The organism is Roseibaca sp. Y0-43 (genome assembly GCF_020667835.1).
In the GTDB taxonomy this organism is placed as follows: Bacteria; Pseudomonadota; Alphaproteobacteria; order Rhodobacterales; family Rhodobacteraceae; genus Roseinatronobacter.
The window spans coordinates 1-56,424 of record NZ_JAFMPR010000006.1 but is presented as its reverse complement, the minus strand read 5'-3'; the positions used below and the strand labels follow the sequence as shown (position 1 = coordinate 56,424).

51 protein-coding genes, 2 tRNA genes and 1 pseudogene (1 of these 54 only partly in view) are annotated in these 56,424 nt (G+C 62.9%); 29 read left to right on the top strand and 25 right to left on the bottom strand.

The window, feature by feature from the left end:
* Both J1C52_RS09130 and ptsP read left to right on the top strand, forming a co-directional pair.
* On the top strand, positions 1-125 hold the final stretch of the coding sequence (locus J1C52_RS09130; protein WP_227427631.1) for an aspartate kinase. It extends 1,132 nt beyond the left edge of the window; only the last 125 of its 1,257 coding nucleotides appear in the window; its start codon lies beyond the left edge, outside the window; the stop codon is at positions 123-125.
* Positions 126-151: 26 nt separating this feature from the next.
* Positions 152-2,398: a phosphoenolpyruvate--protein phosphotransferase gene (gene ptsP, locus J1C52_RS09125; protein WP_227427630.1), complete on the top strand. Its 2,247-nt coding sequence runs from the start codon at positions 152-154 to the stop codon at positions 2,396-2,398.
* On the opposite strand, the gene J1C52_RS09120 is transcribed toward ptsP, so the two are convergent.
* Positions 2,374-2,886 (bottom strand): GNAT family N-acetyltransferase, encoded by a 513-nt coding sequence (locus tag J1C52_RS09120; protein WP_227427629.1) that lies wholly within the window; start codon positions 2,884-2,886, stop codon positions 2,374-2,376. The genes ptsP and J1C52_RS09120 overlap by 25 nt on opposite strands.
* A 73-nt stretch (positions 2,887-2,959) precedes the next feature.
* Between J1C52_RS09120 and J1C52_RS09115 the strand changes: the two genes are divergently transcribed.
* The 4 genes from J1C52_RS09115 to J1C52_RS09100 all read left to right on the top strand — a co-directional run bounded on the left by J1C52_RS09115 (position 2,960) and on the right by J1C52_RS09100 (position 5,718).
* Positions 2,960-3,565 carry a flavin reductase family protein gene (locus J1C52_RS09115; RefSeq protein ID WP_227427628.1) on the top strand — a complete coding sequence of 202 codons (606 nt, stop codon included), beginning with the start codon at positions 2,960-2,962 and terminating at the stop codon, positions 3,563-3,565.
* A 55-nt stretch (positions 3,566-3,620) separates the two neighbouring features.
* Entirely contained in the window at positions 3,621-4,271 is a 651-nt protein-coding gene (msrA, locus tag J1C52_RS09110; RefSeq protein WP_227427627.1) for a peptide-methionine (S)-S-oxide reductase MsrA, read from the top strand.
* Positions 4,272-4,352: 81 nt separating this feature from the next.
* Positions 4,353-5,222, top strand: a complete 870-nt coding sequence (locus tag J1C52_RS09105; RefSeq protein ID WP_227427626.1) for a 50S ribosomal protein L11 methyltransferase — start codon at positions 4,353-4,355, stop codon at positions 5,220-5,222.
* A 118-nt stretch (positions 5,223-5,340) separates the two neighbouring features.
* Complete coding sequence (locus J1C52_RS09100) at positions 5,341-5,718, top strand: hypothetical protein (RefSeq protein WP_227427625.1); 378 nt, start codon at positions 5,341-5,343, stop codon at positions 5,716-5,718.
* Between the two features lie 48 nt (positions 5,719-5,766).
* Here J1C52_RS09100 and J1C52_RS09095 read toward each other — a convergent pair whose 3' ends face one another.
* Positions 5,767-6,423, bottom strand: a complete 657-nt coding sequence (locus tag J1C52_RS09095; protein ID WP_227427624.1) for a ribonuclease T2 — start codon at positions 6,421-6,423, stop codon at positions 5,767-5,769.
* Between the two features lie 149 nt (positions 6,424-6,572).
* Here J1C52_RS09095 and J1C52_RS09090 point away from each other — a divergent pair, with 149 nt between their 5' ends.
* From J1C52_RS09090 to rfbA, 6 genes are all read left to right on the top strand, one after another.
* Positions 6,573-7,343 carry a DUF1013 domain-containing protein gene (locus tag J1C52_RS09090; RefSeq protein WP_227427623.1) on the top strand — a complete coding sequence of 257 codons (771 nt, stop codon included), beginning with the start codon at positions 6,573-6,575 and terminating at the stop codon, positions 7,341-7,343.
* 70 nt (positions 7,344-7,413) lie between these two features.
* Positions 7,414-9,834 carry a phenylalanine--tRNA ligase subunit beta gene (gene pheT, locus J1C52_RS09085; protein WP_227427622.1) on the top strand — a complete coding sequence of 807 codons (2,421 nt, stop codon included), beginning with the start codon at positions 7,414-7,416 and terminating at the stop codon, positions 9,832-9,834.
* A 66-nt stretch (positions 9,835-9,900) separates the two neighbouring features.
* Positions 9,901-10,458 carry a dTDP-4-dehydrorhamnose 3,5-epimerase gene (gene rfbC, locus J1C52_RS09080; protein WP_227427621.1) on the top strand — a complete coding sequence of 186 codons (558 nt, stop codon included), beginning with the start codon at positions 9,901-9,903 and terminating at the stop codon, positions 10,456-10,458.
* Between the two features lie 9 nt (positions 10,459-10,467).
* Positions 10,468-11,511, top strand: coding sequence for a dTDP-glucose 4,6-dehydratase (gene rfbB / locus J1C52_RS09075; RefSeq protein ID WP_227427620.1), 1,044 nt, complete (start codon positions 10,468-10,470; stop codon positions 11,509-11,511).
* A complete protein-coding gene (rfbD, locus tag J1C52_RS09070) occupies positions 11,508-12,356 on the top strand; it encodes a dTDP-4-dehydrorhamnose reductase (protein ID WP_227427619.1) in 849 nt (282 codons plus the stop codon). Before rfbB ends, rfbD begins: the two co-directional genes overlap by 4 nt.
* The gene (gene rfbA, locus J1C52_RS09065) at positions 12,353-13,225 is read left to right on the top strand and encodes a glucose-1-phosphate thymidylyltransferase RfbA (protein WP_227427618.1); all 873 of its coding nucleotides are present in this window, start codon (positions 12,353-12,355) and stop codon (positions 13,223-13,225) included. Before rfbD ends, rfbA begins: the two co-directional genes overlap by 4 nt.
* Positions 13,226-13,248: 23 nt before the next feature.
* Here rfbA and J1C52_RS09060 read toward each other — a convergent pair whose 3' ends face one another.
* Positions 13,249-14,154 carry a LysR family transcriptional regulator gene (locus J1C52_RS09060; protein ID WP_227427617.1) on the bottom strand — a complete coding sequence of 302 codons (906 nt, stop codon included), beginning with the start codon at positions 14,152-14,154 and terminating at the stop codon, positions 13,249-13,251.
* Positions 14,155-14,270: 116 nt separating this feature from the next.
* Here J1C52_RS09060 and J1C52_RS09055 point away from each other — a divergent pair, with 116 nt between their 5' ends.
* Positions 14,271-15,083 carry a class II aldolase/adducin family protein gene (locus J1C52_RS09055; protein WP_227427616.1) on the top strand — a complete coding sequence of 271 codons (813 nt, stop codon included), beginning with the start codon at positions 14,271-14,273 and terminating at the stop codon, positions 15,081-15,083.
* 110 nt (positions 15,084-15,193) lie between these two features.
* On the opposite strand, the gene J1C52_RS09050 is transcribed toward J1C52_RS09055, so the two are convergent.
* A tRNA-Leu gene (locus J1C52_RS09050) sits at positions 15,194-15,280 on the bottom strand.
* Positions 15,281-15,429: 149 nt separating this feature from the next.
* Between J1C52_RS09050 and J1C52_RS09045 the strand changes: the two genes are divergently transcribed.
* Entirely contained in the window at positions 15,430-16,416 is a 987-nt protein-coding gene (locus J1C52_RS09045) for a complex I NDUFA9 subunit family protein (protein ID WP_227427615.1), read from the top strand.
* Between the two features lie 35 nt (positions 16,417-16,451).
* On the opposite strand, the gene J1C52_RS09040 is transcribed toward J1C52_RS09045, so the two are convergent.
* From J1C52_RS09040 to J1C52_RS09010, 7 genes are all read right to left on the bottom strand, one after another.
* Positions 16,452-16,991, bottom strand: coding sequence for a fasciclin domain-containing protein (locus tag J1C52_RS09040; protein ID WP_227427614.1), 540 nt, complete (start codon positions 16,989-16,991; stop codon positions 16,452-16,454).
* 121 nt (positions 16,992-17,112) lie between these two features.
* Entirely contained in the window at positions 17,113-17,766 is a 654-nt protein-coding gene (locus J1C52_RS09035; RefSeq protein WP_227427613.1) for an anti-sigma factor, read from the bottom strand.
* Complete coding sequence (locus J1C52_RS09030) at positions 17,763-18,326, bottom strand: sigma-70 family RNA polymerase sigma factor (protein ID WP_227427612.1); 564 nt, start codon at positions 18,324-18,326, stop codon at positions 17,763-17,765. The genes J1C52_RS09035 and J1C52_RS09030 overlap by 4 nt, the downstream gene beginning before the upstream one ends.
* 53 nt (positions 18,327-18,379) lie before the next feature.
* Positions 18,380-18,811: a MarR family winged helix-turn-helix transcriptional regulator gene (locus J1C52_RS09025; protein ID WP_227427611.1), complete on the bottom strand. Its 432-nt coding sequence runs from the start codon at positions 18,809-18,811 to the stop codon at positions 18,380-18,382.
* On the bottom strand, positions 18,808-19,653 hold the full coding sequence (locus J1C52_RS09020) for a carbon-nitrogen hydrolase family protein (protein WP_227427610.1): 846 nt from the start codon (positions 19,651-19,653) through the stop codon (positions 18,808-18,810). Before J1C52_RS09020 ends, J1C52_RS09025 begins: the two co-directional genes overlap by 4 nt.
* A gap of 6 nt (positions 19,654-19,659) precedes the next feature.
* Positions 19,660-19,917: a glutaredoxin 3 gene (gene grxC, locus J1C52_RS09015; RefSeq protein WP_227427609.1), complete on the bottom strand. Its 258-nt coding sequence runs from the start codon at positions 19,915-19,917 to the stop codon at positions 19,660-19,662.
* A 44-nt stretch (positions 19,918-19,961) separates the two neighbouring features.
* A complete protein-coding gene (locus J1C52_RS09010; RefSeq protein ID WP_227427608.1) occupies positions 19,962-20,714 on the bottom strand; it encodes a double zinc ribbon domain-containing protein in 753 nt (250 codons plus the stop codon).
* A gap of 49 nt (positions 20,715-20,763) precedes the next feature.
* Here J1C52_RS09010 and J1C52_RS09005 point away from each other — a divergent pair, with 49 nt between their 5' ends.
* Both J1C52_RS09005 and hemH read left to right on the top strand, forming a co-directional pair.
* The gene (locus tag J1C52_RS09005) at positions 20,764-21,600 is read left to right on the top strand and encodes a methyltransferase domain-containing protein (RefSeq protein WP_227427607.1); all 837 of its coding nucleotides are present in this window, start codon (positions 20,764-20,766) and stop codon (positions 21,598-21,600) included.
* Between the two features lie 114 nt (positions 21,601-21,714).
* Positions 21,715-22,767, top strand: coding sequence for a ferrochelatase (gene hemH, locus J1C52_RS09000; protein ID WP_227427823.1), 1,053 nt, complete (start codon positions 21,715-21,717; stop codon positions 22,765-22,767).
* A 110-nt stretch (positions 22,768-22,877) separates the two neighbouring features.
* On the opposite strand, the gene J1C52_RS08995 is transcribed toward hemH, so the two are convergent.
* Positions 22,878-23,075 carry a hypothetical protein gene (locus J1C52_RS08995; protein ID WP_072244233.1) on the bottom strand — a complete coding sequence of 66 codons (198 nt, stop codon included), beginning with the start codon at positions 23,073-23,075 and terminating at the stop codon, positions 22,878-22,880.
* Between the two features lie 270 nt (positions 23,076-23,345).
* Between J1C52_RS08995 and J1C52_RS08990 the strand changes: the two genes are divergently transcribed.
* On the top strand, positions 23,346-23,888 hold the full coding sequence (locus J1C52_RS08990) for a CAP domain-containing protein (RefSeq protein ID WP_227427606.1): 543 nt from the start codon (positions 23,346-23,348) through the stop codon (positions 23,886-23,888).
* Between the two features lie 24 nt (positions 23,889-23,912).
* Here the strand turns inward: J1C52_RS08990 and trpA are convergent, their stop codons facing one another.
* Positions 23,913-24,704 carry a tryptophan synthase subunit alpha gene (gene trpA / locus J1C52_RS08985; protein ID WP_227427605.1) on the bottom strand — a complete coding sequence of 264 codons (792 nt, stop codon included), beginning with the start codon at positions 24,702-24,704 and terminating at the stop codon, positions 23,913-23,915.
* Positions 24,705-24,833: 129 nt separating this feature from the next.
* Here trpA and J1C52_RS08980 point away from each other — a divergent pair, with 129 nt between their 5' ends.
* The 6 genes from J1C52_RS08980 to J1C52_RS08955 all read left to right on the top strand — a co-directional run bounded on the left by J1C52_RS08980 (position 24,834) and on the right by J1C52_RS08955 (position 34,394).
* Positions 24,834-26,459, top strand: a complete 1,626-nt coding sequence (locus tag J1C52_RS08980; RefSeq protein WP_227427604.1) for a sulfatase-like hydrolase/transferase — start codon at positions 24,834-24,836, stop codon at positions 26,457-26,459.
* A gap of 78 nt (positions 26,460-26,537) precedes the next feature.
* Positions 26,538-27,635 carry a redox-regulated ATPase YchF gene (gene ychF / locus J1C52_RS08975; protein WP_227427603.1) on the top strand — a complete coding sequence of 366 codons (1,098 nt, stop codon included), beginning with the start codon at positions 26,538-26,540 and terminating at the stop codon, positions 27,633-27,635.
* A gap of 76 nt (positions 27,636-27,711) precedes the next feature.
* Positions 27,712-29,541 (top strand): sensor histidine kinase, encoded by a 1,830-nt coding sequence (locus tag J1C52_RS08970; protein ID WP_227427602.1) that lies wholly within the window; start codon positions 27,712-27,714, stop codon positions 29,539-29,541.
* Positions 29,538-30,887, top strand: coding sequence for a sigma-54-dependent transcriptional regulator (locus tag J1C52_RS08965; RefSeq protein WP_227427601.1), 1,350 nt, complete (start codon positions 29,538-29,540; stop codon positions 30,885-30,887). The genes J1C52_RS08970 and J1C52_RS08965 overlap by 4 nt, the downstream gene beginning before the upstream one ends.
* 196 nt (positions 30,888-31,083) lie before the next feature.
* Positions 31,084-32,067, top strand: a complete 984-nt coding sequence (locus J1C52_RS08960; RefSeq protein ID WP_227427600.1) for a TAXI family TRAP transporter solute-binding subunit — start codon at positions 31,084-31,086, stop codon at positions 32,065-32,067.
* A gap of 95 nt (positions 32,068-32,162) precedes the next feature.
* Positions 32,163-34,394 (top strand): TRAP transporter permease, encoded by a 2,232-nt coding sequence (locus tag J1C52_RS08955; RefSeq protein ID WP_227427599.1) that lies wholly within the window; start codon positions 32,163-32,165, stop codon positions 34,392-34,394.
* 74 nt (positions 34,395-34,468) lie between these two features.
* On the opposite strand, the gene J1C52_RS08950 is transcribed toward J1C52_RS08955, so the two are convergent.
* Positions 34,469-36,040: a trimethylamine methyltransferase family protein gene (locus J1C52_RS08950; RefSeq protein ID WP_227427598.1), complete on the bottom strand. Its 1,572-nt coding sequence runs from the start codon at positions 36,038-36,040 to the stop codon at positions 34,469-34,471.
* A 290-nt stretch (positions 36,041-36,330) separates the two neighbouring features.
* Between J1C52_RS08950 and nadA the strand changes: the two genes are divergently transcribed.
* The 4 genes from nadA to J1C52_RS08930 all read left to right on the top strand — a co-directional run bounded on the left by nadA (position 36,331) and on the right by J1C52_RS08930 (position 41,193).
* A complete protein-coding gene (gene nadA, locus J1C52_RS08945) occupies positions 36,331-37,377 on the top strand; it encodes a quinolinate synthase NadA (protein WP_227427597.1) in 1,047 nt (348 codons plus the stop codon).
* A gap of 4 nt (positions 37,378-37,381) precedes the next feature.
* Complete coding sequence (locus J1C52_RS08940; protein WP_227427596.1) at positions 37,382-38,917, top strand: L-aspartate oxidase; 1,536 nt, start codon at positions 37,382-37,384, stop codon at positions 38,915-38,917.
* Positions 38,914-39,759 (top strand): carboxylating nicotinate-nucleotide diphosphorylase, encoded by an 846-nt coding sequence (gene nadC, locus J1C52_RS08935; protein ID WP_227427595.1) that lies wholly within the window; start codon positions 38,914-38,916, stop codon positions 39,757-39,759. The genes J1C52_RS08940 and nadC overlap by 4 nt, the downstream gene beginning before the upstream one ends.
* 75 nt (positions 39,760-39,834) lie before the next feature.
* Positions 39,835-41,193: an MATE family efflux transporter gene (locus J1C52_RS08930; protein ID WP_227427594.1), complete on the top strand. Its 1,359-nt coding sequence runs from the start codon at positions 39,835-39,837 to the stop codon at positions 41,191-41,193.
* On the opposite strand, the gene J1C52_RS08925 is transcribed toward J1C52_RS08930, so the two are convergent.
* From J1C52_RS08925 to uvrB, 3 genes are all read right to left on the bottom strand, one after another.
* Complete coding sequence (locus J1C52_RS08925; protein ID WP_227427593.1) at positions 41,190-41,612, bottom strand: CoA-binding protein; 423 nt, start codon at positions 41,610-41,612, stop codon at positions 41,190-41,192. The genes J1C52_RS08930 and J1C52_RS08925 overlap by 4 nt on opposite strands.
* Before the next feature lie 205 nt (positions 41,613-41,817).
* Positions 41,818-42,123 carry an aspartate aminotransferase gene (locus J1C52_RS08920; protein ID WP_370633250.1) on the bottom strand — a complete coding sequence of 102 codons (306 nt, stop codon included), beginning with the start codon at positions 42,121-42,123 and terminating at the stop codon, positions 41,818-41,820.
* Positions 42,124-42,177: 54 nt separating this feature from the next.
* On the bottom strand, positions 42,178-44,352 hold the full coding sequence (gene uvrB / locus J1C52_RS08915) for an excinuclease ABC subunit UvrB (protein WP_304621949.1): 2,175 nt from the start codon (positions 44,350-44,352) through the stop codon (positions 42,178-42,180).
* Between the two features lie 109 nt (positions 44,353-44,461).
* Between uvrB and argE the strand changes: the two genes are divergently transcribed.
* Entirely contained in the window at positions 44,462-45,631 is a 1,170-nt protein-coding gene (gene argE, locus J1C52_RS08910) for an acetylornithine deacetylase (protein WP_227427592.1), read from the top strand.
* Here the strand turns inward: argE and J1C52_RS08905 are convergent.
* Positions 45,628-46,455, bottom strand: a complete 828-nt coding sequence (locus J1C52_RS08905) for a DUF2059 domain-containing protein (protein WP_227427591.1) — start codon at positions 46,453-46,455, stop codon at positions 45,628-45,630. The two genes, argE and J1C52_RS08905, sit on opposite strands and share 4 nt — an antisense overlap.
* Before the next feature lie 144 nt (positions 46,456-46,599).
* Here J1C52_RS08905 and J1C52_RS08900 point away from each other — a divergent pair.
* A tRNA-Ser gene (locus J1C52_RS08900) sits at positions 46,600-46,689 on the top strand.
* A 168-nt stretch (positions 46,690-46,857) separates the two neighbouring features.
* Here J1C52_RS08900 and J1C52_RS08895 read toward each other — a convergent pair.
* From J1C52_RS08895 to J1C52_RS08865, 7 genes and pseudogenes are all read right to left on the bottom strand, one after another.
* Positions 46,858-47,808 carry a GIY-YIG nuclease family protein gene (locus J1C52_RS08895; RefSeq protein ID WP_227427590.1) on the bottom strand — a complete coding sequence of 317 codons (951 nt, stop codon included), beginning with the start codon at positions 47,806-47,808 and terminating at the stop codon, positions 46,858-46,860.
* Between the two features lie 37 nt (positions 47,809-47,845).
* Complete coding sequence (locus tag J1C52_RS08890; RefSeq protein ID WP_227427589.1) at positions 47,846-48,313, bottom strand: DUF6998 domain-containing protein; 468 nt, start codon at positions 48,311-48,313, stop codon at positions 47,846-47,848.
* A 65-nt stretch (positions 48,314-48,378) separates the two neighbouring features.
* Complete coding sequence (locus J1C52_RS08885) at positions 48,379-50,373, bottom strand: 3'-5' exonuclease (RefSeq protein WP_227427588.1); 1,995 nt, start codon at positions 50,371-50,373, stop codon at positions 48,379-48,381.
* Positions 50,370-50,651, bottom strand: coding sequence for a glutamine synthetase (locus tag J1C52_RS08880; protein ID WP_227427587.1), 282 nt, complete (start codon positions 50,649-50,651; stop codon positions 50,370-50,372). The genes J1C52_RS08885 and J1C52_RS08880 overlap by 4 nt, the downstream gene beginning before the upstream one ends.
* Positions 50,652-50,666: 15 nt before the next feature.
* Positions 50,667-53,474 carry a site-specific DNA-methyltransferase gene (locus tag J1C52_RS08875; protein WP_227427586.1) on the bottom strand — a complete coding sequence of 936 codons (2,808 nt, stop codon included), beginning with the start codon at positions 53,472-53,474 and terminating at the stop codon, positions 50,667-50,669.
* Positions 53,471-54,187, bottom strand: a complete 717-nt coding sequence (locus J1C52_RS08870) for an NYN domain-containing protein (protein ID WP_227427585.1) — start codon at positions 54,185-54,187, stop codon at positions 53,471-53,473. The genes J1C52_RS08875 and J1C52_RS08870 overlap by 4 nt, the downstream gene beginning before the upstream one ends.
* Positions 54,188-54,317: 130 nt before the next feature.
* Positions 54,318-56,330 (bottom strand): annotated as a pseudogene (locus J1C52_RS08865) (restriction endonuclease); the annotation flags it as partial.
* Between the last annotated feature and the right edge of the window lie 94 nt (positions 56,331-56,424).

Below are 56,424 nucleotides of genomic sequence, written 5' to 3'. Positions count from 1 at the left end.
ACGGCGTGAACATAAAGGTCATTGCCACGTCAGAGATCAAGATTTCCGTGCTGATCGACCGGAAATATATGGAACTGGCGGTTCAGGCGCTTCATGATGCGTTTGAACTGGACAAGGCGGGATAAAGCCCGCCACGGGATCGGGAGGGGCCATGCCCCACAGAACGGAAACCGACAGCCGCCGCATGTTGCGCCAGCTGCGCGACGAGATGGCCAGTGCCCAGCCGGGTCAGGAACGGCTGGATCGGATCACCACCATCATCGCAGAGTCCATGGGCACCGATGTGTGCTCTATCTACCTGCTGCGCGATTCGGAAACGCTGGAGCTATGCGCAACCGAAGGTCTACGCCCCAGTGCCGTGCATGAAACCCGCCTGCGTATCGGCGAGGGGTTGGTGGGCAAGGTGGCGCGGCTGGCCCGTCCGCTGCAATCGGCCAACGCGCCGGCAGAGCCGGGTTTTCGCTACATGCCCGAGACCGGCGAAGAAGTATTCACGTCTTTCCTTGGTGTGCCGATCCAGCGGCTGGGCGAGCGGCTGGGTGTGCTGGTCGTGCAATCGAAAGAGGCGCGCAACTACACCGATGATGAGGTCTACGGGCTGGAAGTAGTCGCCATGGTCATCGCCGAGATGACAGAGCTCGGCGCCTTCGTGGGCGAAGGCACGAGCTTTGCCTCGACCCACAAGCAGGCGGCCACGTTGCGCGGTGTCACTGGCCAAGAGGGCGAGGCCGAGGGCCATGTCTGGCTGCATCAGCCCCGCGTGGTCATCACCAATCTGGTCAATGACGACTCGCAGGCGGAAACCGAACGCCTGAACGAGGCGATCGAGAAGCTGCGCGGCTCTGTCGATGACATGTTGGCCGTGGCCGCCAGCCGCGACAAGGAACATCAGGAGGTTCTGCAAACCTACAAGATGTTCGCCCATTCACGCGGCTGGCTGAAGCGGATGGAAGAAGACATCCGTTTGGGCCTGTCTGCCGAAGCGGCGGTTGAAAAGGAACAATCCGCCGCCCGCGCCCGTCTGGAAACGGTGCCAGACCAGTATATGCGCGACCGGCTGCACGATCTGGACGATTTGTCGAACCGATTGCTGCGCATCCTGACCGGGCAGGGGGTAGAAACGGGGGCAGAGATGCCTGACCGCGCCATTCTGGTGGCGCGCAATATCGGCCCCGGCGATCTGCTGGAATACGGGCGCAAACTGCGCGGCGTGGTGCTGGAGGAAGGCGCGGTCGGCAGTCACGCCACCATCGTGGCGCGGGCGCTGGCCATTCCCTTGGTGCTGAACGTGCCCCGCATTACCACCGATGCACTCAGCGGCGATCACATCCTTGTCGATGGCACCGAAGGCGTGGTGCATCTGCGCCCCGATGACAGCGTGACAAGCGCCTTCCGGGACAAGGTGGCGATGCAGGCCAAGGCGCAGGAGCGTTATGCCAGCCTGCGCGACAAACCGGCGGTGGGGCGCTGCGGGACAGAGATCAAACTCAAGATGAACGCGGGCCTGATGGCCGATCTGCCGTCGCTGCCCACATCGGGGGCCGAAGCAGTCGGGCTGTTTCGCACAGAGCTGCAATTCCTGACGCGCGACCGGATGCCCCGGCGGTCGGAACTGGTCGCGACTTATGCGCGCGTGCTCGACGCCGCAGCGGGCAAGGCCGTGCATTTCCGCACGCTCGACATCGGGTCGGACAAGGTCGCGCCCTATATGAAGCGCCCGAATGAACCCAACCCGGCGATGGGCTGGCGCGCATTGCGGGTGGGGCTGGATAAGCCCGGCGTGCTGCGGATGCAGGTGCAGGCCTTGATCCGGGCGGCAGCCGGTCGGCCGCTCAGCGTGATGTTCCCGCTTGTGTCCACGGGCGAAGAATTCACGCGCGCGCGCGATATGCTGAACCGGGAACTGGACCGCGAGCGCCGTCTGGGTCATCCGCTTCCAGCCGAAACCAAGGTCGGCGCCATGCTGGAAACCCCATCGCTGGCCTATGCACCCGACAGTTTCTTCGAGGCGGTCGATTTCATCTCCATCGGCGGCAACGACCTGAAGCAGTTCTTCTTCGCAGCCGACCGCGAGAACGAATTGGTGCGCCGCCGCTACGACACGCTGAATATCAGCTTCCTGAGTTTCTTGCAGTTGGTGGTCGACCGCTGCCACGAGTCTGGAACAGCGCTCACCTTCTGCGGGGAAGATGCGGGCCGCCCGGTCGATGCGCTGGCTTTCGCCGGCATCGGCATTCCGGCCTTGTCCATGCGTCCGGCCTCTATCGGTCCGGTCAAGTCGCTCATCCGCCGCTCGAACCTGAACGAGGTGTCGGAACTGATCGCGCGGGTGAAAGCGCGCGGTCTGGACAGCGCGCGCCCGGCGCTTCTGGATTACGTGGCATCCCTGGTCGAGTGACCGGGCGCGCCCGCAACCTTTTCCACCGGGCCGCGAACGCCTGCCCATGCCCCCGGCACAAGTTCCAGCCCCAGAACGCGGGCCGGATTGGTCGGGGGTGGCATGGTGACTTCGGGCAAGACGGCAAAGCCGAAGCGCCCGTAATAGGGCGCGTCGCCCACCAGCAGCACCCGCGCCCAGCCCAGAGCGCGCGCCCGGTCCAGCGATTCGCGCATCAGCCATGCGCCCAAGCCCTCGCTCTGGTGGGTGGGGTGCACGGCAATCGGGCCAAGCAACAGCACCGGCGCGCCGCCGACCTGAACCGGCCAGTAGCGGATCGCGGCGGCGACGCCGCTGTCGTCGCGCAACAGCAGGCACAGCTCGGCCACCGGGTCGACCCCGTCGCGCAGCCGGTAGGATGACAGCGCCGTGCGCCCCGGTGCAAAGCACAGGTCGTAAAGCGCCTCGACCTCCCACCAGTCGGCCGGTGTTTCGCATGATAACTGCATGGGCCCATCCCGCATGGTCTGGCCGCGCGGTTAGCATGGCACTAGGTAATGCGCAAACCAAAGGAAAATCGCCATGTTCTACCAGCCCAAGACAGGCCACGGTCTGCCGCATAACCCGTTCAATGCCATCGTCGCCCCGCGCCCGATTGGCTGGATCTCGACCCGTGGTGCAGATGGGCAGGACAATCTTGCGCCCTATTCGTTTTTCAACGCGGTGGCCTATACGCCGCCACAGGTGATGTTCGCGTCCACCAGCGCCAAGCCGGACCGCGACGGCACCAAGGATTCTGTCGCCAATATTCGCGAAACGGGCGTGTTTTGCGTGAACGTGGTGGAATACGCTGCGCGCGATGCGATGAACCAAAGCTCTGGCCCATGGCCGCGCGAGGTGGATGAATTCGACCATGCTGGAATTGCCCGCGAAGAGTGCCGTGTGATCGCCGCCTCGCGCGTGGCGGGCGCGCCCGCCGCGCTGGAATGCGAGATGCGTCAGATCATAAAGCTGGAGGGGTCCGCGAATTTCCTTGTCGTGGGCGAGGTGGTCGGCGTGCATCTGCGCGACGATTGCATTGTGGACGGGCAGTTCGACATCACCCGCTTCCAGCCGCTGGCGCGCTGCGGCTACCGCGATTACGCCGTGGTGCGTGACGTGTTCAGCCTGTCACGACCCGGCGAGTGATCTTGCGCTTTTTCCAAGCTGGCATATCTTCACCCTTAGCAAATAGGAGAGCGTGATGTTCGGCTTCAGCCCCAAGAAAACCCAGATGATCGACGCCGCGCAGGCGTTGCCGGGGCGACCCTCGCCCATCGCCACCGCTGAACGCCACGCGATTTCAGGCCTCCCGCTGAAGGCAGCGGTGCCAGAGGGCATGGCGCAGGCCATGTTCGGCATGGGCTGTTTCTGGGGTGTCGAGCGGATTTTCTGGCAGACGCCCGGCGTGTGGCTGACCATGGTGGGCTACGCGGGCGGTTTCACCCCGAACCCCACCTATCAAGAGGTGTGCACCGGCCAGACCGGGCATAATGAGGTGGTGCGCGTGATCTTTGATCCGGCGGTCATCAGTTACGAAGGCCTGCTTGCCAAGTTTTGGGAAGGGCACGACCCGACCCAAGGGATGCGGCAGGGCAATGATCGGGGCACGCAATATCGCTCTGGCATCTATACCTATGATGACGCCCAACTGGCCGCCGCGACCGCCAGCCGCGACGCTTATGCGCCGCGCTTGGCGCAAGCTGGCTACGGTGCGATCACCACCGAAATCCTGCCCGCGCCAGAGTTCTACTATGCAGAGGATTACCACCAGCAATACCTGCACAAGAACCCGAACGGCTATTGCGGGATTGGCGGCACGGGGGTGAGTTGCCCCATCGGCCTGTCGGTCTGACACGCACGGCCCTGCGCTGCTTGACCCGGCGCAAGGCCGCCTGTATCGCGGCGGCATCTGTCTTGGCTTGAAAGCACGTCCATGCCCACCTTTACCGCGATCACGACCCTGAATTCCGAGGCTTCGGCCTATGCCCTGTCCGAGGCGATGGAGAACATGGACCCGGAACCCACAGGCGTGGGGGTGTTCGAAATGGAAGACGGGTCGGGGCTTTGGGAAGTGGGCGGCTATTTCGTCGACCAGCCGGACGATGTGGAGCTGACACTTCTGGCCCAAGCCTTTGGCGCGAAAGCGTTCGTCGTATCCGAACTGCCGGAAATCGACTGGGTGGCCAAGGTCAAGCGTGACCTCTCGCCGGTCGAGGCGGGGCGCTTCTTCGTCTATGGCAGCCATGATGCCGACAAGCTGCCCGAGGGCCGCGTGGGTCTGCTGATAGAGGCGGCCATGGCCTTTGGCACGGGCCATCATGGCACAACCTTGGGGTGTTTGCGGGCGCTCGACCGGCTGGACTCGGCCGGGTTCCGGGGCAAGCGCGTCGCCGATATTGGCTGCGGCACCGCCGTTCTGGCCATGGGCGCGGCCAAGATCTGGCCCGACCCGGTGCTGGCCAGCGATATCGACGCCATCGCTGTCGACGTGGCCGAAGCGAATGTCACGGCCAACGGTCTGGATGGGCGCGTGCGCTGTCTGGAAGCGACCGGGTTCGATCACCCGGAATTGCAGGCCGCGGCCCCCTATGATCTGGTTTTCGCCAATATCCTGATGGGCCCGTTGATCGCGCTTGCGCCCGATATGGGGCGCATGGTCGGGCAGGGGGGGTATGCCATCCTGTCGGGGCTTCTGGTCGAGCAGGCGGAGACGGTTCTGGCCGCCTATCTTGCCGAAGGGTTCACGCTGGCGCATCGCGAAGATATCGGCGATTGGGCGACGCTGACCCTAAAACGCGACTGACGCGGGATTGCCCGTCTCACGCCAAAGTTGTGCCTAATTTGCTTGGTTTTATCTAACCTGTCCGAAGAATCGGATCGGGTTAGGCAGAGCAAGGTCAGCGGGTATGACACCTCAACAGATGATTGATTTCGATGCGCGACGCGAAGCGGTTCTGCGGCATCAATTAAAGACCAACCCAAACTTGCGAGCGCTCCGCCGGGATCGCCGCGTTGCATTCGCGGCGGGCGTTGTGCGCTATTTCGCGGCGCTTGGCATTCTGATGTTCTTGCTCAAGGCCTTCCTGATCTCTCAGGTCGGGGTTCCGGGGTATGAGTTGATCGTCTCGCCATTGGCGGCGCATTTGTCGCCGGGCGGATTGATGGAACAGGCCGTGGCCCCCGGCCCTTACAGCATCCTCATTGCAGACACGTTCTCCAACTGGATGGAGGGCAACTGGACGCGCCAGACCGGGCTGGAGGGGATCGAACGGATCGGTCCGGGATCGAGCAACTCCTGATGCGCAGGCATCGTGCGATGTGACTGCGGGTGGCCTGTGCCGCCCGCCTTATCTTTGGGGTGGCAACGTAACCTGTCGCGCGCGGCAGGCGCGTTCCAGCACATCCTCGCCGCAATCTCGCGGGGACAGGTCCGGCCCAAGGCACAGGCGCAACTCCTGAAGGTTGCCCTCGCGGCAGGTCGCGATCACCATGTCGGGACCGTATTCCGGGTTGGCCTCGCGGAAAATCGCTTCGATCGTGTCGGGCGAGGTGCGGGTCTCGCGGTTGACCTCTGCCAGCGCGGCGGGCCATGTCAGCCGCTCGAACGCGTAGCGGGTGGCCTTGAAATAGACCTCGGGGCTAAGCCCGCTGCATCGGCCATGTTTTTTCCACTGATACCACGCCAGACCGCCATCGCCCATGATGTCGGCCATCGCCGCGGTCTGGGCGCGGCTGGGGTCGCGGGCGTCGGTTTCGCAGAATTCGGGCCAGCCGCCATCCTCATATTGTGGCCAAAGCCCGTGCACCTGCCAGCCCGCATCTGTGTCGCAGGACGCGGCATCGCGTGCGTCGCCTTCGGCCTCGCACCAGCTGGGCACCCAGCTTAGCGCCAGCAGGTAGTAATCCCCCCGCTCGCGGCTGTCGGCGCGGTCCACCAGCAGGTAGCCCCCGGCCACCAGACCCACTGCCAGAACGCCCAAAGCCTTGCGAAACAGCTTTTGCATTTGCCCTTCCCCTTGCAGCCCGACTTGGCTATAACGCCACCATCCCCCGATAGCGAGGAGTGCAGGGCCCCCTGCAGCCGGTTCCCGGCACGTGATAACCCATGCGCGCGCGTCACGCGCAGCGCTTACCAGATACAGGAGCGTCGCTCATGTCGAAACCGCTTATGGCCAAGGCCACCGCCGTGTGGCTGGTGGACAACACCACGCTCAGCTTCAAGCAGATCGCGGATTTCTGCGGCCTGCACGAATTGGAAGTGCAGGGCATTGCCGATGGCGATGTCGCGGGCGGCGTGAAGGGCTTCGACCCGATCGCCAATAACCAGCTTGACCCGATCGAGATCGAGCGCGGCGAGAAAGACCCCCGTTACGCGCTGAAGCTGAAATACAACCCCGCCGCCGAAGGCGAGGAAAAGCGCCGTGGCCCGCGCTACACGCCGCTGTCCAAGCGTCAGGACCGTCCCGCATCCATCTTGTGGCTGGTCAAGTTCCACCCGGAATTGGCCGATGCGCAGATCCGTCGCCTTGTCGGCACAACGAATTCCACCATTGCCGCCATCCGCGAGCGCACACATTGGAACATTGCCAATCTGCAACCCATCGACCCGGTGGCGCTGGGCCTGTGCAAGCAATCCGAACTGGACAAGGAAGTGCGCAAGGCCGCCGAGAAACTGGCCAAGGAAGGCCGCGTCATGTCCGATGAAGAGCGCCGCAAGCTCGTCTCGACCGAGCAGTCGCTGGAGATGGATGCAGAACCGAAAATGCCCGCCGGCATCGCCGGGCTGGAGAATTTCACGGTCAGCGATCTGAAATCGGAAGAGGACGAGCAGAAATCCTCTGCCGATTATTCCGACGCGGACAGTTTCTTCAACCTGCCCGACGATGACGAAGATGACGACGGCGACGACCGCGCATCGCGCTGATCGGCTTTTCCCTGCCCCCGTTTCGCGCTAGGCGGGGGCGGCAACAGACTAACAGGCCGGGGACGGACCCATGAAATTCACCATGTCCTGGTTGAAGGACCATCTGGAGACGACAGCCACTCTGGAAGAGGTGCTGTATGCGCTGACCGATCTGGGGCTGGAAGTGGAAGAGGTGACGGACCCCGCCGCCAGCTTGGGCGCATTCACCATCGCGCGCGTGATCGAGGCCGTCCAGCACCCCGATGCCGACCGCCTGCGCCTGTGCCGGGTCGAGGCGTGGCCAAACGGCCCCGATGCCCCCTCGGAAGAGGTGCAGGTCGTTTGCGGCGCGCCGAATGCCCGCACTGGGTTGGTGGGTGTCTTCGCGCCCGTGGGCACACATGTGCCGGGCACCGGGGTCGATCTGAAACCGGGCGTCATTCGCGGTCAGGCCAGCAACGGGATGCTGTGCTCCGAGCGGGAACTGGAACTTTCGGATGACCATGACGGGATCATCGACCTGCCAGCGGATGCGCCGCTTGGCGTGCGGTATATCGACTATGCCGGTCTGAATGACCCGGTGATCGACATCGCGATCACCCCCAACCGCCCCGATGCGCTGGGCGTGCGCGGCATTGCGCGCGATCTGGCCGCGCGGGGTTTGGGCAAGCTGAAGCCCTTGGCAATTGACCCCGTGGCAGGCACATTCCCGTGCCCCATCGGCGTGGAAATCGCGCCCGCGCTGAAGGAAAAGGGTTGCCCCATCTTCGCGGGTCGCGTGGTGCGGGGCGTGAAGAACGGTCCCTCGCCCGATTGGCTGCAAAAGCGGTTGCGCGCGATCGGCCTGCGTCCGATCTCGGCGCTGGTGGACATTACCAATTTCTTCACCTTCGACCTGAATCGCCCGTTGCATGTGTTCGACGCGGCCAAAGTGAAAGGTGCCCTGCGCATTCATCCCGCCGCGGGCGGCGAGGAATTCCTCGCGCTCGATGACAAGACCTACACCCTTGGCGCGGGCCAGATGGCCATTTCCGACGATCAGGGCGTGGAAAGCCTGGCCGGTATCATGGGCGGCGCGGCATCTGGCTGTTCGGACGGCACCGTCGATGTCTTCATCGAATCCGCCTATTGGGACCCGATCACCATTGCCGCCACGGGCCGCGCGCTGAAAATCAATTCCGACGCCCGCTACCGGTTCGAGCGTGGTGTGGACCCGGCCTTCACGCTGGACGGTCTGGAACTGGCCACGCGCATGGTGATGGACCTATGCGGCGGCGTGCCGTCCGAGGTCGTGGTCGATGGCGCGATCCCCGACACCGCGCGCAGCTATGCGTTTGACGCGGGCCGCGTGGCGTCGCTCGTCGGTATGGACATTCCCGAAGCAGATCAGCGCGCAACGCTGGAAGCGCTGGGCTTCACCCTGAACGGCGATCAGGCCAGCCCGCCCAGCTGGCGGCCCGATGTGCTGGGCTCTGCCGATCTGGTCGAAGAAATCGCGCGGGTGGCCTCGCTGACCAAGCTGCAAGCCCAACCCTTGCCGCGCCCGCAAGCGGGCGTCCCGCGGGCCATTCTGACGCCGTTGCAACTGCGTGAACGCGCGGCGCGCCGGGCTTTGGCCGGCTTGGGCTACAATGAATGCGTGACCTATAGCTTTATCGACGCGGACAGCGCCGCGCTGTTCGGGGGCGGGGCGGACGCGACCAAGCTGCAAAACCCGATCAGCTCGGAGATGACGCATCTGCGCCCCGACCTGTTGCCGGGGCTGTTGCAAGCCGCCGCGCGCAATCAGGCCCGTGGCGTGATGGATCTGGCCCTGTTCGAAGTCGGCGCGGCGTTCAACGGTGGCGAACCGGGCGAGCAGCATGTCCACGCGACGGCCATTCTGGTCGGGGCGAATGCAGGCCGCGATCCGTTCGGCAGCCGCCGCGCGGTGGACCTGTATGACGCTAAAGCCGATGCAGAGGCGGTTCTGGCCGCCATCGGCGCGCCCGCCAAGATGCAGATCACCCGCAACCTGCCCGACTGGTTCCATCCGGGGCGTGCGGGCGTCATGTCGCTTGGCCCGAAACTGCCGCTGGCGCTGTTTGGCGAGGTGCATCCACGCATAATCCGCCACTATGGGCTGAAAGGGGCCGTCATGGCCCTGACCGTGCTGGTGGAAAACCCGCCGCAGCCGAAGGCGCGCAAAACCGCCCGCGGCGCGCTGTCGGGCAATCGCCTGCAAGCGGTCGAACGCGATTTCGCTTTCGTGCTGGATGCCGGCGTCGAGGCTGCGCAGGTCGTCAACGCCGCGATGGGGGCCGACAAGGCACTGATCGCGGATGTGCAGGTCTTCGACGAATTCACCGGCGACAAGGCCGCCGCCCAACTTGGCGAGGGCCGCAAGTCGCTGGCGATTGCCGTGCGTCTGCAACCCGGCGACAAAACCCTGACCGATGAAGAGATTGACGCCGTAGGCGCCAAGATCGTGGCCAAGGTTGAAAAAGCCACGGGCGGCAGCTTGCGCGGATAGCGGCAAACACTCGACATATGCGTCGATGGGCTTTAGCCCGGTTTCATAACCACGCCGGAGCCGCATATGGTCGAGATCACGCCAACCGCCTTGCCAGAGGTGAAACTGATTACCCCGCGCCGCTTTGGCGACGCGCGGGGCTGGTTCAGCGAAAGCTGGAACAAGAAAACCCTCTCCGGGGCCGGGCTGGACCTGCCGGAATTCGTGCAGGACAATCATTCCATGTCGGCGCAGGTCGGCACGCTTCGGGGGCTGCATTTCCAACGCCCGCCCCATGCCCAGGGCAAGCTGGTGCGCTGCGCGCGCGGGGCGCTTCTGGACGTTGCGGTGGATGCGCGCCGCGGCTCGCCCCGCTACGGCCAATGGGTGGCCGAAGAACTGACCGAGCAGAACGGTCGCCAGCTTTGGGTGCCGCCCGGATTTCTGCACGGCTTCGTCACGCTTTTGCCGGATACCGAAATTAACTACAAATGCACGGATTATTACGCGCCCGAATGCGACGGGGCCGTATTGTGGAGCAGTCTGGGCATAGACTGGGGCGTCTCTGACCCGGTTTTGTCGGACAAGGACGCCGCTGCAACACCGTTCGACGCATTCGAATCGCCATTTGTGTATGAAGGGTAGTGCCGGGTTATGAAGCTATTGGTTACGGGTGGGGCAGGGTTTATCGGCTCTGCTGTGGTGCGTCTGGCGGTGTCGCGTGGGCATGAGGTCGTCAATCTGGACGCGCTGACCTATGCCGCCTGTCTGGACAATGTGGCACCTGTGGCAAACAGCCCGCTTTACCATTTCGAGCACGCAGACATTTGCGACCGAACAGCGATGGACCGCATCCTGGCGCAGCACCAGCCCGATGCTATCATGCATCTGGCCGCCGAAAGCCATGTGGACCGTTCTATCGACGGTCCGGGCACGTTTATTGAAACGAATATCACCGGCACCTACACGCTTCTGGAAGCCGCGCGCGCCTATTGGGTGGGCCGTGGCCGTCCCGAAAGCTTCCGCTTTCACCATATCAGCACGGATGAGGTCTTCGGCAGCCTTGGCGCGACGGGGCAGTTCACCGAAGAAACCCCATACGACCCGCGCAGCCCTTATTCCGCCAGCAAGGCGGCAAGCGATCATCTGGTGCAGGCGTGGCACCATACCTATGGCCTGCCGGTGGTGCTGACCAATTGCTCGAACAATTACGGCCCGTATCACTTCCCCGAAAAGCTGATCCCGGTCATCATCCTGAACGCTTTGGCGGGCAAACCCCTGCCGATCTATGGCGACGGGTCCAACGTGCGCGACTGGCTGTTTGTCGAGGATCACGCCGACGCGCTGTTGCTGGTGGTCGAGAAGGGTGCGATTGGGCGCAGCTACAATATCGGCGGCGAGAACGAGCGCACGAACCTGCAATTGGTACAAACGCTCTGCGCTATTCTGGACGAAAAACGCCCCAAGCCACAGGGCAGCTATGCCGACCAGATCAGTTTTGTCCCCGACCGCCCCGGCCATGACGCGCGCTATGCCATTGACCCGACGCGCATTCGCACGGAACTGGGCTGGCGCCCGTCTGTGACCGTGGAAGAGGGGCTGGCGCGGACCGTGGACTGGTATCTGGCCAACGAGGACTGGTGGCGCGCGCTGCAAAACCGCGCGGGCGTTGGCGAACGGCTGGGGGTCAAGGCATGATCCTTGTCTTTGGCAAAACCGGGCAGGTGGCGACCGAGATCGCCCGCGCCGCGCCGGATGCGCTCTGTGTGGGCCGGGACCGGGCCGATTTGGCCGATGCGGCCGCGTGCCGTCACCTGATCCTTGATCTGCGGCCCAGCGGGATCATCAATGCCGCTGCCTACACGGCCGTAGACCGCGCCGAAGAGGACGAGGCGCTCGCGACCCTTGTGAATGGCGAAGCCCCTGCCGCCATGGCGCAGGCTGCTGCGCGCCTTGGGGTGCCCTTGGTGCATATCTCGACCGATTACGTGTTCGACGGTGCCGGGGACGCCCCCTTTGCGCCCGACCACCCGCCTGCGCCGCTGGGCGCTTATGGGCGGTCCAAACTGCTGGGCGAAGAAGGCGTGGCGCAGGCTGGCGGCACCTATGCCATCTTGCGCACATCCTGGGTGTTCTCGGCGCATGGGGCGAACTTCCTGAAAACCATGCTGCGTCTGGCGCGCGAGCGCGATGCGCTGAATGTGGTTGCGGACCAGATCGGAGGGCCGACGCCCGCGCAAGACATCGCAGGCGCGTGCCTGACCATCTTGGACCAGTTGCAGTCCGCGCCGGAGAAATCTGGTATCTACCATTTCGCAGGCGCGCCCGACACAAGCTGGGCGGGCTTCGCGCGCGAGATCATGGCGCAGGCGGGGCTGGCGTGCCGGATAAACGACATTCCGTCCTCTGATTACCCCACCCCCGCGCGCCGCCCGTTGAATTCGCGCATGGATTGCACGTCGCTTGCCCGGTTTGGCCTGTCGCGCCCCGACTGGCGTGCGGGCGTGGCGCAGGTTTTGGCCGAGCTTGGAGCAGTAGAATGACACAGCGTAAAGGGATCATCCTCGCCGGCGGCACAGGGTCACGCCTGTGGCCGATCACACAGGGCGTGTCGAAGCAATTGATGCCAGTCTATGACAAGCCGATGATCTATTACCCGCTGTCGGTGCTGATGCTGGCGGGCATCCGCGAGATCGCGGTCATCACCACGGATGAAGATCAGGCGCAGTTCCAGCGCCTTTTGGGGGATGGCAGCCAATGGGGCATCGCGCTTGACTGGATCGTGCAGCCCAAGCCCGAGGGGCTGGCTCAGGCCTATATATTGGCCGAGGATTTCTTGTCCGGTGCGCCGTCGGCCATGGTGCTGGGTGACAATATCTTTTTCGGGCACGGCTTGCCTGCCAAGATGGCCCAAGCTGATTCACGGTCGGGCGGCACGGTGTTTGGCTACCGTGTCAGCGATCCCGAACGTTATGGCGTGGTCGATTTTGCGCCCGACGGCACGGTGCGCGAGATCATCGAAAAGCCCGCCAAGCCGCCATCGAATTATGCGGTGACGGGGTTGTATTTCCTGGATGAAACCGCGCCGGAACGGGCGCGCGCGGTGCGTCCCTCGCCCCGTGGCGAGTTGGAAATCGCGGATTTGCTGGAATCCTACCGCCGCGATGGCAAACTGAATGTAGAGGCGATGGGACGCGGCTATGCGTGGCTGGATACGGGAACCCATGGCAGTTTGCTGGATGCCGGGAATTTCGTACGCACGCTGCAAGACCGCCAAGGCACACAGGTCGGATGCCCCGAAGAGATTGCGTTCGAACGGGGTTGGCTGTCGCCCGATGGTCTGCGGGCGCGTGCCGATGTCTATGCCAAAACGGGCTATGGTGCCTATCTGCGCGGCCTTCTGCGCGAATAAGGCGACTCTGGCATGCTTCGGCCTTACCAGTCGGGTTGTGCGAACTGAGCGACCAGAAACTCCAGAAAGGCGCGCAGGCGGGGTTGCGTGGCGCGTCCGGGCAGGAAAACGGCGTGAAAGGCCGCGTCATCCTGCTGGGTAAACTCCTCGAGCAGGCCGACCAACTCGCCGCGGGCAATCGCGGGGCGGGCCAGATGTTCGGCGCAGCGCATGATCCCGACCCCGTCGCGGCACATCTGGAATAACGCCATGCCCGCATTGCTGCGAAAGCGGCCCTTGGCTTCGAACCGGAAGGGGCCGTCCGGGGTTTCGAATTGCCACAGGTTCAGATGCGCGCGCGCCCCGTCCCAACACAGGCAAGGGTAGCGCGCCAGATCGGCGGGTGTCTGCGGCAGGCCATGCTGCGCGACAAGCGCGGGCGCGGCCACCACGATGCGCCGCAACGGGCACAACCGCCGCGCGCGCAGGCTGGAATCGGTCAACTGGCCCATGCGAATGGCAAGATCGACCCGGTCCTCGACAAGGTTGACGCTGTCATCGGTCAGAACAAGCTCCAGGTCGACCTTGGGGTATTGCGCCAGAAACAGCGGCAGAATGGGTGTGATACGGTCCAACCCAAAGGCCAGCGGTGCAGACACGCGCAACATGCCCGCCACCTGGTCGGGGCTGGTTTGCAGCACCGCCTCTGCCTGGTCCACGCTGTCGATCGCGCGGCGGCACCCGTCCAGATAGGCCGCGCCTTCGGGGGTCAGCGAATGCCCGCGCGTGGTGCGGTGCAGCAGGCTGACGCCCAGCCGCTCTTCCAGCCGGGCGATGGTCTGGCTGACGAAAGGCTGGCTGACCCCAAGCGCCCGCGCGGCAGCGGTGAAACCCCCGGTCTCGGCCACGGCCTGAAACACGCGCATGGCGATCAGTCGGTCGTCTTTCATGCGTTCCCCCGTCGCGGCGGCGATAACAGTCATTCCAGATGCAGAATTGACCGGGCACCACCCCACCCATGATACTGCGCGCCAGAGTTTCGCCAAGCCGTCAGAAAGGGGCTGTCATGCTGGACCTTGGAAATCGTGTCTCGATCTATCAACCCGAGCAGGAAGGACTGATCTTTCCCGAACTGCCCGAATTCGACAATGTTGCCGATGAACGCCGCCACCGCAAGGAGCGGCTGGTGGCAAGCTGCCGTGCCTTTGCGCAGGCCGGGTTCGATTACGGCTTTGCGGGGCATCTGACGGTGCGTGACCCCGAACATCCGGAACTTTACTGGACCAACCCGATGTGCGTGCATTTCGCCAAGGTGAAAATGTCGAACCTCATCCTTGTGGACCACGCGGGCAAGGTGGTCGAGGGCAACTATGCCGTGAACCGCGCGGGCTTCGTGCTGCACGCGAATGTGCATGAGGAACATCCCGACATCATCTCGATGTGCCACGCGCATACGGTCTATGGCACCGCATGGTGCGCCACGGGCCGCCCTATCGAGCCCATCACGCAAGACGCCTGCGCGTTTTTCGAGGATCACGTCATCATCGGGGATGAAGCCGGTGCCGTCGCGGTGGAAAATCACGCTGGCAGCAATGTGGCCAAGGCATTCAAGGGCGTGAAAGCGGCGCTACACCAGAACCACGGGTTGCTGACCGCCAGCCGCCACAGCATCGAATCGGCAGCCTTCTGGTTCATCGCGCTCGAGCGGTGCTGTAAGCAACAGTTGGACATCGCGGCCAGCGGCATTCAACCGACCTATATCCCCGCCGACCGCGCTCGGTATTCGCGCGAACATGTCGGCAGCGACTATATCGGCTGGCTGCATTTCCAGACCATCTGGAACCAGTTGGTCGAAGATCAGCCCGACATGTTCGACTAAGCAAAAGACGGTGCCCGGGTCCACGATCCGGGCATACCTACCCTGCGGTGTTAGGGGGATATCGCAACCTGCCCGATGTATTGGCCAATTCCAGACAAAGCCTTGGAATATGGTGCCCAGGAGAGGACTCGAACCTCCACGCCCGTACGGGCACTAGCACCTGAAGCTAGCGCGTCTACCAGTTCCGCCACCTGGGCAGGTTGCGTAGGCGGGCTTTTAGATTTGGCATCGGGCACTGTCAACGCCTGAAATGCGCTAAAATGCGCGCCGCTTGAAAAAAGCCCGACGCCCTTGCCGTAAGCGGTGTGCGCTTGTATTCACTAGGGCGAAACAGGCGGAGGTCGGCATGTCGAAACTGGTCACGATTTACGGCGGATCGGGCTTTGTCGGGCGCTATATCGCGCGGCGCATGGCCAAGGCAGGCTGGCGCGTGCGCGTGGCGGTGCGCCGCCCGAACGAGGCGCTTCATGTCAAACCCTACGGCGTGCCGGGGCAGGTAGAGCCAGTGTTCTGCAATATCCGCGACGATGCGTCGGTGAAAGCCGTGATGCAGGGCGCGGATGCGGTCGTGAATTGCGTGGGCATCCTGGGCGAAGTGGGCAAGAATCGCTTCGACACTGTCCAGGCCGAAGGTGCGGGCCGCATCGCCCGGATCGCTGCCGCGCAAGGCATCACGTCCATGGTGCAAATCTCTGCCATCGGGGCCGATGCGCATTCCGACAGCGATTATTCCCGCACCAAGGCCGAGGGCGAAGCGTTGGTGCAGCAGGCCATGCCAAGCGCGGTCATCCTGCGCCCCTCTGTCATTTTCGGCACCGAGGACGAGTTCTTCAACCGTTTCGCGGGCATGGCGCGCTTCAGTCCGTTCCTGCCCATGGTCGGTGCCGATACGCGCTTCCAGCCGGTCTATGTGGATGACGTGGCCGCCGCCGCGGAACTGGCGCTGACCAAGGGTGTGGAACCCGGCATTTACGAGCTTGGCGGGCCAGAGGTCGCAAGCTTCCGTGACCTGATGCAGAAGATGCTGGCGGAAATCCGGCGCAAGCGCATCTTGGTGAACGTGCCGTTCTTCGTGGCGCGGATCATGGGCACCGTGTTTGATATTCTGCAAAAGGTCAGCTTCGGGCTGTTCACGAACGGCGTGCTGACGCGGGACCAGGTGCGCAACCTGGCGCGTGACAACGTGGTGTCGGATGGCGCGCGCGGATTCGACGATCTGGGGATCACGCCGACGCCGATGTCGGCGGTGTTGCCGGAATACCTGTATGCCTACCGGGTTGGCGGGCAATACAAGGCCATCCACGAATCGGCCGAGCGTTTGCGCAGAAGCTGACGCGGCGCGCGCAGGACGCACGCCGCGCGGTGGTCTTAGCGGGGCACCAGAACCGTATCGACCACGTGGATGACACCGTTGGACTGGTTCACATCGCTGATCGTGACGCGCCCGGCATTGCCCGATTCGTCGTAAATCCACAACGTGCGCCCGCGCATCTGCGCACTCAGCGCATCACCCGACAGGGTTTCCATGTGGAAGAACCCATCGGCACTTGCGCGTGCGCGGCGCATCAGTTCAGCGCCCGACAGGTTGCCTGCCACGACATGCGCGGTCAGCACCTTTTGCAACATGCCCTTGTTTTCCGGCTGAAGCAGCGTGTCCACGGTGCCGGGGGGCAGGGCGTCGAACGCGGCATTGACGGGGGCGAACACCGTCAGCGGGCCGGGGCCTTGCAGCGCGTCCACGAGGTCAGCGGCCTGCACGGCGGCAACCAGCGTGGTGTGATCGGCGGAATTGACCGCGTTTTCCACGATATTGCGCGTGTCGAGCATGGGCGCGCCGCCCACCATCGGGTTGGCAAAGGCCGCACTGGCGGCGAGCGCGATGGTAGCGGTCAGGGTGGCAAGTTTCATTCTCTCTCTCCCGTTGTGGCTGTTTGCCGGGCGCGGTCTGCGCCCATGTCAGGAGAACGAAGTGGTCTGCCGCGAAGTTTCAGGCAGGCGAGACTTCGCGATCACAGGTGCGTGAGCGCGTTCAGCTTTCGCGAAGTTCCGCAGTTGCCAGCACCGGCCCGGTCGGAAGCCCGGTGTCAGAACCGCCTGCGGGTTCCAAGCTGACCGCCAGAACCTGCCCTGCTTCCAGCGCGGCTTGGGTTTCAAACAGACCGCCGCGCAACAGGCCAAGCGATGCGGGCACGCCATCGGCCCCGATGACCCATAGCTCGTAGTCTTGCCCGTCGCCTGCTTCTGGGCCGTCGGCTTGCAGGCGAAGCTGCGTGCCGTCAAAACTGGCCGCCAGCACCAGCGCGCGATCCTCAGCCACCAGTTCGGCGGTCAGCAGCGGCGCTTGTGGTGCGCGCAACACGGGCGAGAGGACGGCCAACCCAATGGCCAGCGCCGCGACCATCGACCCGGCCCCAAGCCACCGCCAAAGCCCCGCGCCGCGCGGAGGTTGCACAGGTGCCGGAAAGAGCCGTGCTTCGATCTGTGGCAGCAGGTCCGGCGCGGGCATTTCCGGGAAGTCTGTGTTCAACCCGTCCAGCCGGATTTCCCAATCGCGCACGCGGGCGGCAAAGCCCCCATCGAGCGCCGCGCGTTCATGCGCCGCGCGCCAATCATCGGCATCAAGCAGGCCCAGCACATATTCGGCGGCCAGCAGGTCGTCATCTTGGTCATGGGGGTTTGTCATCGGTCCAGACACTCCCGCAGGCTGATGAGAGCGCGGCGCAGCCATGTGCGCATCGTGTTCAGCGGCACATCGAATTGCGCGGCAAGCTCTTGGTAGGATTGCCCCATCAGATAGGCGCCCTTGACGGCACGGGCGCGATCTTCGGGCAACTCATCGAAGCAGGCGATCACCGATTGCATCCGGGCGCGCAGGATCGACTGGTCCTCTGCCCCGATGGCGGGGTCTGCGACACTGTCCAACACATCGCGGGCATCGCCGTCGGTGGTCACAAGGCGGTGCCCGCGCGCGGCAGGGCGCGCGCGCAAACGGTCCAGTGCATGATTGCGCGCCACGGCGCATACCCAGCCCATCCCGGTGCCTTTCTGCGGATCATAACTTGCAGAGCGTTGCCAGAGGCGGATCATCACCTCTTGCAGGGCGTCTTCCGCATCTGCCCTGTCGCCTAACATACGGGTCAGCAAACCCATAAGTTTCGGGGCGACTTTCGGGTACAGCATTTTCAGGGCCACGCGGTCCTGCTGCGCAAGCCGTGTCAGCAGGATAGAGATCTCGTCGGTCACGCTTGCTCCCATTCGCTAGCTTGAAAGGTAGCGGAAAACGCGGGGGGTGCAACTCATTCGCTTTCCAGCCGCAGGCGGATTTCGCGTAGCACCGGGATGGTCTGGCGCACGCGCTGGTCGCCCAGGGTCTGGGTTATATCGTCGATCAGCGGGCTGATCGCGGCGAGGGCGGCATCGCGCGCTGCCCGGCCCGAGGGGCTGATCGACACTTTCTTGCGGCGCGCATCGTCCCAATCGGGGCGGATATGCACATATCCGGCCCATTCCAGCTTGGTCAGCGTGTTGGTCATGGCCCCGCGCGTGACATGAAAGGCCCGCGCCAATTCCGCCGGGGAGCGTTCCGATTGCACCCGCGCAAGCAGGTTCAGCACACCGAAATGCGACAGTTCCATCCCCTTGGGCAGCACTTTCGACAAACGGTTGCGCACCATCTGGTCCGCCATCAGCAACTCGCTGAACAGGGCATTTCCAACGTCGGATGTCATGGCGCATCCGGTGGCAGGAAGGGGCGGTCATGCTCCAGCGACGGCACCCGCGCGCGGGCATCGGCAACGCGGGCAAGGTCGATTTCGACCAAAGCGACGCCCGGATCGCGGCCCATGTCCAGCAACACCTCGCCCCATGGGGCAATGACCATCCCGTGCCCATGCGTGCGCCGCTCGCGCCCGGCACTTGCCTTGTGCAACCCGGTTTGCGCCGGGGCCAGCACGAAGGCACCGTTTTCAATGGCGCGCGCGCGCAACAGGCTTAGCCAATGGGCGGCACCGGTTACAGGGCTGAACGCCGCCGGAATGCAGAAGATCTGCGCGCCCGCCTTGGCGAGGCTTCGGTAAAGCGCGGGAAAGCGCAGGTCGTAGCAAATGCTTAGCCCAAACCGGGCGAAGGGCGTGTCGGCCAGAACGGCCTGCCCGCCGGGTCGAAAGGCCGCCGATTCGCGGTAGGTTTCGGTCTCCGACACCTGCACGTCGAACATGTGGATCTTGTCGTAGCGGGCCATGATCGCGCCATCTGGCCCGATGACGAAGGCGCGATTGGCAAAGCGGCCATCCGCGTCGCCGGTTTTCAGCGCCAAAGAGCCGATATGCACCCACAGCCCCAACTCTGCCGCCAGCGCGCGGATCGCGGCAAGGGTTGGGTCAGACGCCTCGTCGCACAGAACCGCCGCTTGCGCCGCGCGCGAGGTCGAGATGCAATTCGTCACCTCGGGCGTGAATGCCATCTGCGCCCCCTGCGCATGGGCCTCGCGCAGGTAGTCCAGCGTGATCGGAAGGTTGTCGGCGGGCGTGTCGCCGGAATTGAGCTGCAACAGCGCTGCGCGAAAGGTCATCTGCCATCAGCCTTTCAGCAGCGCATCGAGTTTCCCGGCCCGTTCCAGCGCGTAAAGCTCGTCGCAGCCGCCGACATGGGTTTTGCCGATGAAAATCTGCGGCACCGTATGCCGCCCGCCCGCGCGTTTCATCATCTCTGGCCGACGGTCGGGGTTTCGGGCGACGTCGATCTCGGAAAAGCTGGCGCCTTTCTGGGTCAGCAACCGTTTCGCGGCATGGCAAAAGCCGCAAAAGGGGGATGTATAGATTTCAATCGGTTGCATGGCGGGTTCCGGAATTAGCGCTGTGTGACCCGCACTATATAGAATCACACCGCCCGCGCAACGCGTGCCAGCGCCACAACCCGCACCGAGGCCGCGCCATGCGCCAAACAGCAATCTGCGGCGGCTGCAAAAGTGGCACCGGCGGTCATGACGTCATCGACCAGCAACACGTCGCGCGCGTGTAGAAGCGCGGCTTGTCGTGGGTTGGGCGCGAAGGCGTCTTGCATATTGTTGAACCGCCCCAGCCGCCCGCGCCCGTCTTGGGTGCCGGTGGCGCGGGTGCGATGCAAAAGGTCGGGGCAATGGTCCAGACTGTTCAGCTTGGCCAGCGTGCGGCTAAGCTCGGCGGCCTGATTGTAGCGACGCTTCAGAAACCGTGTCCAATGCAGAGGGATGGGGGCCACCAGCATTCCGGGGCGGATAATCGGGGCGGCGGCGCGCGACATCCAGCGTGCGGCGGGCGGCACATGATCCAGACGGTCATAGTATTTCAGCCCCAGAAGCAGTTTGCGCGCTTTGTCACCATAAAGCAGCGCTGCGCGCCCCTGTTCCCACGGGCGCGCAAGCGTCAGGCATTCGTCGCAATGCACTACCGCGCCCGTGTCGCTTCCCGGCAGCGGCAAGCCGCAGGCATCGCAGCACAGCCCGTCGATAAAGGGCATGTCGCGCCAGCATGTGGGGCAGAGCATTCCCTCTTCGTCCACTAGCGTGTCGCAGGTCACGCATTGCGGCGGAAAGAGCGCGCGCAGCACCGCCTTGCCTGTTTGTGTCAGTATCGCGCCGCGCATGTTTTGCATTTCACCCCCGATGCCCCTACATGCTGCCCACAGCCAAAACGGACCCGCCATGACCGCCCCGCGCCTGACAGATCGTGACGCCTTGGCCCGCAACCGCGCCCGCGCCGATGTGGGGGCGTTCCTGCACGCCTTGGTGCGTGACGAACTGCACGATAGGCTGGCGATGGTTAACAGATCGTTCACATCGCCCGCGATCGTGACCGGCCTGCCGTCGGTTTGGGCCGATCTGTTGCCCGAGGCGCATGTGGTGGCCGATGACCCGGTGCTGGACCTGCAAGAAGCGGCCCATGATCTGGTGATTCACGCCATGGCCCTGCATTGGGCCGACGATCCGGTCGGCCAATTGGTTCAGTCGCGGCGTGCACTGCGGCCCGACGGGCTGTTTCTGGCCGCACTTTTCGGCGGGCAAACGCTGGCAGAGCTGCGCGCGGCGCTTGCACAGGCCGAATCCGAGCTGACCGGCGGGCTGAGCGCGCGGGTTCTGCCGATGGCCGAAATTCGCGATCTGGGGGCCGGGTTGCAGCGTGCGGGCTTTGCGCTGCCGGTGGCGGATTCGGTGCGGCAGAGCGTCGCATATCGCGACCTAACTACGCTTTATGCCGACCTGCGCGCCATGGGCGAGCGCAACGCCATGGCCGCGCGCCCGCGCAAACCCGCGCCGCGTGCCTTGTTTAACCGCGCCCGCGCCCAATACGCCCGCAATTTCGCCTTGCCAGACGGGAGTTTCGGCGCAACATTCGATATTATCTTCCTGTCCGGTTGGGCACCCTCGGCAGACCAGCCGAAACCGCTGCGCCCTGGATCGGCGACCACACGCCTTGCGGATGCGTTGGGCGCGACAGAAGTGGGTTTGCCCGACCAGGTGAAAATCCCCCGGAAAGATTGATTCCGCCCGCGAATCCGCTATTTCCGACCAAAGCGATTAGGAGGCGGTGAGATGAAAGACGAAGCCATGCTCGATGCAAAGCAAGCGCACCCCGCGGGAAAGTGTCCCGTCCACATGGATCAGCCCGGCACCGGGCGTCTGGCCCATGCCGATGCCGACCATCCCGCCGTGCCGCAGGCGAAGATCGGGGTTTTGATCGCCAATCTCGGCACGCCTGACAATTACGACTATTGGTCGATGCGCCGCTACCTGAACGAGTTCCTGTCCGACAAGCGCGTGGTGGATTACCCGGCGTGGCTGTGGCAGCCGCTGTTGCAGCTTATCATCCTGACCAAGCGGCCGTTTACGTCGGGGGCGAATTACAAATCCATCTGGAACATGGAAAAGAACGAAAGCCCGCTCTTGACCATCACCAAGGACCAGACCCGCTTGATCGCAGAGGCCGTGGCCGAGAAATACGGCGACAATGTCATGGTTGATTTCTGTATGCGCTACGGCAACCCCTCTACCACGTCCAAGGTGGATGAGATGGTCAAGGCCGGCTGCGAGAAGATCCTGTTCTTCCCTCTTTACCCGCATTACGCCGGTGCCACCTCTGCGACCGCCTGCGATCAGTTCTTCCGCGCTCTGATGACGCAAAAATGGCAACCCGCCGTGCGCACGGTCGCGCCGTATTTCGAACATCCGTCCTACATCAAGGCCTTGGCCGATTCCGTGCGCCGCGCCTATGATGCGATGGAAGAAAAGCCTGAAGTGCTGGTCGCCTCATATCACGGGATGCCGAAGCGCTACCTGATGGAGGGCGATCCTTACCATTGCCAGTGCCAGAAAACTACGCGTCTGCTGCGCGAGGAACTTGGCTGGCCCGAAGGGTCCATCCAGACCACCTTCCAGTCGGTCTTCGGCCCCGAAGGTTGGCTGCGTCCCTACACGGTCGATCATGTCGCCGATCTCGCCAAGCAGGGTGTAAAACGGCTGGCCGTGATCGCGCCGGCCTTCTCTGCGGATTGCATCGAGACGCTTGAAGAAATCAACGAAGAGATTTGCGAGAGCTTCGAAGAGGCGGGTGGTGACCATTTCACCTATATTCCCTGCCTGAACGACGATGCGCAGCACATCGCCGCGCTGACCGAGGTGATCGAAGAAAACCTGAAAGGTTGGTCCTGATCCAGCATGAATGCGAAACGGCCAGTCGCGACTGGCCGTTTTCTTTTCTCGTAGAGGCAAAAAAAATGGTGGGCCAAGGCCCACCATTTTCTTTTCGCAAGATGCGTTGCTTAGCGCGAAGCAGCGGCAGCAGCGACAACCAGCAGCAGCATCAGCGGAACGATGATGCCCGAAGCCGACGAGGACTTGACGTCTTCGACAACAACAGCGGGTTCGATAACCGGCTCTTTGTACTTGCCGCCCATGCCACCAGCAAAAGCGGTGGTTGCGGCCATCGACAGAGCAGCTGCGAGTGCGATCTTCTTCATAGTAAACCTCCAGAATTCGCCAACACAGAACATTTGTGCTGGCTCCCAAGACGAAATGTCGTAATCCGGTTGAAACCATTTTCTGCGCCTGAACGCAACGTGCCGTTTTGCTTGTCACCACAGATTTTAGACGCGTCGTCAAATTCGCAACACTTTCTGGGCCCTTTGGTGCCATAGTCGCGACAGTCGGACCTCTTCACGGTGAGTTGTGTTTGAAATGCCGCGGCGAACCCGCTAAGGGTCGGGCCGTTCTAGCTGGAAGATGACCCTATGCGCCTCGTTGCTTCGTTTTTGTTGCTTGTCCTCGGGCTGAGTGCCTGCACCACCATGACCACCCCCATGCGCATGGGGCCGGATGGCAAGCCAGTGCCGGTCGTGTATCGAATCGGGGCGAATGACGCGCCGCGCGTGCGTCAGCGGATGCAGGACGGCATCAACACGATGCGCGCGCAAAACGGTTTGCCGCCCTTGGCCAGCAGCCTGGAACTGGCCAGCGCCGGGGCGACACATGCGCAGGACATGTCCTTTCAACAGCGCCCGTGGCATTGGGGTTCGGACGGGTCCAGCCCCATCCTGCGCACGCAGCGCGCGGGCTATCAGGGCGCGTTCGTGGGCGAGCTGATCTCGGAAACCTTCGAGACAGAGATCGAAACCGTCAACGCCTGGATGATCGAGCCGGAAACCCGGCAGGTTATCCTTGATCCGCGCGCCACCGATGTGGGCGTTGGCTGGCATCAGGATGAAAACGGCAAATTGTGGTGGGCCGTTGTGCTTGGCGAGCGTGCGAACGCTCTCGCGGTTGCAGCCAATTAAACGGGCCGCAACCGCTGTTATCCGTCAGCCGCGATGCGCGCCGTCCGATAGTGTTTTGACATAGGCCAGAACCTCGTCCAGCGGCTTGCCATCGGCAATCTGTTTCACGATGGCCGACCCCACCACGCACCCATCGGCGACACTCGCGATCTCTTGCGCGGTGTCGGGGGTGGAAATGCCGAAGCCGACGATGACCGGCAGGTCGGTTGCGGCCTTGATACGCGCCACTTCCGGCCCGACATCGGCCGCCTGCGCGGCGGCCGCGCCAGTGATCCCGGTGATCGACACATAGTAAACAAAGCCCGAGGTGTTGGTCAGCACCTTTGGCAGACGCCCGGCATCTGTCGTCGGCGTGGCCAGCCGGATGAAGTTCAGACCCGCCTCTTGCGCGGGCAGGCAAAGCTCGCTGTCTTCCTCTGGCGGAAGGTCCACCACGATCAACCCGTCCACGCCCGCCTCGCGCGCGTCGGTCAGGAAGCGATCTACCCCGCGCGAATAGATCGGGTTGTAATAGCCCATCAGAACGATCGGGGTCGTGTCGTTGCCCGCGCGGAAATCGCGGACCATTTGCAAGGTCTTTTCCAGCGTCTGGCCGCCATCCAGCGCACGTTGACCGGCAAGCTGAATGGTCGGGCCGTCGGCCATCGGGTCGGTGAAGGGCACACCCAGTTCAATGATGTCCACGCCGGCATCCGGCAGCCCGCGCATGACCGCAAGCGAGGTTTCGATATCGGGATCGCCCGCCATGATATAGGCCACGAAAGCCTTGCGGCCTTGCGATTTCAGGTCGGCGAATTTGGTATCGATTCGGGTCATGGCAACTCTCGTTCTTTTGGGCGGGTGTGGCTGAAAAACCATAAAGACGCAATCAAGACCATGGGCTAGACATTGAAAAGCCGCTTTTGCCATGTTGTTTCCGACCGAAATGCAATCCATGGCAGAGTGATGGAACAGCACAGGCAGCACGACCGGGCGGCACAGGCGGCGCGACCCGTCCAGCGCGTCGGGCTGCGGGGCTGGGTTGCGGCGTGCCTGTTATTCGCGGTGCTGTCCGCCTGCCTGATCGTGTTGCTGTTTCCGGCGGTGTCGTTCTGGTCGCTCGCGCCCAGCTTGGCGGCTTTTTACGCGGTGGCGCTGGTCATGGGCGGGCGGATGCTGTGGCAGCGGTTTTCCAAGGCCTATCTGCTGCTGTTCACGATGGCCTTCGTGCTGCTGCCCTTCGCCATCGTCATGCGCATGTTCGGCTATGTCGATTTCATGGCCCTTCTGCACCATCTGCGCGCAGGGGTGACGGTGGACAGTTTCGTCGAAAGCCGCCCGGCACTCGTGCAAAGCCTTGGGGCGATCTTATTATATGTGCTGGCGGTGTTTCACTTGGGCAGCCTGTTCAAGTTGCGGACCACCGCCGCCGTGGCTGGTGCCATGGCGCTATGGTTGGTGAACCCGACGCTTTGGGCGGCGCTGTCGGCCACGGGTGTCACCACCGCGCCCTTGGGCTTGCACAGCCGGTTGGTCACGCCGCAACCCGTCGCGCAGGCAGAGCGGCCCGACATCGTCTTGATCTACCTTGAGGGGTTCGAGCGCGGATATAAGCGCACCGACCTGTTCGGCGAGGCCTATGCCCCCTTGGCAGAGCTGGAACGCGAGGCGCTGGTTTTCACCGATATCGCCCAGATAGACGGGACCGGCTGGACCATCGCCGGGATCGTGGCAAGCCAATGTGGCCTGCCGCTTTTGCCCAACGCGCAGGGCAACGCCCTGAACATGTTTGCCGACCAGACCGATTTCCTGACCGCGCAGACCTGCCTTGGCGATATTCTGAAAGCGCGCGGATACTGGAACGAGTATATCTTGGGCAATGACCGCCGTTTCGCGGGCAATCACCATTTCGTCAACAGCCATGGCTTCGACCGGATCACCGATCTGGAGCGGCTGGAAACCGTTTTCCCGCAGCCAGAGGTCGCGCAAGCCAAATACCATTGGGTGGTCGATGACCAGATGGTCCTGGACCATGCCCGCACGCGCTATCTGGATCTGGCGTCGCGGACCGATCCGTTCCTGCTTATGGTGCAGACCTTCGGCCCGCATGGACCGCGTCACCTTGTCTCTCGCGCGTGCCGCGAAGACGGGCGCGTGGCGCATGTCTCTGAAATAGGTCCGGCGGCCTATTGCCTGGCCCAACAGGTGCGCGATTTCGTCCGTTTCGTGCGGGCAAATCAAGGCGCGCGCAAGACCGTGTTCCTGTTGATGTCCGACCATCTGGGCCATGACCCGCGCTTGCGCGCGCTTCTGGGGCAGGACACGCGGCGCAACACGGTGATGATGCTGTCCGACGATGCCGTGCCGCGCCAGATCGACCTGGCAGGCGCCACGATAGACGTCTATCCGACCCTTCTGGATTTTCTGGGCCTCTTGGGGCCCGAGGGGCGGGCGGGCCTTGGGGTATCGTTGCTGCGCGACGAGCCCAGCTTGCGGGCAGAGTTGGGCATGGAGCTGTTGAACCAGCAGTTGCGCTTCGACCCGGCCATTCGCCGCGCGATCTGGCAAGACGGGCCGGACATGGCGCGCTAGGTCCGCGTGCGACCAAGTCTTGTGCCCGCGCGCCGCCCCGCCTAGAAGCAGGCCAAACCGCAGCCTTTGGGGGATAGCATGGGCTTTCGCATGGGAATCGTCGGCCTGCCGAATGTTGGCAAATCGACCCTGTTCAACGCGCTGACCAAGACCGCAGCCGCGCAAGCGGCGAATTTTCCGTTCTGCACGATTGAACCCAATGTAGGCGATGTGGCCGTGCCCGATGCGCGCCTGTTCAAGCTGGCCGAAATCGGCAAATCGAAAGACATCATCCCGACCCGCATGACCTTTGTCGATATCGCGGGCCTTGTGCGCGGGGCGTCGAAGGGCGAAGGTCTGGGCAACCAGTTCCTAGCCAATATCCGCGAAGTCGATGCGATTGCCCATGTGCTGCGCTGTTTCGAGGATGACGATGTCACCCATGTCGAAGGCAAGATCGACCCGGTCGCCGATGCCGAAACCATCGAGACAGAGTTGATGATCGCCGACATGGATTCGATCGAGAAACGGCTGGCGAACCTGACTCGCAAGATTCGCAGCGGTGACAAGGAAGCCGTCGAGCAGGACGCGCTGCTGCGCCGTGCATTGGCCGCATTGGAAAATGGCAAACCCGCCCGCACCGTTCAGGTCGCGGATGACGAGCGCAAGGCGTGGCGCATGTTGCAGCTTTTGACCTCGAAGCCGGTGCTGTATGTCTGCAACGTGGAAGAGAGTGCTGCCGCGAGCGGCAACGCCCAATCCGCGCGCGTGGCCGAAATGGCCGCCGCCCAAGGCGCGGGCCATGTGGTGATCTCGGCCCAGATCGAGGAAGAGATCAGCCAACTTGCCGCGGATGAGGCAGAGATGTTCCTGTCCGAGATGGGTCTGGAAGAGCCGGGCCTCGACCGTCTGATCCGCGCGGGCTATGCGCTTTTGAACCTGCAAACCTACTTTACCGTTGGCCCCAAGGAAGCGCGCGCTTGGACCATTCCGCACGGCACGCTTGCGCCGCAGGCGGCGGGCGTCATCCATGGCGATTTCGAGCGCGGCTTTATCCGGGCCGAAACGGTCGCCTATGACGACTATATCGCCCATGGCGGCGAAGCGGGCGCGAAAGAGGCGGGCAAGTTCCGTGTCGAGGGCAAGACCTACATGGTGCAGGATGGCGATGTGCTGCACTTCCTGTTCAACGCGTGACGGTTTGACAAGCCGCGCGCTTCGGGTGTCTTGTTAGGCGTAGACCAAGCGGGGCGGGGTGATGGGCCTGCGATACTTGCGATTGATCTGGCTCTTGGGGGCATTGGCGGTGTTCGCGGCGCTTGGAACCGCGCGCTTTGCCTATGACCGTGCGCTGCAAGCCCAGTTCGCCGAGCTGAACGATCGCGGCTCCAGCACGCTGACACTGGCCGCCGCCAGCCTGTCGGGCCTGTTGTCGCGGTTCGAACGCTTGCCGGGGCTGCTGGCCGAACAGCCTGCGCTGCGTGCGCTCTTGCGCTACCCCGACGATCCGGCCCATGTCGATGCCGCCAATCGCCACCTGCGCGAAACCGCAGAGCGGACGGGTGCGTCGGTCATCTACCTGATGGACCATACCGGCATGACGCTGGCGGCCAGCAATTACGACCAGACCCGCAGTTTCGTCGGCGGCGATTTCAGCTTCCGCCCCTATTTCAAGGAAGCGATGGCCGGCGGTTTGGGCCGGTTCTACGCCATGGGCACCACGTCCAACAAACGCGGCTATTACTTCGGCGCGCCGGTCAATATCGGGCGCGAGCGTTTGGGGGTGGTGGTCATCAAGATCGACCTTGACCAGATCGAACGCGCCTGGGCCTATGACGATCTGCGCATCATCGTGACCGACACCGAAGGGATTGTCTTTCTGTCCTACCGTTCGGACTGGTTGTTCCACACATTCGGCGCGCTGGATCCGGCACGCCTTGCGCGCACGCGCGAGACGCGCCGCTATGCCGATGCCGAGATCGGAGAGATCAGCCATAGCCGCGACACGGTGCCGGGCGGCCATGCGGTGCTGCGCATCCTTGCCCCGGATGGCGGGCAGGACGAATTCATGGCGCTTAGCACCTATATGCCCCGCGCCGGTTGGACGATGCAGGTGCTTCTGCCCACGGATAGCGCTTACCGGCAGGCGCTGACGCTTGTCAGCACCGGTGCGCTGGCCTTGGGCCTGTTGGGGCTGGCCGCGTTCAGCCTGTGGCAGCACCGCCGCCGCTTGTCCGAACGGCTGGCCGTGCAACAGGCCGCCGCCGCAGAGCTGGAGGCGCGTGTGGCGCAGCGCACATCAGAGCTGGAACAGGCCAATATCGCGCTACAAGACGAAGTGGCCGAGCGGCGCATGGCCGAGGATCGCCTGCGCCAGACCCAAGCCGAACTGGTTCAGGCGGGCAAGCTGGCCGCGCTTGGGCAGATGTCGGCAGCACTTAGTCACGAGTTCAACCAACCCCTCGCCGCCGCGCGCAATTACGCCGAGAATGCCGCCGCCTATCTGGACCGCAACCGCACGGACGACGCGCGCGACACGATCGGGCAGGTTCTGGGCATGATCGACCGCATGACGCGCATCAGCCGCCATTTGCGCAATTTCGCCCGCAAGCCGAACGAGCAATTGCGCCCGGTCTCTTTGGCCGATGCCGTCAGCGGCGCGCGCGACGTGCTGGCATGGCGGCTGGACAAGGCGGGGGTCGCGCTGGATCTTGACCTCGGACAGCCCGCGCCGGTCGTCACCGGCGGGCTGGTGCGGCTGCAACAGGTGCTTGTGAACCTTCTGTCCAACGCCATCGACGTGGTCGAGGGCACGGAAAACCGCCACCTGCACCTGCGCGCCACCCGCGCGGGCGACATGGTCGAGATCACGCTGCGCGATCATGGCCCCGGCGTGCCGGATGCCTTGCAGGGCCGGATTTTCGACCCGTTCTTTTCCACCAAGGAAGTGGGCAAGGGCTTGGGGTTGGGCCTGTCGATCACCTATAACATCGTGCGCGATTTCGGCGGGCGGCTGAGCGTGGCCAATCATCCGCAGGGTGGGGCGGTGTTCACGTTGGTTCTGCCCGCAGCCGTTTTGCCCGAACTGGATGCGGCAGAATGAGCGGCGCGCCGGTTTTCCTGATAGATGATGACGCCGACCTGCGCCGCTCGACAGAGCAGGCGCTGGATCTTGCGGGCCTAAGCCCCGAAGGATTTGCCCGCGCCGAACCCGTTCTGGACCGGATGACCGCCGGGTTCGGGGGGGTCGTCATTACTGATATTCGGATGCCGGGGCTGGACGGGCTAAGCCTGATGACCCGCATTCACGACATCGACCCGGAAATCCCGGTCATCCTGATAACCGGCCATGGCGATGTGCCGCTGGCCGTGCGGGCCATGCGCGAGGGGGCGCATGATTTTCTGGAAAAGCCTTTCTCGGGCGCGCAACTGGCCGGCATCGCCGCGCGGGCGCTGGAATATCGAAAGCTGGTGCTGGACAACCGCCGCCTGCGGGCCGTTGCCGGACAGGCGGATGATCTGGAAGCGCGGTTGGTCGGGCGCTCGAACGCAATGATCGCGCTGCGCCGTCAGCTGCGCACCATTGGCCCGTCAGATGCCGATGTGCTGATCGTGGGCGAAACCGGCACTGGCAAGGAAGTGGTCGCACGCGCCCTGCACGACATGTCGGCGCGGGCTGCGAAGCCCTTCGTTGCGATCACCTGTAGCGCGCTGCCCGACACGTTGATTGAATCAGAGCTGTTCGGCCATGAGGCAGGCGCGTTTCCCGGCGCGCTGCGCGCGCGGTCGGGCAAGTTCGACCATGCGCGCGGCGGCACGATCCTGCTGGATGACATCGGCGCCATGCCGCCCGATCTGCAAGCCAAGTTCCTGCGCGTGATCGAAGAGCGCGTGATCTCGCCGCTTGGGTCGAACGAGTTGCGCGAGCTGGATGTGCGCTTCATCGCCACCAGCCGGGTGCCCTTGGAAGACCTTGTCGCAGAGGGGCGGTTCCGGCCCGACCTGCTCTATCGTCTGAATGCCGTCAGCCTGACCGTGCCGCCCTTGCGGGACCGGGCAGAGGACATTCCTGCGCTTTTCTCGCAGCTCTTGGCAAGCGCTCAGGCCCGCCACAGCCTGACCCCGCGCCGCCCAAGCCCGGCGATGCTGGCGCAGTTGGCCACTCTCGACTGGCCCGGCAATGTCCGCGAGTTGCGCAATGTCGCGGAGCGCCATGCGCTGGGCGTGGCGCAGTTGGATGTGCAAGTCTCGGATGACGCCACCGGACGCCTGTCCGACATGATGGCCGCGCATGAGCGTAAGCTGCTGGTCGATGCGCTGATCCGCCATCGCGGTGCGCTGAAACCGGTCTACGAATCCCTCGGCCTGTCGCGCAAGGCGCTTTACGACAAGCTGACGCGCCACGGGATTGACAAGGCCCAGTTTCACGACAGCGCACAAGATGAGTAGCATTCGACACATGACGGGCGCGTGATGGGTAGAATTCTACACATCGACCTTATTTGATTGCGCTAACTTCGTGATCATCCAAGCGCGCGCTTGCAATGGCTGCCCCCGGCCTATCCTTTTCCCCCGTGCCTTGGTGCCCAAGAGAGGGGGCGCCATGGATCACGGCGAAAATACGCAAATCCATGGGAGGATCTTCATGCGTTATACCAAATTCACGGCCTTGGCCGCTGCTGCCCTTGTGACCGCGTCGATGGCGCAAGCACAGGACCGCTCGGACTGGCCCGCCAGCTTCACCGTTGGCACGGCAAGCCAGGGCGGCACGTTCTTCGCCTATGGCTCTGGCTGGGCGAACCTCGTGGCGGAAGAGCTGGGCATTTCCGGCGGTGGCGAAGTCACCGGTGGCCCCATGCAGAACATGGCACTGGTCCACACCGGCGATGCCGCCTTCGGCATGACCACGATGGGCCCGGCAGCGGAATCGCTGGCAGGGACCAACCCGATTGCACCGGGTCTGGCGATGGACAAGGCTTGTGCCATGTTCCCGATGTATCAGACGCCCTTCTCGATCACGGCGCTGTCCTCCTCGGGCATCACCTCAATCTCGGAAATCCCGGACGGTGCACGCATCGGCTTCGGCCCCGCTGGCTCGACCTCTGACACCTATTTCCCGCGTATGCTGGAAACCCTTGGCGTGAATTTCGAGCGCCGCAACGGTGGTTGGTCCGACCTGGGCGGCCAGTTGCAGGATGGCCTGCTGGACGTGATCGCCTTCGCCGCCGGTGTGCCCGTTCCCGCCGTCAGCCAGCTGGAAGTTCAGACCGACGTGAACATCATCGAGTTCACCGAGGAAGAGCAGGCAACCATCGCCGCGAACTACCCGGTTTCGGCTTTCGAGATCGCGGCAGACACCTACACTACGCTGGAAGCACCTGCGCGGTCCGTGTCGATGTGGAACTTCGCGATCGCAAATTGCGACCTGCCGGAAAGCTTCGTCTATGAGGCGACCAATGTCGTGATGTCGGATAACGAGCGTATGGTGAACATCCACCGCGCCGCGACCCAGACCCTGCCCGAGCACTGGGACAAGAACAACGTCCTGAAGTGGCATCCCGGCGCAGCACGCTGGTTCATTGAGAATGCCGGTGCGGAAATTCCCGCCGACATGATCTACGGCGGCTAATTCGCCGATCTATCGGGCCATCCCTGCCTGCGGGGGTGGCCCTTTCTTTGTATTTGGGCCGCCCAAGGCCTGCATCATGTCAACAGGTAGCGCCCGTGTCAGACAAAGATCTCGAACAAACGTCACCCGTGCTTGCCGAAGGGGTCGATGAAGAACCCGTTGTCGGCAATGCGCGCCAGTTTCATGGCAAGATCCTGATTGCCGCCAGTATCCTCTCGGCGCTTTACGCCGCGTTTCACATGGCGGCGCTGAACGGTCTGTCGATCCGCGATCTGACCGGCATAAACGTGCCGCTTTTGCCGCGTTTCCCGATGGAGACGTGGAATTTCCGCATCGTCCACGTCTCGGGCGCCTTGCTGCTGGGGTTCATGCTGTTCGCGTCGGTCCGCTTCTCTGACGAGCCAGCAACGGGGCAGCGCCCGAACCTCTTGGTGCGCGGCCTGTCATGGCTGCTGATGTTGCCCGCGCTGTTTTCGGTGGGCGTGGCGGCGTGGTTCGGCAGCCTGATCGAGGGCGGCGTCATGTGGAACGGCATGGATGCCACGCTGAAATTCCGAGAGATCTACCTGTTCGGCATTCCGCTGATGGTGGCCACAGTGGGCGGGATTGTCCTGTCTTGGGTCGAGCGTTTGCCGCGCCATGCGTTTTCAGTCACGGACCTTGTGCTGGGGGTTTGCGGGATTGCCGTCGCGACCTACCTGATCGTCATCTTCGGCACGCTCATGCGCAACTCGACCGGCACGCCTTTCGCGCCCATCGGGATTTCGATCGCGGCGCTGGCGGGCACCTTGCTTATCCTGGAACTGACGCGGCGTGTGGCCGGTCTGGCGCTGGTCATCATCTCTGTCGTGTTCCTGATCTATGTCTTTACCGGTCAATACCTGCCCGGCTTCCTGAACTCGCCCGCCATTTCGTGGGAACGGTTCTTTAGCCAGGTCTATACAGATGCCGGTATCCTTGGGCCGACGACGGCGGTGTCCTCGACCTATATCATCCTGTTCATCATCTTCGCGGCGTTCCTGTCGGCGTCGAAAGTGGGCGATTACTTCGTGAATTTCGCCTTCGCGACGGCTGGGCGCGCACGCGGTGGTCCGGCCAAGGTGTCGATCTTCGCATCGGGCCTGATGGGCATGATTAACGGCACCAGCGCGGGCAATGTGGTGGCGACGGGCTCGCTGACCATCCCGCTGATGAAGAAGGTGGGCTATCACAAGAAAACCGCGGGCGCGGTGGAAGCGGCGGCGTCGACCGGCGGGCAGATCATGCCGCCGATCATGGGCGCGGGTGCTTTCATCATGGCAGAGATCACCGGCATTCCCTATCAGGAAATCGCCATTGCCGCGATCATTCCGGCGGTGCTGTATTTCGCCTGTGTCTACCTGATGGTCGATTTCGAAGCGGCAAAGCTGGGTATGCGCGGGATGCGCAAGGACGAGCTGCCGAAACTGCCGGACATGCTGAAAAAGGTGTTCCTGTTCCTGCCGATCATCATCCTGATCGTGGCCCTGTTCCAAGGCTATTCGGTCATTCGCGCGGGCACCTTGGCGACCATTTCGGCGGCGGTGGTCAGTTGGCTGACGCCCTATCGCATGGACCTGAAAGCGATCTATCGCGCGTTTGAGAGCGCGGGGCAGATGTCGATCCAGATCATCGTGGTCTGCGCTTGCGCGGGGATCATCGTGGGCGTCATTTCGCTGACGGGTGTGGGTGCGCGCTTCTCGAACCTGTTGCTGGGTCTGGCGGCCACCTCGCAATTGCTGGCGCTGTTCTTCGCCATGTGCATCGCGATCCTGCTGGGCATGGGGATGCCCACGACGGCAGCCTACGCAGTGGCGGCATCGGTGGTGGCGCCGGGGCTGGTGAACTTGGGCATTCCGCAGCTGACCGCGCATTTCTTCGTGTTCTACTATGCGGTTTTGTCGGCCATCACGCCGCCCGTGGCACTCGCCTCTTACGCGGCGGCGGGCATTTCGGGCGCGAACCCGATCGAGACCTCGGTCACATCCTTCAAGATGGGGCTTGCCGCCTTCGTGGTGCCGTTCATGTTCTTCTACAACAGCGCCCTTCTGATGCAGGGCACATGGTTTGAAGTGGCACATGTGTTCGTCACGGCGATGCTGGGCGTCTACCTGCTGGCGGCAGCCGTGCAGGGGTGGCTCTTCGGCAAGGTCAACCCGTATCTGCGCGTGGTCATCGGCATAGGCGCGCTTGCCATGATCGCAGGCGGCTGGCTGTCTGACGCGATTGGTCTGGGCATCATGGCGCTGGCATTTGCTGTCCAGCGCGGGTTCCTGACGCCGAAGAACGCGGCGCGCGGGGCGGATTGATCGCTAAATCACGCCAATGAAAAGGGCCGCCCCACGGGGCGGCCTTTTGCGTTTTGAACGTAGGCAGATGGCGTTCAGCCGAAAGCGTCCGGCTCTGACGCTTTGCGGCGCGCGACGTAATCGGCCAGCGCCTCGTTCACGGCGGGGTCCAGGCTGGGCTGCTGGTAGTCGCCCAAAAGCTTGTTCACCCGGGCTGTGGCCAGCGTTTGCGTATCGCGCGCGCCTTCTTCTTCCCATGTCTCGAACGGTTTGTAATCCAGCAGGTCCGACCGCCAGAACGCGTCTTTGAAATTGGCCTGCGTATGCGCGCAGCCAAGGAAATGGCCGCCGGGACCAACCTCGCGCAGCGCGTCCATGGCCTGACCGTTTGCGGACATGTCCACGCCCTTGGCCAGATGGTGCAGCGCGCCCAACTGGTCGGCATCCATGACGAATTTCTCGTAAGACGCCACAAGCCCGCCTTCCAGCCATCCGCAGGCATGGAGCATGAAGTTGACCCCCGACAAGAGCGCCATGTTCAGGCTGTTCGCGGTTTCATAGGCGGCTTGTGCATCGGGCAGCTTGGACCCGCAGAACGACCCGCCAGAGCGGTAGGGCAGCCCCAGCCGCCGCGCCAACTGCCCCGCGCCATAGGTAATCAACGAGGCTTCGGGCGTGCCGAAGGTGGGCGCGCCGCTGTTCATGTCGATCGAGGTGACGAACGCGCCCATGATGACCGGCGCGCCGGGACGCACCAACTGGCTATAGGCGACACCCGCCAGCACCTCGGCCAAGACCTGCGTCAGCGTGCCTGCCACGGTCGTGGGGGCCATGGCCCCGCCCACGATGAAAGGCGAGATGATGCAGGCCTGATTGGCGCGGGCATACACCTCCAGAGCGCCCATCATGGTCGAATCGAAGGTCAGCGGGCTGTTGATGTTGATGAGCGAGGTCATCACCGTGTTCTGATCGACGAAATCGGCCCCGAACAACAGCTTCGACATCTCGACCGAATCTGTTGCGCGCACGGGTTCGGTCACGGACCCCATATAGGGCTTGTCAGACAGGGTCATATGCGCCTGCAACATGTCCAGATGGCGCTTGTTCACGGCCACATCCGTCGGCTCGCAGACTGTGCCGCCGGAATGGTGCAGCCATTTCGACATGTAGCCCAGCTTCACGAAATTGCGGAAGTCTTCCATCGTGGCATAGCGTCGCCCGCTATTGGCTGAGCGCACGAAAGGCGGGCCATACACCGGGGCCAGCACCAGGTTGCGACCGCCGATTTCGACATTACGTGCCGGGTTGCGGGCGTGCTGGGTGAAACTTGCGGGCGCAGTGGCGCACAGTCTGCGCGCCAGCCCGCGCGGAATGCGCACGCGCTCGCCGTCGATCTCTGCCCCTGCTTCGCGCCAGAGCGCCAAGGCGGCTGGGTTCTCGGCAAAGACGACACCGATCTCGGCCAGAACGGTCTCGGCATTGGCCTCGATGATGGCCAGCGCCTCTTCGTTCAGAACCTCTAGGTTGGGGATGTTCCGCTCGATATAGCGCGCGCTCTCCAGACTGACGGCAGAGCGCGCTGCCCGCCGGGCCGCGCCACCGCCGCCGCTGCGCCCGCGCCGTCCACCTGTTGCCGCCTCTGCGCTTGCCGCTGCCGGTTCCGCCATATCTGCCTACTCCCTACAGGCCCGGCCTGAACCGTCAGGCGGGATATTGCCCCTTTCTACAAAGCCGGGTTGCGGATCAATGGCCAAATAGCGGCGCTTCGCGGTGCAAAGCGACACTTTGGCCGCGCCTGCTTGCTGGACAGACCGCCCCGCAGCGCATAAACGCGCGGTATAAAACGGGCCGATGCTCTGGGTTTTTGCGGAGTATGCCTTGTGCGTTCGGGGGAACCCCCCATATGCATCCCCCGCCCGACCGAAACGGACCCGGGCAGAGCGACAGGAGCCATGCCATGCTGGACATGCCCAATATCCGCGACACGTTGCGCGCGGCTTACGATCTTGCCCCCAATCCAGAGCTTGCGGCACAGATGCAGGACGAATACGCCCGCATGGCGCGCGTCGTTTCGCCTGCTGATTGGGCTATCCATGCGCCCTATGTCGCCGCGATCAACGCCCTGAAGCGCGAACGCAATGCCACCATTCTGGCGCATAACTATATGACGCCAGAAATATACCACGGCATTGGTGACGTGGTGGGCGACAGCCTGCAATTGGCGATTGCCGCAACCCAGACCGATGCCGATGTGATCGTGCAATGCGGCGTGCATTTCATGGCAGAGACGTCGAAAATCCTGAACCCGTCGAAAACCGTGCTGATGCCCGACATGCAGGCGGGCTGCTCGCTGGCGGAATCGATCACCCCCGCAGGCATTACCCAGATGCGCGCGCGCTATCCCGGCGCGCCCGTGGTCAGCTACGTGAACACCACCGCCGATGTGAAGGCGGCAAGCGATATTTGCTGCACCTCGGCCAATGCCGCGCAGATCATCCGCGCGCTCGATGCCGACACGATCATCATGACGCCCGACCAGTATTTGGCGCAGAACGTGGCGCGCGAGGTGCCCGAAAAGCGGATCGTCTGGTGGGAAGGGTCGTGCATCGTGCATGAACAATATACCGCGCAGGACATCCGCGATTTCCGCGAATGGAACCCCGGCACGCGCATCATCGCCCATCCCGAATGCCCGCCCGACGTGGTGGCAGAGGCGGATTTCTCCGGCTCGACCAAGGGCATTCTGGACTATGTCAGCGCCGAGCGGCCGGAACGCGCGATGCTTGTCACCGAATGCTCGATGGCGTCGAATATCTCGGATGCGCACCCGGAGGTAGAATTCATCGGGCCATGCAACATGTGCCCCTACATGAAGAAGATCACGCTGGAAAAGGTGCTGTGGTCTCTGCATTCCATGACGACAGAGATCACCGTGCCGGATGACGTGGCCGACAAGGCGCGGCTGGCGGTACAGCGCATGATCGACCTGAGCGCGAAAGGCTAGGGGCTTGGACACATCGCGCATCGTGATCGTGGGCGCGGGGCTTGGCGGGTTATACGCCGCCCTGTCGCTTGCGCCGCGCCCCGTGCTGGTCATCTCGCCCGAAACCTTGGGCGAAGGGGCATCCTCGGCTTGGGCGCAAGGCGGAATTGCCGCCGCCATGTCCGCCCCCGACACGCCAGAGGCCCATGCCGAAGACACGATGCGCGCCGGCGCCGGCACCGTCGACCCGGAGGTGGCGCGCATGGTCACGCAGGCCGCGCGCGACCATATTCTGGATCTGGCCGAGCGCGGCACGCCCTTTGACCGCGACCGCGACGGCGGGTTTGTCATGAACCATGAGGCCGCGCATTCCACCGCCCGCGTGGTGCGCGTGCAAGGCGACCAGGCGGGCCGCAAGATCATGGAAACGCTGATCGCGATCGTTCGCGCCACACCCTCGGTGCAGGTCATGGAAGGTGTGATCGCACAAGGCTTGCTGACCGAAGGCGACCGCGTTGTCGGGCTGCGATTGGCGCAGGTCACGGATGCGGGCGTCAGCGCGCCGGTTGACTTGCGCGCGCCCGCGGTGCTGCTCGCCGGTGGCGGCTCTGGCGGGCTATACGCGCTGACCACCAACCCCGCGCGCATTCGCGGGCAGGTCATGGGCATGGCCGCACGGGCTGGCGCGCGCATGGCCGATATGGAATTCGTGCAGTTTCACCCCACCGCGATGGATGTGGGGCTGGACCCTGCACCCTTGGCGACAGAGGCCTTGCGCGGGGCCGGGGCGGTGCTGGTCAACGCGGACGGCACCCGCTTCATGCGCGGCGAGCACCCGGCGGCGGAACTCGCGCCGCGCGACATCGTGGCGCGCGCGGTCTTTGCACAGACACAAGCGGGCAACCGCCCCGCGCTGGATACGCGCGCGGCCTTGGGCGCGCGGGTTGTGACAGAGTTTCCGGTCGTCGCCGAAGCCTGCATGCGCGCGGGGCTGGACCCTGTCACGCAACCCATCCCGGTGGCGGCGGCTGCGCATTACCACATGGGCGGCGTCGCGGTGGACCAGCGGGGCCGAAGTTCACTGTCCGGCTTGTGGGTCTGTGGTGAAGCCGCGTCCACAGGGCTGCACGGCGCGAACCGTCTGGCCTCTAACGGGGTGCTGGAAGCGCTGGTCTTCGCCCGCGCCTGCGCGCAGGACATCGGCACCGGGATTGCGCCGTCAGATGCGGCCCCGGTGGCTTTGGCGTTTGCCGGGCTGGGCATAGCGCCCGACCCGGATGCGGTCGCAGAACTGCGCCGCACCATGACGGACCTTGTCGGCGTCCGCCGCACGGGTGCGGGGTTGCAACAGGCCTTGGACGTGATCGACCGGCTGGACCATGCCCACTCCGATTGCCCCGATTTCGGCAATATGTGCGCCACCGCGCGCCTGATCGCGGCCAGCGCGCTGGCGCGCCGCGAAAGCCGGGGCGCGCATTGGCGCGACGATTTTCCGGCCACCGACCCCGCGCAAGCCGCGCGCAGTTTCACCACCCTTACTGATGTCTTGGAGCGCGCATGATCCCTGCTATTCCCGATTTGCTGCTGGAACCCTTGGTGCGCGCGGCCCTGATCGAAGACCTTGGCCCGAATGGCGACGCGACAACGCGCGCTGTGATCGGTCCCGACCTGACCTATAGCGCGCGACTGAACGCGCGCGTGGCCGGTGTCGTATCGGGCGTGCAGGCGGCGGTGCTGGCCTTTCGGCTGGTCGATCCAGCCTTGCGCGTGACCGTGTTGCACGCAGATGGCGCACGGGTTGCGCCGGGCGACACGATCCTGACGATTGATGGCGCTGCGGCCTCTATCCTCAGTGCCGAGCGCGTTGCGCTGAATTTCATGGGCCGTTTGACCGGCATTGCCACGCTGACCGCGGCCTTCGTGGCCGAAACGCAGGGTCACAAGGCACGCATCACCTGCACGCGCAAGACCACGCCGGGGCTGCGGCTGGTCGAAAAACAGGCGGTGCTGCATGGCGGCGGCAGCCCGCACCGCTACAGCCTCTCGGACGCGATCCTGATAAAGGACAACCATATCGCGGCGGCGGGGGGTGTGGCAGAGGTGCTGAGCGCAGCGCGCGACCGCGCAGGCCATATGATGCGCATCGAGATCGAGGTCGATACGCTTGCCCAGCTAGAGCAGGTGCTAACCACGGGCGGCGCGGATGTGGTGCTTCTGGACAATATGGACACCGCGTCACTGGCGCAGGCGGTGCAGATGGTCGCGGGGCGGCTTGTGACCGAAGCCTCTGGCAATATGCGGCTGGAGCGGATTGCCGAGGTCGCGGCAACCGGGGTCGATTTCATCTCGGTCGGCGCGCTGACGCATTCGGCGCAGGTGGCGGATCTGGGGCTGGATTTCTGAACTCGTGCGTTGCACATGTTAAATTTTTGACCGCCCATCTTGCCCGATGCCCCGGCACAAGCTAGGGGATCGGGCATGACCTCCGCGACCCGTTCCTTCCGCTCTGATTTGAGCGCCGTTCTGGCGCTGGGCTTGCCCTTGGCGGGCAGCCATGTCGCGCAATTCATGCTGGCCGTGACCGACACGGTCATGCTGGGCTGGTATGACGTGGTCGATCTGGCCGCCAGCGTGATCGGGGCCGCCGTCTATTTCATGCTGTTCACCTTCGGGCTTGGCTTTGCCAATGCCGTCATGCCGCTGGTGGCGACGGCTAGCGCATCGGCGGATGATACGGATGTGCGGCGCGTCACGCGCATGGGGTTATGGCTCTCCGCAGGGTTTGCGGTGGTGGTCTACCCGGTCTTTTGGTTCTCTGGCACGATCCTGTCAGTGCTCGGTCAGCCGCCAGAGGTCATTCCGCTTGCGCAGGACTACCTGCGCCTGATGGGGATCGCGCTTTTCCCGGCGCTGGCTGTGGCCGTGCTGAAAAACTACCTTGCCGCGCTGGGCCGGACGCAAGTGGCGCTGTGGTTGACCGTGTCGGCCGTATTCCTGAATATCGCGCTGAACTGGGTGCTGATTTTCGGCAATCTGGGCTTTCCAGAAATGGGTGTGCGCGGGGCGGCCCATGCCTCTATCTGGGTGCAGGTGGCAACCGTGGCGGGTCTGGCGCTCTATTGCGCGCGCTCGGAAGGGTTGCGCCGCTACACGCTGTTCCAGCGGCTTTGGCGCCCCGATTGGCAGGCGATGGGGCAGGTCTGGCGCTTGGGCTGGCCCATCGGCGTGGCGCTGATCGCGGAAACCGCGTTGTTTTCCGCTGTGGCCATTTTGGTTGGTCGACTGGGGACACTGGAATTGGCCGCCCATGGGATCGCAGTCGAGATTTCAGCCGCCATGTTCATGATCCATATGGGGTTTTCAAACGCGGGCACCGTTTTGGTCGGTCGCGCGCGCGGGCGCGGGGACACGGACGGGCTGCGTGCGGGCGCGAGGGCCACGATCTTCGCCTCTGTCTGTTTGGCGCTGGGCACGATGGTGATCTATGTCCTGTTTGGCGGCCAGTTGATCGGACTGTTCCTGTCGCCCGACGAGCCCGCGCGCGATCAGATCATCGCGCTGGGCGCGGTGCTGATGATGGTCGCGGCGCTGTTCCAACTGGCGGATGGCGCGCAAGTGGTCGCCATGGGCTTGTTGCGCGGGGTGCAGGATACCAAGGTGCCGATGTGGATTGCCGCTTTCAGCTATTGGGGCATCGGCTTTCCGGCGGGCTATGTCTTTGGGCTGGTGCTGGACTGGGGCGCACCGGGTATCTGGATCGGGCTGGTTGTGGGGCTTGGCACGGCGGGGGCGCTTCTGATGTGGCGCTTCTGGTCAGGGCGCGCGGTTGCGGTTTAGCCCAGCAGGCGCGGATGCTCTATTGCCGGACATTTGTCCCAGATCACCGTCACACCGCGTGACGCGGCGCGGGCGGCTGCGTCCCGGTCGAAAACCCCCAACTGCATCCAGATCGTGCGTAAATTCGGCAGATACGCAAGCGCATCATCAACCACGCCGCCAACCTCTTCGGAGCGGCGGAATATATCGACCAGATCCACATCTGGCGGGCAGTCGGCGAGCGAGGCGCGGATTGTCTCGCCCTCGAAAAGCTGCCCGGCAAGACCGGGATTGACAGGGATGACCCTGTAACCCTTCCGCACCAAGAACCGCGCCACCCCGTGGCTGGGCCGCGCGGGATTTGCCGAGAAGCCGACGAGCGCGATCACGCGCGTGTCGGTGAGGACATTGCACAGTGTGGTGTCGGACGCAGGCTGCATTGCGCGATGCTGACGCGCGAAAGGCGGCTGTGCAACAGAAAAAAGCCCGGCGCGGGCGCCGGGCCTAGGTGCGGAACGAGGGACAGTAACAGTGCGGCGCGGGTGTTCCGGCCCGACGCCATCATACATAAATGGGGGCGGAGATACGAGTTTCCAGAGATGCTCGCAAAAAGGTTACAGCGGATGGTGCCGCCTGCGGGGTTTTCTATGCCCGGTCGCTTGGGGTGCGTGGGCAAGCGAAACCTTGAAAAGGTTTCGGGCCGATTTCTTGGGAAGAAATCGGCGTCAGCCATTGGATCGGGGCGCGGTTGCAGAAGATAATGATCTGCCCGGAATTCTCGGCCACCTGATACCCCCGCCTGTCAATCTCTCGCAAGAACAGGTCCATCCCGACATAGCGTTCGATGTCGCGTGCCTTGCGCCGGATCACCGCGCCTTGTTGCACGGCCTTTGACGCGAACAGGTCGCGCAGCCAGATTTCGGGCGAAAGAGGAGAGTTGGGGGTCCGCATCCCCAAATGCTGCCCGAAACGCGTTAATGGCAGGTTAAACCGTGACGGCGTCGCTTACCGCCGTCGCCGTTTCACGCCGCCGCGCTGCCCCGGTTTCCCGGCGGTAGAGCGCGGCTTCACGGCAGTGTCGACCGCCTCGTCCACGGCCGTTTGCCGCGCGAGCGGGTCGTCGGCGATGGCAAGCTCCACTGCTTCCAGCCGTTTGATCTCGTCCCGCAGGCGCGCGGCTTCCTCGAATTCCAGGTTCTCGGCGGCCTTGCGCATGTCGGTTTTCAGCCCTTCCAGATGCGCCTGCAAATTCGCGCCGGGTTTGACCTTGTCCACCTTTGCCGTGACCCGCGCCATGTCGGTGTCGCCCTGATAGAGGCCTGCCAGCACATCCTCGACATTCTTGCGCACGGTCTGGGGGGTGATGCCATGTGTCTCATTATAGGCGATTTGCTTTTCGCGGCGGCGGTTGGTTTCGTTCAGAGCACGTTCCATGCTGCCGGTCACGCGGTCGGCATACATGATAACCCGGCCATCGGCGTTGCGCGCCGCGCGCCCGATGGTCTGGATAAGCGAGGTTTCCGAGCGCAGGAACCCTTCCTTGTCGGCGTCAAGGATCGCCACAAGCCCGCATTCGGGAATATCCAGCCCTTCGCGCAACAGGTTGATCCCCACCAGCACATCGAACGCGCCCAGCCTCAGATCGCGCAGGATTTCGATGCGCTCGATCGTGTCGATGTCGCTATGCATGTAGCGCACGCGGATGCCTTGTTCGTGCAGGTATTCCGTCAGATCCTCGGCCATACGCTTTGTCAGCACAGTGCAGAGCACGCGCAAATCCTTGGCCGCGACCTTGCGGATTTCGTCCAGAAGGTCGTCCACCTGCGTGGCGACGGGGCGGATTTCGACCTCGGGGTCCAACAGCCCCGTCGGGCGGATGACTTGTTCGGTGAACACGCCGCCAGCCTGATCCAGCTCCCATGCCGCTGGCGTGGCCGATACGAACACCGATTGCGGGCGCATGGCGTCCCATTCCTCGAATTTCAGCGGTCGATTGTCCATGCAGCTTGGCAGGCGGAACCCGTGTTCGGCCAGCGTGAACTTGCGCCGGTAGTCGCCCCGATACATGCCGCCGATCTGTGGCACAGAGACGTGGCTCTCATCGGCAAACACGATCGCATTGTCGGGGATGAATTCGAACAGGGTGGGCGGCGGCTCGCCCGGCGCGCGGCCCGTCAGGTAACGCGAATAATTCTCGATCCCGTTACACACACCCGTCGCTTCCAGCATTTCCAGATCGAATTTCGTGCGCTGCTCCAACCGCTGCGCTTCCAGCAGTTTCCCCTCGGCCACGAATTGATCCAGCCGTTGCTGCAATTCCAGCTTTATGCCCTTTGTCGCCTGCTGCATCGTGGGGCGTGGGGTGACGTAGTGGCTGTTGGCATAGATGCGGATCTGCTCGAACGTGTCGGTCTTGGCCCCGGTCAGCGGGTCGAATTCGGTGATCGCTTCCAACTCTTCGCCGAAAAAGGACAACCGCCAGGCGCGGTCCTCAAGGTGGGCGGGCCAAAGTTCGATCACATCGCCACGCACGCGGAAACTGCCACGCTGGAACGCCGCATCGTTGCGCCGATAGGCTTGCGCGACTAGTTCCGACATGACCTTGCGGGGGTCATAGACCTCGCCCACCTTCATGTCTTGGGTCATGGCCGAATAGGTCTCGACAGAGCCGATGCCGTAGATACACGACACAGAGGCCACGATAATCACATCATCGCGTTCCAGCAGCGCGCGGGTGGCCGAGTGGCGCATCCGGTCGATCTGTTCGTTGATCTGGCTTTCCTTCTCGATGAAGGTGTCAGAGCGCGGCACATAGGCCTCTGGCTGGTAATAGTCGTAATAGCTGACGAAATACTCGACGGCATTGTCGGGGAAAAAGCCCTTGAACTCGCCGTATAGCTGCGCGGCCAGGGTCTTGTTCGGGGCAAGGATGATCGCGGGGCGCTGCGTCTCCTCTATGATCTTGGCCATGGTGTAGGTCTTGCCGGTGCCGGTTGCGCCCAGCAGCACCTGGTTGCGCTCGCCCTCGCGCACCCCTTGGGCCAGTTCGGCAATTGCCGTGGGCTGGTCGCCCGCGGGCTGGAAGGGGCTGGCCATGCGAAAGCGCTTGCCCCCTTCCAGCTTGGGACGGGTCAGCACATCGGGGCGTTCGGTGGGCATGTTCGTGTTGTTATGCGGCATGGGCAGCGATCCTTTGTCTGCCCCATAGGTGGGCTTGCGGGGCAGGGGTTCAACCCGGTTCTTGCACGGCAGGCGCGCGCGCGCTAGCCATATCGGAAACGGAGCGCCCATGTCCGACATCCTGACCCGCACAAAGCAGATCTTGGCCGAATTGGTAGCTTTCCCGTCCATCTCGGCCGATGGTAACCGGGCGGTGACAGAGCATATCGCGGCGCTTTTGGACGCTTCCGGGGTGCGCTATTGGCTGGAGCCGGACGCGACGGGGGCCAAGCTGAACCTGTTTGCAACCATTGGCCCGGATGGTACGGGTGGGGTTATCCTGTCGGGGCACACGGATGTTGTGCCGGTCGAAGGGCAGCCATGGACGAGCGATCCATTTGCGATGGCCGAACGGGACGGGCGGCTTTACGGGCGCGGCACCTGTGACATGAAGGGCTTTGTCGCGGCCTGCATCGCCATGGCGCCCGTATTCGCCGCGCGTGACCTGAAAGTGCCGGTGCATTTCGCTTTTACCTATGACGAGGAAGTGGGCTGCTTCGGCGCGCAGGCCTTGACGCAATCCCTGACGGCAAGCGGGATCAAGCCCGCCGCCGCGATCATTGGCGAACCGTCGATGATGCAGCCGGTCGAGGGGCACAAGGGCTGTTTCGAATACACCACCCGCTTCACCGGGCTGGAGGGCCACGGGTCCAGCCCCGATCTGGGGGTGAACGCGGTCGAATATGCCGCGATCTGGGCGCAAAAGCTGGTGGCGCTGCGCGAGGCATTGAAAGCCCGCGCCCCGCAATCCAGCGCATTCGTGCCGCCGCATTCGACCATCAATATCGGGCTGCTTTCGGGGGGCGTGGCGCATAACGTCATCCCCGGTGCCGCGCGCATGGAATGGGAAATGCGGCCTGTCACCCCCGAAGACGCGGCCTTCGTCAAAACCGAGCTGGCCGCGCTGCGGGACGCGCTGCTGCCGAAGATGCGCGCGGTTTACCCCGATGCCGCGATAGAGACCGAAACCATTGCCGAGGTCGTGGGCTTGATGCCCGACCCCGCTAGCCCCGCCACGCGGCTGGTGATGGAGTTGACCGGCGCCAACCGCGCGGGGCTGGTGCCCTTCGGCACCGAGGCGGGGCTGTTTCAAGAGATCGGTATCCCGTCGGTCATCTGCGGCCCGGGCGACATAGCGCAGGCGCATAAGCCCGACGAATTCCTGTCGCTGGATCAGCTTGCGGCTTGCCTGACCATGCTGGAAAAACTGGCCGACCGGCTGGAGCGCGGCGCGCTCTAAAGCGTGTCTTGCTGCATCTGCTGTGCCATGGCCACGCCCACCCGGCGCGAGATCTCGACAAAGACCTCGTCGAAAGCATGGAACATGGCGCGGTTGAACGCGTCGCCCGCCGGGCTTGCGGCATGGGCGATGTAGTCGTTCATCTCGCTCTCCGACAGCGGCTGATAGGCCAGCAAGAAGTAGGACTCGGCCCAATCGGTCACATCGCTGCGAATGGCCCCTTCCTGCGCCCAGACCAATGATAACAGATCCGCGCCGGCCATGCCTGCCATCCAGCCCGCTTCGGCCATGCCGTTGTAATAGGCCAGCGACGTGTTCAGCCCCAGCGAGACATTCAGCTCGATCAGGTCATTGACGGCGATACGCTCTTGCACAAGCGCCAGCGCGCGGGCCTGCGGGGTGCTCCGCGGCGCATCGCGCGCCTCTTCCAGCGCGATACGGGCGGCGTCGTCGATTTCTTCGGACAAAAGCGCGCGCCGGGCTGAAACCTCGAGTTGCAGCACCCGGCGGCCCAACGCGCTTTGGGCAAATGCCAAGGCCTCGCGCCGCGTGTCTTCGTCCAGACGTGCCTCCAGCGCGACGACGAAATCGTCATGCATCCGGTCGGCATTGTAGATCACGCCGATCGCGCGCTCCCAACTGGCCCGGCCTGCGGCGTCTTGCGGCACGGTCGGGTCGGACAGGGTCGCGCTGCGCCCTTCCTCGGCCATGATGTCGAACAATTCCGGCAACAAATAGCTGTCGGACAACTCGCTGGCGCGCGCAGTGATCGCGACCACCCCCAGCACAAGCCCCAACACCGCAATACGCATCGCTCTCAGCATCTTCGCCTCTCGGTCAACCAGCAGTGTTCAGGATAGGGCAAGAGCGGGGCGGGGCCAAAACACTTTCCCGCGTTTCGGCAAAGGATTGCCATGGATTTTCCTCTTGCGCTGGCGCGGCTGAGCAAGTAATTCCCACCCGACCGCGGAGAGGTGCCGGAGTGGTCGAACGGGGCGGTCTCGAAAACCGTTGTCCCTTCACGGGGACCCAGGGTTCGAATCCCTGTCTCTCCGCCAACGCAAGCAGTTAAGTATATGATTCAATTCAAAAAATACGTATGATGCTTTTGCGATCCCATGATTGTTCCCATGTGAGGTATTCCGCTTGATTGACCAAAGACACGCGATAGCGTCGTGATCTTATGACGGGGCAGCACGTCAGCGCCCATTGATTGTCGAAGCCCATCAACCCAGCTTTCTCGAGAATCGCGAAACATTCGGCACCCTTGCAAAGGCACTCTCTGCATCTCCACGGTCACCCCAGAAGAACTCGCCTCCCAGACTTTCCAGTCGCCCTCGATTGTCCTTGAAGAATTGCTCGGCAAACTCGGCTTGCTGCCTGTCCGGGAATGATCCTTGCAGATGGATCACCCACTTCCCTGCCCCGCCCGGTGGAAATCCGGAATTGAGCTGAGCGCATCGCGCCACCAGGTCATTCGACACCCCGATCTTGACCAACGCAGGGGATTTCCCGAAACCCTTTGATCTGCCAACAAGCGCGTGACCATCTCCGTCGAATCGCGCCAGATAGAGGAAAGTCTCTCCATCTTCATAGATTGATGTGCGGGTGCCCGATGATCCCGGAAATGCTATTGACGGTGTCCAGACTGTCCCGAAGGCCGATTTGACCACCCCGTCCAACACAGGCGGTTCCCTCCAGACATTGACCTCACTCACCCGGATCTTCAACGCCTGAGCAATCTCGTCCGGGTCAAGGGCTGCCCCCCAGACACCAAGGCCTTGCCCTGCCTCGGGCCGGTAGGTCCGGAAGGCAATATCGCGGATCATCAGCTTTTCATCAGTCCGCCATGCACGGCGCACCGGAATGCCGAATGTCCAGCGATCCTTCCAACCCCGATCTGCCTTGCGCTTCAGCGCGTCGGGCGATGCCTTGTCAACATCCATGATCGGTCGTGCATCGACCTGCACAAAGCCCAGCACATACGATCGCAGCGTCTTCTCGGTCTCGGCGGACCCAGAGCCATAGATCAGAATCAGATCCCCATCGCTGATCTCGCGCAGGATGCGGTCGCGTCCGGCTGGCTTGGTCCAGCCGACATAGCCGTCATGTTCGGGGCCAAAGCCGTAGAACGCGCGCATCCACATCGACCTGTTGTCGGGCAATCCTGATGTCATCGGAAATTCCTGTTTTGAAATGATAATCCTTAGCCCCTCAAACAGGTGGCTCTCGCAATAGCGGCAGGCGCGCGGCATCTGTCAGTGCGGCATTCAATGCGCGCAGCCGCGTAAGGGAAATGGGGCGCTGGCCGTTCTTCTGGGGTTTTCCGCAGGCATCCCAGACCACCCCGCCGGGGCCGTTATACACCACTCTTACAGGGCCACCCTTGGGGCGATGCAGGGCGATCAGATGTTCGGGGGCATGGCGCAGGGCGACGGATTTGCCCTGGGTCAGTTTTATTTCCACCCGCCGCCCATCCGGGGCCATAGCGTCATGGCCGAGGGTCGAGGCGGGCATCAGCTCAAGCCCGAACATATAGGCCGCGACCACCTCGCCGATGCTACCGACCAGATGACCATCGAGGGTGAATTTGCGGCCCGCGAAGATCGTCTCCAACCCCTCGGACGCGGCATAGAGTGCATCTAGGTGGTTGGTGACTTCTGTCCAGTCCGTGACGGTCATTGCACAACTTCAGTCAAGGCACATATCTTTGGCTGCACATCTACCATGCAGAGTTTGGTGATAATTCAAACATTTGAGCTACTTTCAAAAAGGTCCTCAAGAAATTCCGACACTGGGTGTACACCAGAAAGCCAAAGGAAATCCCTTGCACGCGACGCGGCGACGTAGAGCAGGTGGCGATCTGTATTCAGTATCTCGTCAAGTTGTCCTTCATCCTGTGCAGTCAGCAAGCGCTCGGCAAGCGGCACAATATCCTGATCAAGGGCAATGACCGCGACAGCACGGTATTCAGCACCTTTGGCATCATGCATCGGCATGATCTTGGCATCGATCATTGGCGCAAGTGCGTCAGCCAAGGCCGGGGTGCGCACCAAAACCATAATATCAGCCGCATCGACGCCTTGAGATTGAAGTTTGCCAATCCAAGCCTGAAGTGCAGCGATTTCATCCGTCCGATTCGCAAACTTGCCGATCCTGGGCACGGCTCCCTCAAAAACCGATGTGACGCCCAGTCGGTTTTCTTCACTGCCATCAGGTTCCACCAATGTTTCGGGCAACAGGTTGTCACTGCAACGCCGGATCTGATGCGATGTGCGGTAATTCACCTTCAGGCTCCGAGATCTTCCCCGGATCTCCACTCCGGTTGCGCCCCACGGAAATGGCGCGCGAAAAATCCTTTGGCCAATATCGCCCGCAAAAAATAGTCCGTTCTCCACGGCGCCCAACACACGCCCGAGAAGCAGGAGTTCCGGCACAGAGATGTCCTGCGCCTCATCAATCACAGCATGTGAAAACGGCAGCGCTTCTGTGCCAGCCAGTTCATGTGCCAACTGCGCCTCAGTCTTGAGGTTGTGCGCAGCGAGGGCTGTGCGCAGAGCAGAAAACACAGACCATGCAGCCTCTCTGCGCGCAGCAGGCAATCGGACCTTGCGGCCCAGTCGCGGCAGATCACGATAGCTCTCCCAATCGCGCACATTCCAAGCATCAACAATCAAGGACCACTCGTCTCGCAGGAAATCGACAGACAACGGCGCACCTGTCTTGGCGACTGCCTGTCCCAGCAGTTCTGACAGATTTTCTTCAGTAACCAACGCGGTCGGCCCAAATGCTTGCTGATGCAGGTCACGGATCACATCGGCTAAGGCCGCAACATGAATACGCGCGCGCAGGTCTTCAGTTGCCAGCAATGGCAGCTTGCGCGCCAAGGCTTCTGACAAGCGCGAATTAAATGTCGTCAGCAGAACCCGCGCCTTGGGGTCCTGCGCCAGTCGCACGGCTCGGTGCAGTGCAACAACCGTCTTACCGGTCCCGGCAGACCCGATCACACGCGCCGGGCCATTGAAATCGCGCTCGACATATTCGCGCTGGGCGGGGTGAAGATAGACGGTCCAGCGCTCCCATGGGGCCTCCAGCGCCGCACGCAACTCCTCGACGTTTTCCATCACGCGGAAACGGCGGCCAGCATCGGGGTGGGCAAAGGGATCTATGCCAGCCGCAACCAGCACAGGAGTGGGGCGTGTGCCTGTGGCGGCTTGCAGGATGGCTTCGGCAGCTTCGGCGGGCAGGTGGCTGGCAATATCCAGAACCGTGTCTTCGGTCGCGTCCCGCACAATGTCCAGCCAATCCTCGGGCACACCCCAGGACAACAGGCTGTCATCGCTTTCACCCTGAAACAGACGTGGCAGGCGGATCGCTTCTTCGACGTAACGCTGGATCACCACCTCTTGCACAGTCTCGCGGATTTCAACGATCTGCGCCGCCCCCGTGCGCGGGTGGGTGTCGATCCGGCGACTTTCAGCCCAAGCATAGGCATCGTCGTGATGACCGACCCAGGCCAGCAGCGTATCACCCCCCTGTTTGTGCAGCACCAACCGGATGTCGCTGTTCACACGCGCGGTCCAGAACCCCTTGTCGCGGGCGCGGTCCACGCGGTGCATCGACAGGCCCGGGCTGGCAGGGTTCATTTGCAGATCGAAAGCGGCGGTCTTGACGGCTTTCTGCTCCTGCGTAGTCAGACGCGCGAGGGCATCAGAGAAGGTGTCAGCGATGCGGAAGGTCATTCTTCAAGGATTCTTTCGGCAATTCTCTGCCATCTTTTGCTCTTCAAAAAACGGTCAATCACCTGCTCACGCTTTGCTTTCCCGAGTTTCCTAGTATCTGGAGCATTTGCATAAAATGCATGAATTAACTGAGTTCTTTTGAGGGCTTCCAATCGAGCCTCTGTGAGTTTTGTTGGCAACGTTCCTACATACTCCCTCTCTTCAATGGTCTGCTCACGATCTTTCGCGCCCCAAAAATGAACTTGGTGAACACCATTCATCCCGCCTTTCTGTGTCATTCTGGTTCCTTCCTCTCAAACCCCCATCACCTTCATAACTTCATCCCCCAGATGGTTTATCACCTTTACCGCGATCCGCCCTGATTTCGGCCGCGCGAAGGGCCGCGACACCGTGTGTTTCAGACTATCCCATGCCTCTTGATCCACCTCACCCTTAAGCGTCGTCTTCAACTGCTTGTAAGGCACCTCGGCCCCCGGAAAATAGGCGTGGCGGACGAAGAATGACTCCTCATTATAATCCGTATCGATGAACCAGCAGGCGATGTCATCGGGCTCTGACGCCACCACCTGCCCTGTCGCGGGTTTGAAGATATCCACCCCGCGCAGCTCGACCCGATACATGCCGCCTTCTTCGCGCAGTTCGATATCCGGCTCACCAAACACCACGAACAGGTTGCCGCCCCCTGCTTTCAGATCGCCGGCCATGTGCAGATCGGGGTTCATGCGGGCATGCAGGATCGGCAACCTCCCCAGTTTGCGGAACTCGGCGGTGTGCGCATCGAAGTTGAAAGCGCAGGCGATGACGATGTCAAACCCCGCATCTGCGGCCTCGCGCGCGCAGGCGACCAGATCGGCGCGTTGCACGGTGCCGTATTCGGGGCCGATGAAGACGCCTGCGCGGCGCTCGACCTCGCCTTCCATGTAGCGGGCCTCGGCGCTGATCCAGTCACCGGCCCATGGCACGAGGCTGGTGAAATGGATCGCGTCCTCGCGGCCTGATTGCTGCACACCGGCCTTGCGCAGGTTCTCCAGCATCGCCTCGCGGTAATTCTCGGCCTCGGTCGCACCTTTGCGGGCGCCTTGGGCGGCGTCATGTTCGTCGATCAATTCGCCATATTCATTCACGGCTTGGGTGCGGTGGGGCGACAGGCTTTCCACGGTGAACGGCCCCGCCACGCGGATGCGTTTTTTATCCTCGAACGGTTTGTCATAGAGGAATTCGAACTCGGCCTTCGCCGCGATGCTGGCGTCAATCTCGCGTTGGCGGGCGATGCGGGCTTCCCAGAATTGCGCCAGCGCCTCCTTGGCGGCCTGCGGCCAGCCGTCCGGCGCGTCGCGGGGGATTTCCCATTCCATGAAGCCGTTTGCCGGGGCCATCTCGCCGCTGGGCAGTTCAACCTCTCCCGTTGCGGTGAAGTCGATTTCCGCGCCTTTGCGGCCGCCGGTTTGCACTTCGAACGGGGTTTGGTGGCCGCGTAGGGCTGCGTTCAGCGCCGCGCGGGCGTCCTCGACTGCCGGTTGCAGGTTGTCCCAGATCGTGTCGATTTCGGTGTTGTTGGCGATGGATTTCAGGGTGATATGGGGCACGCGCTCATAGACGAAACCGTGGCGGATATCGTTATAGGTTGGCGTGGTGGCGGGGCTGGAGCGTGTCACCTCGGCCTCTTTCCGCTGCCCATCCGCGCTGTCGGCCAGAATATACCACGGGTATTTCGCGCCCATGATGCGGGCGCGGGCAAGGGCCAGCGCCACGCGGGATGTGTCAATCGTGATCCAGCGGCGGCCCCATTGTTCGGCGACATAAGCGGTGGTGCCAGAGCCGCAGGTGGGATCGAGCACCAGATCGCCGGGATCGGTGGCCATGAGGAGGCAGCGTTGTATAACGGTCTCTGAGGTTTGCACAACATAAACGCGTCCACCAGCGCCGGCTGTATCGGTCCAAAGGTTCGTAATCTGATAGGCAGGAAAATCGTCGATGAAACGCCGGTAGCGAAGCGTTGTTGTTGCAGGCGAAAGGCGGCCCGCTTTCGTTAATAAGCGAGCACCAATTTCACCCGTGGTCCAATAGCGCTTTCCTGGGAAAAACTCTCTACCTTCGACCTGAATCGGAAAGTATCCTGGCGGACGCGCGGAAGTGAAATTGTCTAATTGAAAGTATCGGCCATCATCGTTTGATTGCGAATACCGCGCTCCAGATCCAGCGCCAACACCTTGGACCTTTTCACGGAATTGACGACGAAACTTGATCTGAGATTTGTTTTTTCCGTAATAAAGGATGAAATCTGAGGCATTTGCTATGTGTAACCCGGGCTGCCCCCCCGTTTTCTGCACGGTGATCTCTGAAACAAAATTCTCCTCCCCGAACACCTCATCCATCAGCGCCCGCACGCGGTGGACATTCTCATCCCCGATCTGGACAAAGCATGACCCGCTCTCGGTCAGCAATTCCCGCGCCACCACCAGACGGTCGCGCAGATATTGCAGATAGGAATGGATGCCATCGCGCCATGTGTCGCGAAACGCCTTCACCTGTTCGGGTTCCCGCGTCAGGTGATCCAGATTGCCATCCTTCACATCGCGGGACGTGGTGGACCACTGGAAGTTACTGTTGAATTTGATCCCATAGGGCGGGTCGATATAGATCGCCTGCACCTGGCCCTTCAGCCCCTCACGCTCGGCCAGTGACGCCATCACCTGCAACCCGTCGCCCAGGATCATCCGGTTCGACCAGCGGGTGGAATGGCGGTAGAACTCCACCTCGGCCTCGCGGTCCTCATCGGTGATGCCGAAATGGTCAAAGAGGCTTGCGCCCCCACCTTCGCCATTGCGTTTGTTGCCCGCGCGCAGGTCTTCGATAATGGCCTTGGGGTGGACCTGCTCTTGCAGGTAGATGGGCGGCGCATCGACGGTGACGGCGGCCTGATCGATATCCTTGCCGCGCCAGATGATCTGCGGGTCCAGATCGGGGTTGCGCAGGGCGTAGGCGGCCTTGATCGGCTTTGCGTCGTTCGGGTCCATCATAGGCGCGAGTTCGGGCGTGGGGATATTGGCGCGGGTGCCGGGATGGGTGATCGGGTCGATCGGGGTTTTGCGGTCGGTCATTGGTCTTCCTCTGGCAAGGGCAGGGGGCGTGCAGGGTTCTTGAACCCGCTGAACAGCCCGTCAATATGTTCAAACAATCCCGGATCGACCTGCCGCCACAGCGGATCAAGGACGATCTTTACCCCTTCGCGGCGGGCCAGCTTCGCGGCGGGCACGAAATCACTGTCGCCCGCGACCAGAACAATGGTGTCGGCCTGCCGTTTCAGGGTGATCGAGGCGATATCCAGCCCGATGCGCATATCCACGGCCTTTTGGCGAAAGGTGGGGCGGAAATCGGCGTCGGTCAGCGTGGCAAAGTCACGCTTGCCCTTGAGCAGGGCTTGCAGGATGGCAGGTTTCAACTCCCACAGGCTGTCAGGATCGCGGCGCACCTCGCCCAGACGGACGGCCATGTTGGGCATGCGGCGCAGGTTATCGTGCAGGGCGGTGTGGAATTTGGCGATATCGGTTTTGGCGTAATCAATGCTGCGCTTGCTGATCGGCAGGTGCCCTTTGTCCAGATAAGGCCGGGCATCGTAGTAGAAGGCACGATACAGCAGGCTGCGCGGATGGGGGGCGCGTGCCACCTTGTTGATCTGATGCAGATGCGACGAGATCAGGCGGGCAATGTCGCGGATGACAGCATTGGCATCGGTTGTGTCGGTCTTTGGCCTGACACTGCCCAAGCGTTTGAGCAGGTAGCCCCCGTCAATCAGAATGGCCACCCGGCTCATGCGGGCCACCCAAAAGAAAAAGCCCCAAGGGATCGGCACTGTCCAAGATCACGAGGAACGGTGCTTACTGCCAAGGGGCGGATGTGTTGCATGTGGTCATGAACCATACCGGATTTCAAGAATTTTCTGGTCATGCCGGTTCCACCTGCACCATGGCGGTGATGGCGGCATCCAGTTCCGGCCCAAAATCATGGACGGATCGCAGCTCGGCAAAGCCCCAGCGGCCATAGCGACCCAAGCGGTTGATCGCAGGCACCCATTTGTTGCGGGCGGTGTCGGCCTTGAGCATGGCGTCATGGCCACGAAAGCCCTTGACCTCGACGATCAGGGTGGTGGGTTCGGGCGTGTTCAGCCGGATCAGGAAATCGGGCCTGTAGGCGCGGGGTGAGCCTTCGACCAGATAGGGGATCTCGAAGCCCAGATTGTGGTTCTTGGCATAGGCGACCACGCGCGGGTGTTGTTCTATTTCCGCGGCGAGTTTGTCCTCCCAATCACTGTCGGTGATGATCCAGTTGATGTGGGATTTGTCTGGGCGCGGGTGATATCGCGTGGTCTTGGAGGTGTTGAAACTCACATCGCGGGTGGAGCCGAGAGGGTTGTAGGGATCAAGCAACGCCCGCAGAATGCGCTCGCCCCCCGGTTTGTCGATCAATGCGCCGAAGATGATGTCGCAGACCTCATCCGCAAGTTCGCGGTAAAGAAGTTGGGCTGGCATGGTCCCGCCCTTGGTGACCAGATGCCCCTCGTTCAGCCATTGGTTGACGATGCGTTTGGCAGCAGGGAACAGGTGCATCCGCGGGGCTTCATTGGCGTCGCGCAGCTTCTCGAAGATCATGTGCTTGGCGATATTGGCGGCAATGGTCGAGTTGCGCTGTGCTTTGAGGTAATCGAGCGTCAGGATTTCCGTGGCACCCACGATGCCTTGCATGGTGACAACCGTGGCGGCCACCTTTTCGGGGGTTAGAACGTAAGGCTCCAGACCGGAGAAATCAGCATCCAGCCGATCTGGCGGCAGATCTGCGGTGTAGCCTTGAACACGGGGAAAGGTGATCTCGAGAGCGTCACGTTCAGGGGTGACGGCGCGGACACCGATGATGTCCCGCGGCGGTTGCGGCGGGGCGACACGCGGCCCGTCCGAGAAATTCAGCCCATCGATCCCCATGATATCGGCGTATTCGGTACGGAAAAAGCCGTCGTCATCCACATCATAGGACAGGCGGCGCAGGGCGCGGCCAATCACCTGCTCGCAGATCAGCTTGGTGCCAAAGGCCCGCAGGCCGAGGATATGGGTCACATTATTGGCATCCCAGCCTTCGGTGAGCATTGAGACCGACACCACGCAGCGCACTTGTTCGCCAAGGCGGCCCCGCTTGCCCACGGTGTTCATCACCTCGCGCAACACATCTGCGTCGGTGATGTCGCTGGCCATGCCACGTTCGGCCTGTTCGCGGCGAAACGCCTCGATCTCGGCGGCATGGGCATCGCGGAAGGATTTGTCGATGTCGCCACCGGCTTCCAGTGTGGCGCTGTCGATCAGGACCGTGCGCGGGCGCGGCAGGCGTTCCCCATCGGTCGAGAAATTCGAGAAGAGCCCGCATTTGCCATGAACCGTTTCAAGATTGCCGTCCGCATCCTCCCGCTCATATCCGGCGATATAGTCGCGCAGCAGTTCTGAGTTGGTGGTGTTGTTGCATACGACGATGAAGACCGGCGGGATGCCCACCTGCTCCTTTTGCCATAGATCAAACGTCTTTTCATAATGGCCGTAAAGTGCATCGATGGCCGTTTTCAGCTCCATCGGAAGCTTCTGCGGATCAGGAAGGGCGCCCTTGGTCTTTTTGGGCATTTTCTTCCCGATGGCCTTCCAAAGGTTGCGGTACAATGGCTCTGGCTGGCCCGGCAGATTGTCCGCGACCGGCACGCGCGGTAGTTTCACGATGCCACATTCGATCGCGTCCATCAGCGAGAAGTCGGAGACCACCCACGGAAACAGCACCCCTTCTGGCCAACCCGATCCGGCAAGGAAGAATGGCGTGGCCGAGAGGTCATAGACGGCCAGCAGGCCAAGACGCCGCTTCGCTGCTTCAATCCCCGAAATCCACAAACGCGCAGCTTCGCGGTTTTCTTCGGCTTCTTTTCTCTTGAACCGCCCCGGGTTTACCGGAGGGTGATTTGTTCATTTTTCAGGCGACCATATCGAGTGTGTTCAGGTTTGCATAGAACGCCTCCTCTGCTTC

Bases quoted from the DNA above. Each gene is read 5' to 3' on its own strand.
- pheT (WP_227427622.1), top strand. From the start codon at position 7,414: ATGAAATTCACCATGTCCTGGTTGAAGGACCATCTGGAGACGACAGCC.
- ychF (WP_227427603.1), top strand. From the start codon at position 26,538: ATGGGCTTTCGCATGGGAATCGTCGGCCTGCCGAATGTTGGCAAATCG.
- J1C52_RS09115 (WP_227427628.1), top strand. From the start codon at position 2,960: ATGTTCTACCAGCCCAAGACAGGCCACGGTCTGCCGCATAACCCGTTC.
- J1C52_RS09090 (WP_227427623.1), top strand. From the start codon at position 6,573: ATGTCGAAACCGCTTATGGCCAAGGCCACCGCCGTGTGGCTGGTGGAC.
- J1C52_RS08990 (WP_227427606.1), top strand. From the start codon at position 23,346: ATGCGCCTCGTTGCTTCGTTTTTGTTGCTTGTCCTCGGGCTGAGTGCC.
- hemH (WP_227427823.1), top strand. From the start codon at position 21,715: ATGGATCAGCCCGGCACCGGGCGTCTGGCCCATGCCGATGCCGACCAT.
- J1C52_RS08950 (WP_227427598.1), bottom strand. From the start codon at position 36,040: ATGGCGGAACCGGCAGCGGCAAGCGCAGAGGCGGCAACAGGTGGACGG.
- J1C52_RS08905 (WP_227427591.1), bottom strand. From the start codon at position 46,455: ATGCTGAGAGCGATGCGTATTGCGGTGTTGGGGCTTGTGCTGGGGGTG.
- J1C52_RS08925 (WP_227427593.1), bottom strand. From the start codon at position 41,612: ATGCAGCCTGCGTCCGACACCACACTGTGCAATGTCCTCACCGACACG.
- J1C52_RS09010 (WP_227427608.1), bottom strand. From the start codon at position 20,714: ATGCAAAACATGCGCGGCGCGATACTGACACAAACAGGCAAGGCGGTG.
- msrA (WP_227427627.1), top strand. From the start codon at position 3,621: ATGTTCGGCTTCAGCCCCAAGAAAACCCAGATGATCGACGCCGCGCAG.
- J1C52_RS08965 (WP_227427601.1), top strand. From the start codon at position 29,538: ATGAGCGGCGCGCCGGTTTTCCTGATAGATGATGACGCCGACCTGCGC.
- J1C52_RS09035 (WP_227427613.1), bottom strand. From the start codon at position 17,766: ATGACAAACCCCCATGACCAAGATGACGACCTGCTGGCCGCCGAATAT.
- J1C52_RS09025 (WP_227427611.1), bottom strand. From the start codon at position 18,811: ATGACATCCGACGTTGGAAATGCCCTGTTCAGCGAGTTGCTGATGGCG.
- J1C52_RS09045 (WP_227427615.1), top strand. From the start codon at position 15,430: ATGTCGAAACTGGTCACGATTTACGGCGGATCGGGCTTTGTCGGGCGC.
- J1C52_RS08995 (WP_072244233.1), bottom strand. From the start codon at position 23,075: ATGAAGAAGATCGCACTCGCAGCTGCTCTGTCGATGGCCGCAACCACC.
- J1C52_RS08920 (WP_370633250.1), bottom strand. From the start codon at position 42,123: ATGCGGACCCCCAACTCTCCTCTTTCGCCCGAAATCTGGCTGCGCGAC.
- rfbA (WP_227427618.1), top strand. From the start codon at position 12,353: ATGACACAGCGTAAAGGGATCATCCTCGCCGGCGGCACAGGGTCACGC.
- uvrB (WP_304621949.1), bottom strand. From the start codon at position 44,352: ATGCCGCATAACAACACGAACATGCCCACCGAACGCCCCGATGTGCTG.
- rfbB (WP_227427620.1), top strand. From the start codon at position 10,468: ATGAAGCTATTGGTTACGGGTGGGGCAGGGTTTATCGGCTCTGCTGTG.
- rfbD (WP_227427619.1), top strand. From the start codon at position 11,508: ATGATCCTTGTCTTTGGCAAAACCGGGCAGGTGGCGACCGAGATCGCC.
- J1C52_RS09060 (WP_227427617.1), bottom strand. From the start codon at position 14,154: ATGAAAGACGACCGACTGATCGCCATGCGCGTGTTTCAGGCCGTGGCC.
- ptsP (WP_227427630.1), top strand. From the start codon at position 152: ATGCCCCACAGAACGGAAACCGACAGCCGCCGCATGTTGCGCCAGCTG.
- J1C52_RS08890 (WP_227427589.1), bottom strand. From the start codon at position 48,313: ATGACCGTCACGGACTGGACAGAAGTCACCAACCACCTAGATGCACTC.
- J1C52_RS08980 (WP_227427604.1), top strand. From the start codon at position 24,834: ATGGAACAGCACAGGCAGCACGACCGGGCGGCACAGGCGGCGCGACCC.
- J1C52_RS09105 (WP_227427626.1), top strand. From the start codon at position 4,353: ATGCCCACCTTTACCGCGATCACGACCCTGAATTCCGAGGCTTCGGCC.
- argE (WP_227427592.1), top strand. From the start codon at position 44,462: ATGTCCGACATCCTGACCCGCACAAAGCAGATCTTGGCCGAATTGGTA.
- J1C52_RS08885 (WP_227427588.1), bottom strand. From the start codon at position 50,373: ATGACCTTCCGCATCGCTGACACCTTCTCTGATGCCCTCGCGCGTCTG.
- J1C52_RS09120 (WP_227427629.1), bottom strand. From the start codon at position 2,886: ATGCAGTTATCATGCGAAACACCGGCCGACTGGTGGGAGGTCGAGGCG.
- J1C52_RS09005 (WP_227427607.1), top strand. From the start codon at position 20,764: ATGACCGCCCCGCGCCTGACAGATCGTGACGCCTTGGCCCGCAACCGC.
- J1C52_RS09095 (WP_227427624.1), bottom strand. From the start codon at position 6,423: ATGCAAAAGCTGTTTCGCAAGGCTTTGGGCGTTCTGGCAGTGGGTCTG.
- nadC (WP_227427595.1), top strand. From the start codon at position 38,914: ATGATCCCTGCTATTCCCGATTTGCTGCTGGAACCCTTGGTGCGCGCG.
- rfbC (WP_227427621.1), top strand. From the start codon at position 9,901: ATGGTCGAGATCACGCCAACCGCCTTGCCAGAGGTGAAACTGATTACC.
- nadA (WP_227427597.1), top strand. From the start codon at position 36,331: ATGCTGGACATGCCCAATATCCGCGACACGTTGCGCGCGGCTTACGAT.
- J1C52_RS08960 (WP_227427600.1), top strand. From the start codon at position 31,084: ATGCGTTATACCAAATTCACGGCCTTGGCCGCTGCTGCCCTTGTGACC.
- J1C52_RS09100 (WP_227427625.1), top strand. From the start codon at position 5,341: ATGATTGATTTCGATGCGCGACGCGAAGCGGTTCTGCGGCATCAATTA.
- trpA (WP_227427605.1), bottom strand. From the start codon at position 24,704: ATGACCCGAATCGATACCAAATTCGCCGACCTGAAATCGCAAGGCCGC.
- J1C52_RS08880 (WP_227427587.1), bottom strand. From the start codon at position 50,651: ATGACACAGAAAGGCGGGATGAATGGTGTTCACCAAGTTCATTTTTGG.
- J1C52_RS08930 (WP_227427594.1), top strand. From the start codon at position 39,835: ATGACCTCCGCGACCCGTTCCTTCCGCTCTGATTTGAGCGCCGTTCTG.
- J1C52_RS09040 (WP_227427614.1), bottom strand. From the start codon at position 16,991: ATGAAACTTGCCACCCTGACCGCTACCATCGCGCTCGCCGCCAGTGCG.
- J1C52_RS09020 (WP_227427610.1), bottom strand. From the start codon at position 19,653: ATGACCTTTCGCGCAGCGCTGTTGCAGCTCAATTCCGGCGACACGCCC.
- J1C52_RS08875 (WP_227427586.1), bottom strand. From the start codon at position 53,474: ATGACCGACCGCAAAACCCCGATCGACCCGATCACCCATCCCGGCACC.
- grxC (WP_227427609.1), bottom strand. From the start codon at position 19,917: ATGCAACCGATTGAAATCTATACATCCCCCTTTTGCGGCTTTTGCCAT.
- J1C52_RS09055 (WP_227427616.1), top strand. From the start codon at position 14,271: ATGCTGGACCTTGGAAATCGTGTCTCGATCTATCAACCCGAGCAGGAA.
- J1C52_RS08895 (WP_227427590.1), bottom strand. From the start codon at position 47,808: ATGACATCAGGATTGCCCGACAACAGGTCGATGTGGATGCGCGCGTTC.
- J1C52_RS08870 (WP_227427585.1), bottom strand. From the start codon at position 54,187: ATGAGCCGGGTGGCCATTCTGATTGACGGGGGCTACCTGCTCAAACGC.